At 73.9% G+C, this 56,381-nt stretch carries 49 protein-coding genes and 1 pseudogene; 10 read left to right on the top strand and 40 right to left on the bottom strand.

The window, feature by feature from the left end; all coding sequences use genetic code 11:
- Window positions 1-143: 143 nt before the first annotated feature.
- From MNY62_RS15860 to MNY62_RS15840, 5 genes are all read right to left on the bottom strand, one after another.
- Complete coding sequence (locus tag MNY62_RS15860; protein WP_242345160.1) at window positions 144-923, bottom strand: TatD family hydrolase; 780 nt, start codon at window positions 921-923, stop codon at window positions 144-146.
- A 40-nt stretch (window positions 924-963) separates the two neighbouring features.
- Window positions 964-3,048 (bottom strand): methionine--tRNA ligase, encoded by a 2,085-nt coding sequence (metG, locus tag MNY62_RS15855; RefSeq protein ID WP_242345159.1) that lies wholly within the window; start codon window positions 3,046-3,048, stop codon window positions 964-966.
- Entirely contained in the window at window positions 3,045-4,421 is a 1,377-nt protein-coding gene (locus MNY62_RS15850; protein ID WP_242345158.1) for a DNA polymerase III subunit delta, read from the bottom strand. Before MNY62_RS15850 ends, metG begins: the two co-directional genes overlap by 4 nt.
- Complete coding sequence (holB, locus tag MNY62_RS15845; protein ID WP_242345157.1) at window positions 4,408-5,451, bottom strand: DNA polymerase III subunit delta'; 1,044 nt, start codon at window positions 5,449-5,451, stop codon at window positions 4,408-4,410. The genes MNY62_RS15850 and holB overlap by 14 nt, the downstream gene beginning before the upstream one ends.
- A 72-nt stretch (window positions 5,452-5,523) precedes the next feature.
- Complete coding sequence (locus MNY62_RS15840) at window positions 5,524-6,915, bottom strand: hybrid sensor histidine kinase/response regulator (RefSeq protein WP_242345156.1); 1,392 nt, start codon at window positions 6,913-6,915, stop codon at window positions 5,524-5,526.
- Window positions 6,916-7,051: 136 nt separating this feature from the next.
- Between MNY62_RS15840 and MNY62_RS15835 the strand changes: the two genes are divergently transcribed.
- Entirely contained in the window at window positions 7,052-7,555 is a 504-nt protein-coding gene (locus MNY62_RS15835) for a DivIVA domain-containing protein (protein ID WP_242345155.1), read from the top strand.
- A 64-nt stretch (window positions 7,556-7,619) separates the two neighbouring features.
- Here the strand turns inward: MNY62_RS15835 and polA are convergent, their stop codons facing one another.
- The 19 genes from polA to MNY62_RS15740 all read right to left on the bottom strand — a co-directional run bounded on the left by polA (window position 7,620) and on the right by MNY62_RS15740 (window position 27,254).
- The gene (gene polA / locus MNY62_RS15830) at window positions 7,620-10,319 is read right to left on the bottom strand and encodes a DNA polymerase I (RefSeq protein ID WP_242345154.1); all 2,700 of its coding nucleotides are present in this window, start codon (window positions 10,317-10,319) and stop codon (window positions 7,620-7,622) included.
- A gap of 104 nt (window positions 10,320-10,423) precedes the next feature.
- Window positions 10,424-11,065 carry an FHA domain-containing protein gene (locus MNY62_RS15825; protein ID WP_242345153.1) on the bottom strand — a complete coding sequence of 214 codons (642 nt, stop codon included), beginning with the start codon at window positions 11,063-11,065 and terminating at the stop codon, window positions 10,424-10,426.
- A gap of 40 nt (window positions 11,066-11,105) precedes the next feature.
- Window positions 11,106-13,655, bottom strand: a complete 2,550-nt coding sequence (locus tag MNY62_RS15820; RefSeq protein ID WP_242345152.1) for a hypothetical protein — start codon at window positions 13,653-13,655, stop codon at window positions 11,106-11,108.
- On the bottom strand, window positions 13,655-14,956 hold the full coding sequence (locus MNY62_RS15815) for a YncE family protein (RefSeq protein ID WP_242345151.1): 1,302 nt from the start codon (window positions 14,954-14,956) through the stop codon (window positions 13,655-13,657). Before MNY62_RS15815 ends, MNY62_RS15820 begins: the two co-directional genes overlap by 1 nt.
- A 53-nt stretch (window positions 14,957-15,009) precedes the next feature.
- Window positions 15,010-17,106 (bottom strand): glycine--tRNA ligase subunit beta, encoded by a 2,097-nt coding sequence (glyS, locus tag MNY62_RS15810; RefSeq protein WP_242345150.1) that lies wholly within the window; start codon window positions 17,104-17,106, stop codon window positions 15,010-15,012.
- Between the two features lie 35 nt (window positions 17,107-17,141).
- Window positions 17,142-18,125 carry a glycine--tRNA ligase subunit alpha gene (locus tag MNY62_RS15805; RefSeq protein ID WP_242345149.1) on the bottom strand — a complete coding sequence of 328 codons (984 nt, stop codon included), beginning with the start codon at window positions 18,123-18,125 and terminating at the stop codon, window positions 17,142-17,144.
- Window positions 18,126-18,207: 82 nt separating this feature from the next.
- Window positions 18,208-19,158, bottom strand: a complete 951-nt coding sequence (locus tag MNY62_RS15800; RefSeq protein ID WP_242345148.1) for a carbohydrate kinase family protein — start codon at window positions 19,156-19,158, stop codon at window positions 18,208-18,210.
- Window positions 19,159-19,161: 3 nt separating this feature from the next.
- The gene (recO, locus tag MNY62_RS15795) at window positions 19,162-19,932 is read right to left on the bottom strand and encodes a DNA repair protein RecO (RefSeq protein ID WP_242345147.1); all 771 of its coding nucleotides are present in this window, start codon (window positions 19,930-19,932) and stop codon (window positions 19,162-19,164) included.
- Between the two features lie 279 nt (window positions 19,933-20,211).
- Window positions 20,212-20,640: a helix-turn-helix domain-containing protein gene (locus MNY62_RS15790; RefSeq protein ID WP_242345146.1), complete on the bottom strand. Its 429-nt coding sequence runs from the start codon at window positions 20,638-20,640 to the stop codon at window positions 20,212-20,214.
- A 3-nt stretch (window positions 20,641-20,643) separates the two neighbouring features.
- Window positions 20,644-21,396: a tetratricopeptide repeat protein gene (locus MNY62_RS15785; protein ID WP_242345145.1), complete on the bottom strand. Its 753-nt coding sequence runs from the start codon at window positions 21,394-21,396 to the stop codon at window positions 20,644-20,646.
- A complete protein-coding gene (locus tag MNY62_RS15780; RefSeq protein ID WP_242345144.1) occupies window positions 21,396-21,884 on the bottom strand; it encodes a hypothetical protein in 489 nt (162 codons plus the stop codon). The genes MNY62_RS15785 and MNY62_RS15780 overlap by 1 nt, the downstream gene beginning before the upstream one ends.
- 12 nt (window positions 21,885-21,896) lie before the next feature.
- Window positions 21,897-22,520, bottom strand: a complete 624-nt coding sequence (locus tag MNY62_RS15775; protein WP_242345143.1) for a hypothetical protein — start codon at window positions 22,518-22,520, stop codon at window positions 21,897-21,899.
- Between the two features lie 62 nt (window positions 22,521-22,582).
- A complete protein-coding gene (locus MNY62_RS15770) occupies window positions 22,583-23,215 on the bottom strand; it encodes a radical SAM protein (RefSeq protein ID WP_242345142.1) in 633 nt (210 codons plus the stop codon).
- 48 nt (window positions 23,216-23,263) lie between these two features.
- Window positions 23,264-23,959: a lytic transglycosylase domain-containing protein gene (locus MNY62_RS15765; RefSeq protein WP_242345141.1), complete on the bottom strand. Its 696-nt coding sequence runs from the start codon at window positions 23,957-23,959 to the stop codon at window positions 23,264-23,266.
- The gene (locus MNY62_RS15760) at window positions 23,956-24,297 is read right to left on the bottom strand and encodes a phasin family protein (protein WP_242345140.1); all 342 of its coding nucleotides are present in this window, start codon (window positions 24,295-24,297) and stop codon (window positions 23,956-23,958) included. Before MNY62_RS15760 ends, MNY62_RS15765 begins: the two co-directional genes overlap by 4 nt.
- Window positions 24,298-24,299: 2 nt before the next feature.
- A complete protein-coding gene (locus tag MNY62_RS15755; protein ID WP_242345139.1) occupies window positions 24,300-24,764 on the bottom strand; it encodes a hypothetical protein in 465 nt (154 codons plus the stop codon).
- Between the two features lie 193 nt (window positions 24,765-24,957).
- Complete coding sequence (locus MNY62_RS15750) at window positions 24,958-26,049, bottom strand: quinone-dependent dihydroorotate dehydrogenase (protein ID WP_242345138.1); 1,092 nt, start codon at window positions 26,047-26,049, stop codon at window positions 24,958-24,960.
- Between the two features lie 69 nt (window positions 26,050-26,118).
- Window positions 26,119-26,595 carry a ribosomal protein S18-alanine N-acetyltransferase gene (rimI, locus tag MNY62_RS15745; RefSeq protein ID WP_242345137.1) on the bottom strand — a complete coding sequence of 159 codons (477 nt, stop codon included), beginning with the start codon at window positions 26,593-26,595 and terminating at the stop codon, window positions 26,119-26,121.
- Window positions 26,596-26,597: 2 nt separating this feature from the next.
- A complete protein-coding gene (locus tag MNY62_RS15740) occupies window positions 26,598-27,254 on the bottom strand; it encodes a hypothetical protein (RefSeq protein ID WP_242345136.1) in 657 nt (218 codons plus the stop codon).
- 100 nt (window positions 27,255-27,354) lie between these two features.
- Here MNY62_RS15740 and MNY62_RS15735 point away from each other — a divergent pair, with 100 nt between their 5' ends.
- The 5 genes from MNY62_RS15735 (at window position 27,355) to MNY62_RS15715 (ending at window position 34,285) form a co-directional block, all read left to right on the top strand.
- Window positions 27,355-28,323: a DnaJ C-terminal domain-containing protein gene (locus MNY62_RS15735; RefSeq protein WP_242345135.1), complete on the top strand. Its 969-nt coding sequence runs from the start codon at window positions 27,355-27,357 to the stop codon at window positions 28,321-28,323.
- 23 nt (window positions 28,324-28,346) lie between these two features.
- Entirely contained in the window at window positions 28,347-29,096 is a 750-nt protein-coding gene (locus MNY62_RS15730) for a HEAT repeat domain-containing protein (protein WP_242345134.1), read from the top strand.
- A gap of 28 nt (window positions 29,097-29,124) precedes the next feature.
- Complete coding sequence (locus tag MNY62_RS15725; RefSeq protein WP_242345133.1) at window positions 29,125-31,713, top strand: 1-acyl-sn-glycerol-3-phosphate acyltransferase; 2,589 nt, start codon at window positions 29,125-29,127, stop codon at window positions 31,711-31,713.
- A gap of 150 nt (window positions 31,714-31,863) precedes the next feature.
- Window positions 31,864-33,396 (top strand): acetyl-CoA hydrolase/transferase family protein, encoded by a 1,533-nt coding sequence (locus tag MNY62_RS15720; protein ID WP_242345132.1) that lies wholly within the window; start codon window positions 31,864-31,866, stop codon window positions 33,394-33,396.
- Between the two features lie 100 nt (window positions 33,397-33,496).
- Window positions 33,497-34,285, top strand: coding sequence for an inositol monophosphatase family protein (locus MNY62_RS15715; RefSeq protein ID WP_242345131.1), 789 nt, complete (start codon window positions 33,497-33,499; stop codon window positions 34,283-34,285).
- On the opposite strand, the gene MNY62_RS15710 is transcribed toward MNY62_RS15715, so the two are convergent.
- The 11 genes from MNY62_RS15710 to uvrB all read right to left on the bottom strand — a co-directional run bounded on the left by MNY62_RS15710 (window position 34,188) and on the right by uvrB (window position 47,159).
- Window positions 34,188-34,880: a GNAT family N-acetyltransferase gene (locus tag MNY62_RS15710; protein WP_242345130.1), complete on the bottom strand. Its 693-nt coding sequence runs from the start codon at window positions 34,878-34,880 to the stop codon at window positions 34,188-34,190. The genes MNY62_RS15715 and MNY62_RS15710 overlap by 98 nt on opposite strands.
- 70 nt (window positions 34,881-34,950) lie before the next feature.
- A complete protein-coding gene (locus tag MNY62_RS15705) occupies window positions 34,951-36,450 on the bottom strand; it encodes an AAA family ATPase (RefSeq protein ID WP_242345129.1) in 1,500 nt (499 codons plus the stop codon).
- Window positions 36,447-38,282: a GspE/PulE family protein gene (locus MNY62_RS15700; protein ID WP_242345128.1), complete on the bottom strand. Its 1,836-nt coding sequence runs from the start codon at window positions 38,280-38,282 to the stop codon at window positions 36,447-36,449. Before MNY62_RS15700 ends, MNY62_RS15705 begins: the two co-directional genes overlap by 4 nt.
- 141 nt (window positions 38,283-38,423) lie before the next feature.
- The gene (locus MNY62_RS15695; protein WP_242345127.1) at window positions 38,424-38,621 is read right to left on the bottom strand and encodes an FmdB family zinc ribbon protein; all 198 of its coding nucleotides are present in this window, start codon (window positions 38,619-38,621) and stop codon (window positions 38,424-38,426) included.
- Between the two features lie 104 nt (window positions 38,622-38,725).
- Entirely contained in the window at window positions 38,726-39,208 is a 483-nt protein-coding gene (locus MNY62_RS15690) for a DUF2721 domain-containing protein (protein WP_242345126.1), read from the bottom strand.
- Between the two features lie 127 nt (window positions 39,209-39,335).
- Window positions 39,336-39,980, bottom strand: coding sequence for an inorganic diphosphatase (locus tag MNY62_RS15685; protein ID WP_242345125.1), 645 nt, complete (start codon window positions 39,978-39,980; stop codon window positions 39,336-39,338).
- Between the two features lie 44 nt (window positions 39,981-40,024).
- Window positions 40,025-40,966 carry a serine O-acetyltransferase EpsC gene (epsC, locus tag MNY62_RS15680; RefSeq protein WP_242345124.1) on the bottom strand — a complete coding sequence of 314 codons (942 nt, stop codon included), beginning with the start codon at window positions 40,964-40,966 and terminating at the stop codon, window positions 40,025-40,027.
- Window positions 40,963-41,892, bottom strand: a complete 930-nt coding sequence (gene cysK / locus MNY62_RS15675) for a cysteine synthase A (protein WP_242345123.1) — start codon at window positions 41,890-41,892, stop codon at window positions 40,963-40,965. Before cysK ends, epsC begins: the two co-directional genes overlap by 4 nt.
- A gap of 87 nt (window positions 41,893-41,979) precedes the next feature.
- Window positions 41,980-44,133, bottom strand: coding sequence for an excinuclease ABC subunit UvrC (uvrC, locus tag MNY62_RS15670; RefSeq protein ID WP_242345122.1), 2,154 nt, complete (start codon window positions 44,131-44,133; stop codon window positions 41,980-41,982).
- A 164-nt stretch (window positions 44,134-44,297) separates the two neighbouring features.
- Window positions 44,298-44,936 carry a hypothetical protein gene (locus MNY62_RS15665; protein WP_242345121.1) on the bottom strand — a complete coding sequence of 213 codons (639 nt, stop codon included), beginning with the start codon at window positions 44,934-44,936 and terminating at the stop codon, window positions 44,298-44,300.
- A gap of 126 nt (window positions 44,937-45,062) precedes the next feature.
- A complete protein-coding gene (gene uvrB / locus MNY62_RS15660; RefSeq protein ID WP_242345120.1) occupies window positions 45,063-47,159 on the bottom strand; it encodes an excinuclease ABC subunit UvrB in 2,097 nt (698 codons plus the stop codon).
- A gap of 327 nt (window positions 47,160-47,486) precedes the next feature.
- Between uvrB and MNY62_RS15655 the strand changes: the two genes are divergently transcribed.
- Complete coding sequence (locus MNY62_RS15655; protein WP_242345119.1) at window positions 47,487-47,672, top strand: hypothetical protein; 186 nt, start codon at window positions 47,487-47,489, stop codon at window positions 47,670-47,672.
- 66 nt (window positions 47,673-47,738) lie between these two features.
- On the opposite strand, the gene cysS is transcribed toward MNY62_RS15655, so the two are convergent.
- The 3 genes from cysS to MNY62_RS15640 all read right to left on the bottom strand — a co-directional run bounded on the left by cysS (window position 47,739) and on the right by MNY62_RS15640 (window position 51,065).
- Window positions 47,739-49,187 carry a cysteine--tRNA ligase gene (gene cysS / locus MNY62_RS15650; protein ID WP_242345118.1) on the bottom strand — a complete coding sequence of 483 codons (1,449 nt, stop codon included), beginning with the start codon at window positions 49,185-49,187 and terminating at the stop codon, window positions 47,739-47,741.
- Window positions 49,188-49,199: 12 nt separating this feature from the next.
- Window positions 49,200-50,369, bottom strand: a complete 1,170-nt coding sequence (ispD, locus tag MNY62_RS15645; protein ID WP_242345117.1) for a 2-C-methyl-D-erythritol 4-phosphate cytidylyltransferase — start codon at window positions 50,367-50,369, stop codon at window positions 49,200-49,202.
- Between the two features lie 180 nt (window positions 50,370-50,549).
- Window positions 50,550-51,065 carry a CarD family transcriptional regulator gene (locus tag MNY62_RS15640; RefSeq protein WP_408629091.1) on the bottom strand — a complete coding sequence of 172 codons (516 nt, stop codon included), beginning with the start codon at window positions 51,063-51,065 and terminating at the stop codon, window positions 50,550-50,552.
- A 164-nt stretch (window positions 51,066-51,229) separates the two neighbouring features.
- On the opposite strand from MNY62_RS15640, the gene MNY62_RS15635 reads away from it, so the two are divergent.
- The 3 genes from MNY62_RS15635 (at window position 51,230) to MNY62_RS15625 (ending at window position 54,791) form a co-directional block, all read left to right on the top strand.
- Entirely contained in the window at window positions 51,230-53,593 is a 2,364-nt protein-coding gene (locus tag MNY62_RS15635; RefSeq protein WP_242345115.1) for a DNA internalization-related competence protein ComEC/Rec2, read from the top strand.
- Window positions 53,594-53,601: 8 nt separating this feature from the next.
- On the top strand, window positions 53,602-53,859 hold the full coding sequence (locus MNY62_RS15630) for a hypothetical protein (protein WP_242345114.1): 258 nt from the start codon (window positions 53,602-53,604) through the stop codon (window positions 53,857-53,859).
- Window positions 53,860-54,008: 149 nt separating this feature from the next.
- Window positions 54,009-54,791: an FHA domain-containing protein gene (locus MNY62_RS15625; RefSeq protein ID WP_242345113.1), complete on the top strand. Its 783-nt coding sequence runs from the start codon at window positions 54,009-54,011 to the stop codon at window positions 54,789-54,791.
- A 3-nt stretch (window positions 54,792-54,794) separates the two neighbouring features.
- Here the strand turns inward: MNY62_RS15625 and MNY62_RS15620 are convergent, their stop codons facing one another.
- Together MNY62_RS15620 and MNY62_RS15615 are read right to left on the bottom strand one after the other, a co-directional pair.
- Window positions 54,795-55,214 carry a hypothetical protein gene (locus tag MNY62_RS15620; protein WP_242345112.1) on the bottom strand — a complete coding sequence of 140 codons (420 nt, stop codon included), beginning with the start codon at window positions 55,212-55,214 and terminating at the stop codon, window positions 54,795-54,797.
- Window positions 55,215-55,368: 154 nt separating this feature from the next.
- Window positions 55,369-56,381 (bottom strand): annotated as a pseudogene (locus MNY62_RS15615) (hypothetical protein); the annotation flags it as partial.

The following is a 56,381-nucleotide window of genomic DNA, read 5'->3' as shown; positions in this document are numbered from 1 at the left end:
GCGCGCTCGTGCGCGGCTTCAGTCGACGCCCCACCCCGCCAGCCGGGTCCCGTGCGCCACCGCGGGCGGCTTCGCCGCTTTCGCGGTGGCGGCCCGGCGGGCTCGCTTCGCTCGTTGACTGTTTCCGAATCATGCTCGGTCGTTTAGCCGATACGGAACAGCCGCTTCACGTTCGCCGTCGTCGCCGCGGCGACGTCGTCGAGCGAGGCGCCCCACAGCTCCGCGACCTTCTCCGCGGTCTTCACCACGTAGGCGGGCTCGTTGCGCTTCCCGCGGAAGGGCACCGGCGCGAGGAACGGGCTGTCGGTCTCGACCAGGAGCCGGTCGCGCGGGACGATCCGCACCGCCTCGCGGATCGGGTCCGCCGTCTTGAACGTCACGACGCCGGCCACCGAGATGAAGAGGCCGAGCTCGAGGTAGGCGCGCGCCGCGGAGGCGTCGCCGGTGAAGCAGTGGATGACGCCCCCCGCGGCCGGCACCCCCTCCTCGCGGAGGATCGCCGCGCAGTCCGCGTCCGCCTCGCGCACGTGCACGACGAGCGGCTTCGCCGCGTCGCGCGCCATCCGGATCGACCGGCGAAACCCCGCCCGCTGATCGTCGCGGGGCGAGTGGTCGTAGTGGTAGTCGAGCCCGGTCTCCCCGACCGCGACGATTCGCGGGTCGGCTGCGAGCCGGGCGGCGGTCGTCCAGTCCTCCTCCGGGACGCGCGCGGCCTCGTGCGGGTGGACGCCGATGGTCGCGCTGAAGAAGCCGGGATCGCGGGTCGCGAGCTCGAGCGCGTTGCCGAAGTCCCCGGGCTTGCGCCACAGGCCGACGCAGACGATCCGCTCCAGCCCCGCCGCGCGGGCCCGCGCGACGACGCCGTCGAGATCGTGGGTGTAGTCCTCGTAGTCGAGGTGGGCGTGAGAGTCGATGAGCCCCATGCGATCCGTCCCCGTCCCCGCCCTCGCCGCGCCCGGCGGCCTACTTCACCCGCGTCCCCGGCGCGATCGAGTCCGCGACCGTCACGACGGACAGGTTCGGAGGCTCGCCCGCGGCGAGGAGCATGCCCTGCGAGGTGATGCCGCGCAGGGGGCGCGGCGCGAGGTTCGCGACCACCACGATCCGCTTGCCCACGAGCGCGGCGGGATCCGGGTACGCCTGCGCGATGCCGGCCACGACGGTGCGCGGCTCGGGATCGCCCGCCTCGACGGTGAGCTTCAGGAGCTTGTCCGCGCCCTGCACGCGCTCTGCGGCGCGCACGACGGCCACGCGGAGCTCGACCTTCGCGAAGTCGTCGTACTGGATGACCCCCGGCGGCGGGGGCGGCGCCGGCTTGGCGGTCGCCTTCGTGGCGGTCTCCGCCGGGCTCGCCGCCTTCGCGACCTTGGGCGCCGGCGCCTTCGCCTCGGGGGGCACCACGATGAGCTTCTCCACCTGCTTCGGGTCGAGCCGCGCGATCTGCGGGGGCTTCGCAGCGACCGTGACCGGGCCGCCGGCGAACGGATCGAACCCTTCGTCCCAGCGCGCCGGGCGCTCCTGGCCGAACGCCGTGGCGAGGCCGTCGCAGAAGCGCGGCATCACCGGCCAGAGGATCGTCGCCACGCCGCGGAGGGCCTTCCCGCAGGAGTAGAGCAGCGCCCGGCTCGCCGCCGAGGCCGGGTCCTCCCAGGGCTTCGCCTCCTGGAGCCGCTTGTTGCAGCGGTCCGCCACCTGGTTCGCCACGCGGACCACCTCGCGGTACTCGAGCGCGCCGTACGCGACGCGCGCCTGCGCGAGCGCGGCGCGCGTCACCTCTACGAGCGCCGGCTCGGGGGTCTCCGCGAGCGGCGCGCCGGCGCGGGGGACGAGCGCCGCGACGCGCGAGGCGAGGTTCGCGACGTTGTTCGCGAGGTCCGCGTTCACGCGGTTGCGGAACTCGTCGAGCGCGAGGTCGAGGTCCTGCACGCTCGGCCCGAGGTTCGCCGCGTAGAAGTAGCGGAGCAGCTCGGGGTCGAGGCCCGAGTCGAGGTAGGTGCGCCCGGTGATGAAGCTCCCGCGGGTCTTCGACATCTTCTCGCCGTTCACGGTGAGGTGCCCGTGCACCGGCATCCGGTCCGGCCGCTTGAGGCCCGCGGCCCACAGCATCGCCGGCCAGAACACGGCGTGGAAGCGCAGGATGTCCTTGCCGATGAAGTGCTCGAGGCGCGCGTCGGCGCCCTCGGCGAGGTAGCGGCGCTCGAACTCGGCCGCGGTGAGCCGCTCGCCCTCCGGCGCCTCCGCGGTGAAGTAGTGCTCGGCCGAGGAGAGGTAGCCGATCGGCGCGTCGACCCAGACGTAGAGGAACTTGCCGGGGAAGTCCGGGTCCTTCACCGGGAAGCCGAAGTACGGCGCGTCGCGCGTGATGCACCAGTCCTGCAGGTCCGCGAGCCACCCCTTCACCTGCTCGCGCACCGCGGGCTCGAGGTGCCCCTCCGCCTCGACCCACCCGCGGATGACCCCCTCCGCCTTCTTGAGATCCACGTAGGCGTGATCCGAGGAGCGCACCACCGGCCGGGTGCCGCAGATCGCGCAGCGCGGGTCGATGAGGTCGCGGGGATCGTAGGTCGTGCCGCAGACCTCGCAGACGTCCCCGTACTGATCCTTCGCGCCGCACTTCGGGCAGGTGCCCTTCACGAACCGGTCCGGCAGGAAACGCCGGTCGGTCTCGCAGTAGAGCTGCTCGATGGAGCGCTTGTAGATGAGCCCCTTGGCCTTGAGCGCGTCGTAGATCCGGTACGCCCAGCGAGCGTTCTCGGGCGAGTCGGTCGTGTAGTAGGTCGAGAACTCGACCCCGAACCGGCCGAAGTCCTCGTGCTGCTCGGCGCGGTACTTCTCGACGAACGCCTTCGGCGTCATGCCGGCCTTCGCGGCGTTCAGCTCGATGGGCGTGCCGTGCGAGTCGGCCGCGCAGACGTAGGTGACGTGGTCGCCGCAGGCCCGCCGGAACCGCACGTAGACGTCGGTCTGGATGTACTCGACGAGGTGGCCGAGGTGGATCGACCCGTTCGCGTAAGGGAGCGCGCTCGTCACGAGGAGACGCTGGCTCAAGGGTGACTCCTTTCGATGTGTCCGCTGGCGAGCAGGCCGACGAGGACGCGCTCGAGGCGGATCCGCCCGTCCTGCCCGCTCTTCATGGCGACGTCCGCCTCCGCGAGCGCGGCGAGGCCGTCGAGCAGCTCCGCCCGCGAGAAGCGCAGCGCCGCCTGGTACTTCATCCAGAAGCCGTAGGGCTTCTTGCCCTTCGCCTCGTCCTCGGGGACGAGCGGAAAGACCTCCGCCTCCCACTCGCGGGACGAGCCGATGCGCCGGTCGCCCACCGCGCGCCGCGCGCGCTCCCGCTCGACGATCATCCGCCGGACGGTGCTCGCGAGCGACCCGAGCAGCATGAAGGGGCTCCCGCCGTCGGCGATCGCGCGGTCCAGCACCCCCAGCGCCTGCGGGAGATCGCGCGCCTCGACGGCGTTGCCGAGCGCGAAGAAGGGATCCGGCGCGACGCGCGTCACGACCGCGTCGACGTCCTCCGCGCCGATGACCTTCCGGTCGCCCACGTAGGCGGCGAGCTTCGCGACCTCGGAGGCGAGGGTGCGCGCGTCCTCGCCGACGAGGGCCCCGAGCCGGGCCTCGCCCGCGCGGTCGACGCGCTTGCCGGTCCCGGCGAGGAGCGACTCGAGCACGGGGCCGAGGACGAGCCGCTGCGCGTCCCAGGTGCCCTCCTTCTCGACCTGGATCGTGACCCGGCGCCCGGCCGCGGCGAGCTTCTTCACGAGCGGCAGCCGCCCGTCCACCTTGCCGGCGGCGACGACGAGCACGTGGCCGCGGGCGAAGCCCCGGTCGAGCGCGGCGTCGAGCGCGGACGCGTCGTCCTTCGAGACCTTCAGCTCGCGCTCGACCGCGAACCGCACCGCCGCCTCGACGAACGCCGCGTCGTACGCGCCCGCCGGCACGCCGAGGTCCGCCGCGAGCGCGCCGTGATCGATCCGCCCGCCCTCCGGCGCGAGGTCCTTCACGGACCAGCCCGCCTTCGCGGCGAGCGCGAGCAGCCGCCGCGCCGCGTCCCGCTGCGCGCCCTTCGCCCACTGGTCCTTCGCGCGCCCGAACGCGTTCTCCGCGTCCTCCCTGGACGTGAGGAACGCCGGCTCGTGGAGGAGCACGACCTTGCCGCCGCCGAAGAGGCCGCCGGTGGAGAGCTCGGCGGCGACCTCGGCGGGCGAGGCCGCCGGATCGAGCTCGACGAGGTTCAGCGCGCGCTGCGCCTCCGGGACGAGCGCGGCCGCGAGCTCGCGGGCCGCGCGCAGCGAGAGGAACGCGTCGCCGTCGAGCAGGTAGACCGGACGCGGCGCGCCCTCGCGGACGTCCGCGAGGCAGGTCTCGAGCGTGGCGCCCGCCGCGCCGCGCGGCCCCGTTCCCCTACCCCCGGCCATGGAACCACGCGATGAGCAGGCGCTCGAGTGCGAGGGTCGGCGCCGCGTTCTGGCGGAGCGCGGCGGCGGTCTTCTGGACCTCCTCGCGCCGGCGCAGGATCTCCGCGGGCGAGAGCGCCGCGGCGGTGCGGCGGGTCGCCTCGGCGAGATCGCCGAGGGCGAGATCGGCCGAACCGGCGTGCGCCGCGAGGACGTCCCGGAGCCAGACGGCGAGGAGCGCGCACAGCTCGGCCGCGGCCTCGCGGTCGTCGCCGTGATCGCGCGCGAAGGCGAGCCAGGCGCCCGCGTCGGCGGCATCGAGCGCGGCGGCGGCGAGCACCGCGTCGCGCTCCGCCGCGAGCGTCTCCGCGTCGAGCGCCAGGGCGCGCGCGAGCGAGCCTCCCGCGAGCGCGGCCGCGAGCCGCGCCTCGCCGGCGGGCCGGCCCTCCGCCTCGAGCCGCGCCGCGACCGCCGCCGCCGGCAGCGGGGCGAACGGGACGCGCAGGCAGCGCGAGCGGATGGTGGGCAGCAGCGCGTCGGGGCTCGACGCGACGAGCACGAGCGTCGTGTCGTCGGGCGGCTCCTCGAGCGTCTTGAGGAGCGCGTTCTGGGCCTGCGGGTTCATCGCGTCGGCGGGGTCGAGGACGACGAACCGCCGGCGTCCCTCGAAGCGCTTCAGCGCGAGGCGGCGGTCGACCACGTCCCGCACCTGGTCCACGACGATGTCCTTCGACGGCGAGCGTCCTCCCTTGGGATCCCACCGGCCCGCCTTGGCCATCACGCGCTCCTCCTGGAGCACGAGCACGTCGGGATGGACGCCGCGGGCGATCTTCCGGCAGGGCCCGCAGGCGCCGCACGGATCGTCTCGATGCCCGCCCTCTGGCGCGGGGGCCTCGCAGTTCGCGGCCTGCGCGAGGAGGCGCGCCGCCGTCGCCTTGCCGACGCCCTCCGGGCCGCCGAACAGGTACGCGTGGTGGAGCGCGCCGCGCCGCAAGGCGGATCGCAGCGAGGACACGGCGCGATCCTGCGCGATGAGCTCGGAGAACGGCATGACGCGGCGCGGAAGATAACATAAGGGGCGCGCCGGGCGGCCGCCGCGCTGCGCGCGGGCGGAGGGGGAGGATCAGTTCATCCGCCCGGCGAGCCGGGCGACCGCGGCGGTCAGCTCGGCGGGCTCGACCGGCTTCGCGAGGTAGATCTGGAAGCCCGCGAGCAGCGCCTCAGCCCGGTCCTCCGCCTGGGTGTAAGCGGTGAGCGCGGCCGCCGGGACGCGTCCACCCCGCGCCGCCTCGAGGCTGCGGACCTTGCGGATGAGCGCGTACCCGTCCTCTCCGGGCATCCCGAGATCCGACAGGAGCACGTCGGGAGGGCGCACGGAGAGCGCGGCGAGCGCCTCGCGGACGGAGGCCGCCGCGGTGACGAGGGCGCCGGCCGTCTCCAGCACCTGCCGGACCACGTCGAGCGTGTCGGGATCGTCGTCGACGACGAGCACGCGCACGCGCTCCAGGCCCGCGAGCGGACGCAGCTCGCGGGGCGCTGCGGGCGGCGCGGCGGCCGCCGCCGCGCGGCGGGTGCGCAGCGGGGAGATGGGGAGCCGCACCGTGAAGGTCGCCCCCCGCCCCGGGCCTTCGCTCGCCGCGGACACCGAGCCGCCCTGCGCCTCGACGAGGTGGCGCACCAGCGCGAGCCCGAGGCCGAGCCCACCGTGGGCGCGCGTGGAGGACGAGTCCGCCTGGCGGAACCGCTCGAAGAGGTGCGGGAGGAACGTCGGGTCGATCCCCGCGCCCGTGTCGCGCACGCTGATGGCCACCTCGCCCTCCGCGCGCGCGAGCCGGATCTCCACGCGACCGCCGGGCGGCGTGAACTTGATGGCGTTCGAGAGCAGGTTCCAGACGACCTGCTGCAGCCGCCCGGGATCACCCGAGACCGGCCCGGCCCGCGGCACGAGCACGGCGGCGATCGAGATGCTCCGCGCCGCCGCTGCCGGGCGGACGGCGTCGAGCGCCGCCTCGATGACCGGCACGAGCTCGACGGGCCGCACGTCGAGCCTGAGCTGGCCGCGCACGATGCGCGACACGTCGAGCAGGTCGTCCACGATCTGCGCCTGGGCCTGGGCGCTCCGCTCGATGGTCTCGATTCCCCGCGCCGACGCGGTGGCGTCGAGCTTCCCGAGCCGGAGCAGCCGCGCCCAGCCCAGCACGGCGTTGAGGGGCGTGCGCAGCTCGTGCGAGACGGTGGCGACGAACTCGTCCTTCGCGCGATCCGACCGCTCCGCCTCCCCGCGCGCGCTCCGCTCGGCCGCCCCGAGCCGCTCCCGCTCGACCCGCGCGCGCTCTCGCTCTGCCGCCAGCTCGCGCCGGGCCGCCTCCGCCGCCGCCCGCAGCGCGTCGCCCTCGCGCTCGAGCGCGCGCCTCGCCCGAAGGGTCCGCCGAAGCGCCAGGGCGAGCGCCACCGCGAGCGCCATCGCGGCGAGCGCCCCGGCGGCGAGCAGGATCTGGCCGGCGGACGAGTCCATCGTGGGAGCCTCGACGGGCGGAGATCATAGTGACCGCGCGGGGAGCCGCGCCGACCAACGTGTGGGTCGAGGTGAGCCAGGCGAAATGGACAGCCGCGGATGGGTCGGTATCATGACCCACCGGAGCGCGCCCCCCATGAAGATCACGCCCCTCGACATCACCCAGAAGCAGTTCTCCAAGGTGTTCCGCGGCTCGTCCCCCGAGGAGGTCGAGGCGTTCCTCGCCCTCGTGGCGGTCGAGTTCGAGGCGCTCGTGAAGGAGAACCTCGCGCTGCGCGAGGAGGACCGGCGCAAGGCGGAGGAGATCGCGGAGTTCAGGAGCCGCGAGCGCGCGCTCCAGGAGACGCTCGTCACCGCCCAGAGGGCGTCCGAGGAGATCCGCGAGTCCGCCCGCAAGGAGGCGGAGATCACGATCTCGGACGCGGAGCTCCAGGCCGAGAAGATCGTCCAGGGCGCGCACCAGCGCTTCCTCCGCATCGTCGACGACATCAACGAGCTGAAGCGCCAGCGCGTGCAGTTCGAGGCGAACGTGCGCACCCTCGCCGAGAGCCACCTGAAGCTCATCGAGGCGTTCCGCGAGCCCACGCGCGAGGAGGCCGTGCAGTACATTCCCTCGCGGCGGAAGGCCGCCGACGAGTAGCGGCCGCGCTCGACGCCGAGCAGCGCAGCGACGCGTCCGCCGGCGCAGGCACCCGTAGGCGCCGTCAGTGCGCTTGCGCCCAGCTGTGGCCGACCCCCACCTCGACGTCGAGCGGCACCTCGAGCTTCGCCGCGCCGGACATCTCGCGGCGCACGAGCGCCTCGACCGGCGCGAGCTCGTCCTCGGGGACCTCCAGCACGAGCTCGTCGTGGACCTGGAGGAGCAGCCGCGAGCGGCGCCGCTCGCTCGCGAGGGCGTCGTGCACGCGGATCATCGCGATCTTCACGATGTCCGCGGCCGTGCCCTGGATCGGCGTGTTGATGGCGGTGCGCTCCGCGGCGTTGCGCAGCGCCGGGTTCCGCGCGGCGATCTCCGGCATCGCGCGGACGCGCCCGAAGAGCGTGCGAGACTCCCCCGTCGCGCGCGCGTCCTCCACCGCCTTCTCGATGTAGCTGCGCACGCCGGCGTAACGCGCGAAGTACCGGTCGATGATCGCCTGCGCCTCCGCGCCCGGCAGGTCGAGCCGCTGCGAGAGGCCGAAGGCGGAGAGGCCGTACGCGATCCCGAAGTTCAGCACCTTGGCGATGCGGCGCATGTCCGCCGTGACCTCGGCGGGCGGGACGCCGAACGTCTCGGCGGCGGTGCGGGTGTGCACGTCCTCGCGCGCGCGGAACGCCTCCAGGAGCGCGGGATCATGGGAGTAGTGCGCGAGGATCCTGAGCTCGATCTGCGAGTAGTCGGCCGAGAGGAGCCGGGAGCCCTCCGGAGCGACGAAGGCCGCGCGGATGCGGCGCGACAGCTCGGTGCGCACGGGGATGTTCTGCAGGTTCGGATCGGAGGACGAGAGGCGCCCCGTCGCCGCGCCCGCCTGGTGGAAGGTCGTGTGGATGCGGCCGTCCACGGGGTCGACGAGCTGAGGGAGGGCGTCGACGTAGGTGCCCTTGAGCTTCGAGAGCGCGCGGTGCTCGAGGACGAGCCGCGGCAGCTCGTGCTGCTCGCACAGCTTCTCGAGGACGTCCTGGTCGGTGGATGGCCCGGTCTTGAGCCGCTTGAGCACCGGCAGGCCGAGCTCGGAGAAGAGGACCTGGGAGAGCTCCCGGGTCGACGCGATGTTGAACGGGTGCCCGGCGGACGCGTGGATGCGCGCCTCGAGGTCCTGCATGGAGCGTCCGAACTCGCCGCTCATGCCCTCCATGGCCCCGCGGTCGACCAGGATGCCCACCCGCTCCATCTCCCAGAGCACCGGCACGAGCGGCCGCTCGACGTCCCGGTAGAGGGGCAGGACCCCCTCCGTCTCGAGCGCGCGCTCGAGGGAGGGCGCGAGGTCGAGCAGCGAGGCGGCGCACTGCGCGGCCCACGCGCCGGCGCGCTCCACCTCGACCCCCTCGACCGGCACCCGCTCGCTCTTGCGGGCCGCGTCGCCGCCGCTCGGATCGCGCGGCAGCTCGCAGCCGATCCGCTCCCGCGCGACGTCGGCGAGGGCGTGCTCGCGCCGCGTGGGGAGGAGCAGTCGGCTCGCGAGCTCGGTGTCCATCCCGGGGCCGCCGAGCGTGAGCCCGAGGCCGGCGAGCGCGTGCTGTACCGCCTTCCGATCGTGCGTGTGCTTGGGCGTGTCGCCCTCGAGGAGCGGGCGCAGCGCGGCGCGCACGGCCTCCGCCCCGAGCTGCGCGGGCGCGCCGAGGTACTGGTGGCGCAGGGGCAGGTAGAACGCCCGCCCTCCCCCCGCGAGCGCGAGACCGACCACCGGGTCCGTGCGCGGAGCCGCGCCCGCGAGCACGGGCCGGAGCCCCACGGCCGGGGCGGCCGAGAGCACCGCGACCGCCTCCGCGAGCGACCCCGCGTCGAGGACGAGCTCTGCGCGCTCGGTGCGTGGCGTCGGCGGTGGCGCGGGCAGGTCCTTCAGGAGACGGGAGAACTCGAGCTCGGAGAAGAGCGCCCGCACCCGCGTGTCGTCCGGGCGCCTCCGGGCGAGCGCCTCGGGCGCGAGCGGGAGGGAGAGATCGCAGCGCAGCGCGACGAGCTCGCGGTTCATCCGGATGCGCGCAGCGTTCGAGACGATCTTCTCCTTCACCTTCTCGCCGCCGCGCGCGACCGCCGCCGGGATCTCGTCGGGCCGGCGCAGCATCTCCTCGACCGTGCCGAAGTGGCGCACCAGGGCGGCGGCGGTCACCTCGCCGATGCCGGCGATCCCCGGGACGTTGTCGATCTTGTCCCCCAGGATCGCCATGAACTCGACGACCTGGTCCGGCCGGACGCCGAGCTTCTTCTCGACCTCCGCGGGCCCGGTCCAGCCGCCCCGCCCGCTCGCCTCGGCCATCGGGTCGTAGAGCGAGAGCTTGTCGTCCACGAGCTGCGCGAAGTCCTTGTCGCCGGTGACGACGACGACCTCGTACCCCTGCTCGCGCGCGCGGCAGGCCAGCGTGGCGATGACGTCGTCCGCCTCGACCCCGCCCTCCTCGATGCGCGGCACGGCGAGCGCGTCCGCCACCTCGCGCACGAGCGGGAACTGAACCCGCAGGTCGTCCGGCGCCTCGGGGCGGTTCGCCTTGTAGGTAGGGTCGATCTCGTTCCGGAAGCTCTTCCGCCCGGCGTCCATGACGAGCGCGACGTGCGTCGGCGCGTGCTCGCGCAGCGCCTTGAGGAGCATCGTCGTGAAGCCGTAGACGGCGTTGGTCGGCGTCCCGCGCGTCGTCGAGAGATGCGGGATCGCGTGATAGGCGCGGAAGACGAAGCCCGAGCCGTCGATGAGCGTCAGGGTGGGCATGAGGGACGGAACGATAGCCCCGCGCGACCGCGCCGGCAGCGGGAAAACGCGGCCGGGCGCGAGGCGCGCGGCGGGGCGGCGACGTCACCGCGACGGGATCGCGCTCAGCGCAGCGCGCAGCGCAGCCGCTCGGCGCATACGAAGTACTCGTCGCCGGCCTCGATGCGCCGGCGCGTGATCCGCTCGCGCCGGAACCACGTCCCGTTCGACGAGCCGAGGTCCTCGATGAGCCAGCCCGGGCCCTCGCGCACGATGGCGACGTGCTCGCGGGACACCTTCGCGCTGTCGACCACGAGGTCGCAGTGCCGACCCCGGCCGATGACGAAGCGATCCTTCGCGACCGGCACCTCCGACCCGTCGTCGCGCACCAGCACGAGCGCGAGCGCCGCCGGCGGGGCGGCCGCCGGCGCGGCGGCGGCCGGCGCGGCGGGGACCGCGGAGGCGGCGGGAACGGCCGGTGGAGCGCGCATCTCGCGCTCGAGCCGGGCGGCGGTGTCGAGCACCTGCTCCGTCACGACCGCCCGCTCCGCCCGCGGAAGGACGGGCGCGGCGGGCGCGGCCGGGGGCGCTCCCGCGGGGCGCGTGGGAGCGCCGACGCTCCCCGGGACGAGGTACCCGTTCAGCCGCGCGAAGACGTGCAGCGCCTGGTTCACGAGCGCCTCGCGGTCGGAGCCCATCTCCTCCGCCATCCGCTCGAGCGCCTCCCAGAGGTGGTCGGCGATCGCGATCTGCCGGACGGACTTCATGGTCCCTCCTCGACGCGCGCGCCTCGCACCCGGCGCGCGGTCACCGGATCACCTTGGCGATGTTCACCGTCTCCGCCGGGCTGAAGTCGAGCACGAAGTCGTTCGTGTAGGGAACGAGGAAGCGGTAGCCCTCCGCTTCCTTCCCCGCGATCACGCTGCGATCGAAGGTCGAGATGCCGAGCGGAAGGATGTGCGCGGTGGAGTTGCTCGAGGTGGTTGGGAACCGGGAGCTCGGCGTGATCCCGCTCTGGGTTGAGAAGTCGATCTCCATCCCGCGGAGGTCGGCCCAGAGCGCCTGGACGTCGCCGGGGAACTGGCCGGCGTCCGCGGTCACCCCGCGGTAGCCGACCCTGAAGGCGACGACCGGGCCGTTCGCGCGGGGGAACGGGTACGTAGCGTTGCCGGGCAGGCCCCACGCGTCGCGGCAGTCCTTGTCGTCCAGCGCCGAGACCGGGTTCAGCGGACGGCACTGGTCGGACACGTGGTAGATGCGCCGCGCCTTGCGCGCGAGCACGAGCCGCTCGCAGACGAGCCGGCACGCGGCGTCGCACGTCCGGAACTCCGCGGGCGCGGACCTGAAGTCGGCCGGCCAGGGGAGCAGCGGGCACTGCGCGGCCAGCGCGTCCTCGTCCTCGTATTGCAGGGCGAACTCGGGAGCCGTGCCGACGTCCGCCTCGGCGACGACCTCGGGTCGCCCCGCGTAGCCGGTCGCGGCTCCGATCGCCACGAGCCCGCCCGCGCGCACGGCCAGATGGAATCCGGTCTGCCCTGCCCCGAGCGCCTGGACGCACGCGGGCCAGTCGCGCCACGGCCCCACGCTCCCGTCGGTGTTCACCTTCGGGCGCGGATCGTCGAGCGGCTCGAGCGCGAGCGCGCCACCCGGATACGCGTCCTCGGGCGGCAGGATCGCCGCGATGCGAGCCTCGACGTTCGAGTCGGTCGGGCAGCCCGCGACGTCCGGCGCGGACATCTCCACGAGGTCTCCGGGGTGGATGGCGAACGTCGGGTCGTAGACGCGCACGACCTGCGTGAGCGTCGCGCCCCCCGGCGCGCTCGCCGGGACCTGCATGGCGACCCAGGTCCGAGCGTCGGCCGTGCGGCCGCTCTGGCCGCGATGCGCGTCGACGCCCGGCAACGACGCCTGGAAGAGGACCCGCCAGAGCTCGGTGGCGGTGAAGCCCGGCGTCACGCGGACGCCCCGCAGGAGCAAGGGGACGTCGAACGCGAGGGTGAAGGCCGTCTCCCCTTCGGGCTGGGACCAGAGGCCGAGGATGCGCGGGAGGGTCTCGCCCGCGGGCGCGACGCCGATCGTGACGCCGGTCTCGGCGCGCGTCCGCGTACTTCCCCGGAGGATGGACTGGTTGTTCGGGACGGAGAAGCGTCCGAGGTCCGCGTAGTAGACGCGCCCGTCGCCGGAGGGGATCGCCGCGACCGCCGTCGTGAGGCGCGTGCCGGTGCCGGGCGCGATCTTCATGAACCCGCCAGCGTAGGTCGCCTCTTCACCGGGTGGCGGCACGGCGGGCGGCTCGCTGGCCGCGAGGCCGAAGGCCAGCTGCGGCAGGGAGATGGGGGCGAGATAGGGCATGAGCCCGGCGTAATCGGGGAGGATCGTCCCGCTCGCCGGGTCGAGCACCGCGATGCCGCAGCCGATGCGATGGTCGGGGCCGCAGCGCGCAGGATCGAGCAGCGCGTACACGCGATCGACGACGTCGAGGCGGAACTCCGTCCTGTCGTCGTACGTGGCGCCCGGGAGCGGCGGCGGCCACGTGTCGCTCCGCTCGCGCAGGCGCGCCGCGGCCACGAAGCGCGTCGGGGCGCGGGCGTCGAGCGCGCGGATCGTCCAGTCGGCGGGCGCGCCTGCCACGGTGAGCTCCGCGACCCCCTCGACCCCACCGATCGGATCAGGGGACGCGCCGTACAGGTGGAGCGGATCGTGCGGGTTCACCGCGAGCGAGACGACGTCGAACGGAACGCCGCCGGCCTCGAGGGCCCGGATCGAGACGTCCCCGCGGACGATCCCCACGCCGTCGGGGGCGCGGGAGTACTCGACCACCGCGAGGCGGGCGCCGGTGAGCGCCGCGACGACGCGGACGCGACCCGGGGTCTGCGCCGGGGGGACGGCCGCGTCCAGGACGGGGATCGCCGCCAGGGCCTGGATCGTCCCGCCGGGCGCGAGCGCGCCGAGATCGGCCTCGTCCACGATCCGGGCGGACGCGTTCCAGGTCTCGACGAGCTGGAGCGCCGGCGCGGCGGCCGAGGCGACGACGAGGAGGTCGGCCTTCGCGCCGGCCGCGCCGTCCCAGAGCGACGACGCCGCGAGCAGCGCGGGGCGCGGATCCGGCACCGGCACCGCGAGCGAGCGCACGATGACCGGAGCGAGGACGGGCGTGTCGTCCACGGCGTCGACGAGGGTCAGGTCCGAGCGCGCGGCGTTCGCGATGGCGAAGTAGGGGTGCAGCCCGGGGTTCTTGGGCGTGAAGCCGTTGAACGCCACCACCGCGGAGGGCTCGGCGAGCCCGACACCGATGGGGGTGGTGGTCTTGCCACACGCGGCCAGGGCCGCGAGCGCGAGGAAGGCCAGCCGTCGCATCACGGCGTCACCCCGATCCGATCCTCGGCGCGCGGGTCCGCAGCGGACCACGGCGCGTCGAGCGGGACGTCGACGGGCGTCACGAACCCGTCCTTGAAGGAGGAGACGAAGAGCCGGGCGCTGGCGCCGTCGTCCCGGGCGGCGAGGCCGAACGGCTGCCGCCCGAAGAGCGGGATCCCGGTGTGCGGGTCACGTCCGAACACCCGCACGAGCGACCCCTGATCGTCGTCGTAGATCCAGAGGAGCCCGTCGTCGGAGGCGGTCACGGCGACGAGATCCCCCTTCCCCGGCCGCGCCGGGAGCACCTTCACCTCGTTCGCGCCGAGCCCCACGTCGAAGACGCCGGCGAGCCGCGGCTGGAGCCCGGACCGGTCCTCGACGAGGTCGAGCACGAGGAGCACCCCGCCCACGTCGAACCCCGGACGCCCGCCGATCGAGCCGGCGAGATCGGCGTTGTAGACGCGTGCGGCGACGAACGCGCGGCGCGTCCGGCCGACCTGCGGGTTCGACAGCGCGATCCCGCGCGCCTCGACGCCGCGCACGTAGGCCGCGAGGTCGATGCCGGACACCGGGCAGCCGCCCTCGGGGACGGAGACGTCGATCGCGCAGTCGCCCGCCAGATCGATCCAGCGGAGCGGCGCGGTCACGCCGCTCTCGATCGCGGTGAAGTAGAGCCGGTCGTTCTGCGCGTCGTACGCGAAGCTGCGCACCGGCCCCAGCCCGACGTCGCGGTTGCGGCTCGCGCCGGTGCGGAGATCGATCTCGGAGATCTGGCCACGGTTCGCCGGGGTGCGCACGAAGCCGACGTACGCGCGCGCGCGCGGCTCGCCGCCGGCGGTGGCGGGCGGGCGGCACACCGCGAGGACGCCGTAGGCGTCCGCCACGTCCGAGCGAAGCGGCAGGCGGCACCCCTCGCCGCACGACAGCGCGCCACCGGGGCCGACGCGGATCCGATAGAGCGAGTTCCCCTCGCGCGCGGGGACGAGGGCGAGCGTCTCGGGCAGGCCGCAGGCCGTCGCGTCGGCGATGGCGAGCTCGCCCGCGAAGCTGGCGATGCGGACACCCTTGCCCAGCGCCGGGGACGCCTGCACGTCGACGGGAATGACGCTCCCGCCATCGTCGAGCGCGTAGGCGAGCTCGAAGTTGGAGGAGACGACGAGGAGGTCGCTCCCCGAGATCCCGAGCGCGATGGGCGCGTTGAACCGGTCGAGCGGCGCGGGGTCGGCGGACGGAGGGTTGCCGCAGGCAGCGAGCGCCGCTGCGGCGAAGGCGAAGATCGTATTTCGAAGGTGGGCGGGCACGGGTGACCGCGAACCGTAGCCGCGGGGTCGGGAGCGGGTCAAGGTTGGGGTGCTCACGCCTGGGGCGGCGCCTCGGCCTGGATCTTACGGAAGTCGGCGACGCCGGCGAAGAGCGCCGCGACGCGCCGCATGAGCCCGAGCCGGTTCGCGCGGACTTGCGGGTCCTCGGCCATGACGAGCACGTCGTCGAAGAAGCGCGCGACGGCGGGCTCCAGGTTCGCGACGTTCCGCAGGACGCCCGGGTAGTCGCGGGTCGTACGGAGCGACGCCGCCTCCCCCTCGACGCGCTCGAGCTCCGAGAGCAGGTAGCGCTCGGCGTCCTCGCGCAGGAGGAGGGGGTCCACGGGAGCCCCTGCCCCGCCCCCCGCCTTCTCCTGGATGTTCGCGACCCGCTTGAAGGCCAGCGCGAGCGGCACGAAGTCGGGGCGCGCCTTCACCTCGGCGAGCGCCTCGAGGCGCCGGCGCGCGTCCACCACGTCGTCGAAGCCGGCGGCGAGCACCGCGTCGACGAGGTCGCCGTCGAGCTCGTCGCTCCACAGCGCGCGCAGCCGCCCGCGGACGAAGTCGAGCACCTGCTCCGCCACGACGGCGCGATCGGCCGCGAGCTTCACGCCGGCGAGCGAGTCGAGCGTCTGCTCGATCGCCGCGGACAGCGACAGGTGATACCCGCGGGCGAGCAGGATGCGGAGGATGCCGATGGTGGCGCGCCGCAGGCCGAACGGATCGGCGGCGCCCGTGGCCTTCTCCCCCACCCCCACGATCCCGACGAGCGAGTGGAGCCGGTCGGCGAGGGCGACGAGCGCGCCGACGTCGCCGCGGGGCATCTCGCCCGAGGCCCCCACCGGCCTGTAGTGGTCCTCTATCGCGTCCGCGATCTCCGGCTTCAGGCCCTCGAGGCGGGCGTAGTACCCGCCCATCACCCCCTGCAGCTCGGGGAACTCGCCCACCATGCCGGTCGTGAGGTCGGTCTTGGCGAGGCGCGCGGCCTCGACCACGTCGGGCGCGAGGTCCTCCCTGCCGATCGCGTGCGCGAGCGCGCTCCCGATCGCGACGATGCGATCGGTGCGTGCGAGCTCGCTCCCGAGCCGCGCCTGGAACGTGCGCCGCCCGAGGTCCTCGATGCGGTCGCGCAGCGGCCGGCGCTTGTCCTCCTCGAAGAAGAACCGCGCGTCCGCGAGCCGCGCGCGCAGCACGCGCTCGTAGCCGTGGCGCGCGACCTCCGGATCCCTCACCGGCGTGCCGGAGATCGCGACGAACCGGTTCTTGAGCCGGCCCTTCCCGTCGACCACCGCGAAGTACCGCTGGTGATTCCTCATCTCGGAGACGACCACCTCGGGCGGCAGGTCGAGGTTCGACCTCTCGAACTCGCCCGCCACGCCGGTCGGGTGCTCGACGAGGTAGAGCACCTGCTCGACGAGCGGCTCGTCCGGCCGGATCTTCCCGCCCGCCGCCTTCGCGGCCTTCGCGAGCTCGAGCTCGAGGACCGCGCGCCGCTCGACCGGATCGGCGAGGACCTTCGCCCTTCGGAGCTTCGCGACGTAGTCCTCCGGCGTCCCCGCGAGCGCGATGGCCCTCGGCGCGGCGAACCGGTGGCCGAAGGTCACCTTCCCCGAGACGACCTCGCCGTGGCGGACCTTGAGCGGCCGGCCGCCGTAGAGCGCGACCATCCAGCGGATCGGGCGCGCGAAGGTCACGTCGTCGAAGCGCGAGCGCATCGCCTTCCGGAACCGGAGCCCCGCGAGGAGCCGCTCGAGGAGCTCGGGCAGGACCTTCTCGGCCTTGCGCCCCTCCTCGATCTTGGTCACCGCGACCCGCTCGCCCTTGGGCGTCTGGGCGCGCTCGAGCCTCGAGACGTCCACGCCCTGGCTCTTCGCGAAGCCGAGCGCCGCCGGGGTGGGGTTCCCGCCGGCGTCGAACGCCTGGGCGACGGGCGGCCCGAACGCCTCCGTCTTCGCGTCGGTCTGGCGCTTCGCCACGTCGCGCGCCCATACGGCGAGCCGGCGCGGGGTGCCGACCGCCCTCACCTCGCCGTGGGAGAGCCGCGCGGCGTCGAGCGCCTTCGCGAGATCCTCCTCGAGCTGCTTGAGCGCCGGCGGCACGAAGCCCGCCGGGATCTCCTCCGCGCCGATCTCGAACAGAAGGTCCGCCATCTCGTGTCTCTCGTGGGGTAGGAGGAACCGGACCGTCAGGCCTGCCGCGGCCGATCTTCGCGCGCCTGCGTCCGCTCGCCCTGAGCCTGCCGCAGGGCCTCACGCGCCTCGCGCGCGCTGCGCGCCGCCTCGACCGCCTTCTTCCGCTCCGCGGGCGGCAGGAGCGGGAACCCGAGCGTCTCGCGCGAGTCGAGGTAGCCCTTCGCGCACTCGTGGGCGAGCGCGCGGACGCGCCCGATGTACGCCGCCCGCTCCGTCACGCTGATCGCGCCGCGGGCGTCGAGGTTGTTGAACGTGTGCGAGCACTTGAGGCAGTAGTCGTACGCCGGCAGCGGGAGCTTCGCCGCGAGGAGCCGCTTGCACTCGGCCTCGTAGATGTCGAAGAGGCCGAACAGCATCTTCGGATCCGCGACGCGGAACGAGTACTCGCTCATCTCCACCTCGTTCCGGTGGAAGACCTCGCGGTAGCGGACGCCCTTCACCCACTCCACGTCGAAGACGTTCTCGACGTCCTGCAGGTACATGGCGATGCGCTCGAGGCCGTAGGTGAGCTCCGCCGCCACCGGCCTCACCTCGAACCCGCCCGCTTGCTGGAAGTAGGTGTACTGGGTGATCTCCATCCCGTCGCACCAGACCTCCCAGCCGAGGCCCCAGGCGCCGAGCGTCGGGCTCTCCCAGTCGTCCTCGACGAAGCGGATGTCGTGCTCGAGGGGATCGATCCCGATCGCCTTCAGCGACCCGAGGTAGATCTCCTGCACGTCGGGCGGGTTGGGCTTCAGGATGACCTGGAACTGGTGGTGCTGGTACAGGCGGTTCGGGTTCTCGCCGAACCGGCCGTCGGCCGGGCGCCGGGAGGGCTCGACGTAGGCGACGTTCCAGGGCTCGGGCCCGAGCACGCGCAGGAAGGTCGCGGGGTTCATCGTCCCCGCCCCGACCTCCTGATCGTACCCCTGGGCGAGGATGCAGTTGCGACCCGCCCAGTAGGTCTGGAGCTTCAAGATGAGGTCCTGGAAGTACACGCGCGCGCCTCCTCGACCGGCGCGCGTCGCGCGGCGGCCCCGTCACCGGAGCCGGCGACGGTAGGGCCGTAAGGGTGCGGTGTCAAACCGAAACATCGCCGGCGCGGGGGAGCCCGGCGACCGCTCCGACGCGGGCGCAGACCCGGCCGGCGACGCGGTTCGCGAACGCGACCGCCCGCTCGAGATCGGCGCGCGCCAGCGCCTCGATCGGGCCACGTCCGACGATCGCGGAGAGGAGCCCGGCCACGAAGCCGTCGCCGGCGCCGGTGGTGTCCACCACCTCCACCCGCTCGGCCGGGACGTGGAGCAGGTCTTCACCGCGCCGGACGAGCGCGCCGCGCTCCGCGAGCGTCACGCACGCGAGCGGGACGCCGAGCGAGGCGAGCCTCGCCGTCGCGCGCGCGGGGTCCGCCTCCCCCGTCACGAGCTCCGCCTCCTCCTCCGACACCTTCACGAGCGTGCATGCGGGCACCACGTCCGCGCAGAGGCGCCGGAGCGCGTCGAGGTCGTCCCACAGGTGCGAGCGCACGTTCGGATCGAACGAGACGCACAGCCCGAGCGAGCGCGCCGCGGCGACCGCCTCGCGCAGCGCGTCCTGTCCGTCGGGCAGGACGTGCGCGGAGGAGCCCACGTGGAGCCACGCCGCGCGCGCGAGGAGGCCGCGATCCACGTCGCCGGGGGAGACGAGCTTGTCCGCCGAGAAGCGCGCGTTGGGCGAGAAGAAGCTCCGCTCCCCGCGCGCGTCGAGGGCCACGAACCACATGCCGGTCGGCCGCTCGCGGGTGAGCCGGAAGGCGCACCGTACCCCCTCCGCCTCGAGCTTGCGGAGCAGGAGCCTCCCGAAGGGATCGTCGCCGAGCACGCCCCGGAACGCGACCCGCGCGCCGAGGCGCGCGAGCCCGGTCGCGACGTTCGCGGGGGCACCGCCGGGGCAGGCCTCGAAGCGATCGCAGTCCTCGAGCCGGCCGCGGCGGTCCGGCAGGAGATCGACGAGCGCCTCGCCCAGGCAGACCACGTCCAGCTCGTGCGGCATGCGTCAGTCCCCGAGCAGCGGCCCGATCTCGTCGAGGAACCGGCGCGCCGCGAGGCGCCGGCCGAGGTGGTGCTCGATGAAGGCCGCGAGGACGTCGCGCGCCTCCCGCCCGGCCTGCGGCGAGAGCCCTGCCTCCGCCCCGCGGAGCCCCTCCGCCTGCAGCCGCGCGAGGGCGGTCGCGGTGGGCGCGGACAGCCAGGGAGCGCCGGGGGCAGCGGCCGGCGCGCACGCCGGGCACAGCGTGCCGCCGTGCGCCGGATCGAAGCGGACGCGGCCCTCCGCCGGGACCGTCCCGCCGCAGACGGCGCACGCGTCGAGGCGCGGCATGAGCCCGGCGGCGCGCAGCGCGCCGAGCTCGAACGCGCGCAGGCCCGCCGGCCGCGCCGGCGCGGCGTCGAGCGCGCCGAGGTACTCGAGGAGGAGCGCGAGGAGCTCGGCGTGCGGCTCGTGATCGCGCACGAGCTCGCGCGCGAGCTCGGAGGCGTACCCGGCGCAGGCGATGCGGGCGAGGTCGCCCCGGATCGCGCCGTGCGCGCGCAGGACCGCGACCGAGTCGAGCCCGAACATGTCCGAGCCGGCCCGCTCGCGCGCCTCCGCGGCGACGAGCGTGAACGGCTCGAGCGCGCCGCCGAACCGCCGCCGCGAGGCGCGCGCGCCGCGCGCGAACGCGGACACCTTCCCCCGCTCGTGCGTGAAGAGCGTCACGACGCGGTCCGACTCGCCGTAGTCGACGGCGCGGAGGACGAGCGCGGTGAGCTTCAGGCGATCGGGCACGGGGGGACCGTAGCCGCTCGCCGGGCGCCGCGCCAGGGCGGCGCGGCCGCGTTCTAAACGGAGGAGCATGACGCGCGAACAGGCGAGCGAAGCGAGCCCGCCGGGGCGCCGACGCGGAATCGGCGAAGCCGACCGCGTTGGCGCAAGGGACCCGGCGAGCAGGGGTGGGGCCCCGACGAGCTTTGCTCGGCGGGGCGGGGGCGCAGCCCCCGTCAGAACATGGCTGAACGACAGCGTGATTCGCGACACCGAAGGTGATCGCGAGTCACGAACTGTCGTTCAGCGCAGGAGCGCGATGGCCGCCGCGATCGCCGCGGCGAGCGCGACCGCCGCCGCCACCCACGCGCCCGCGGGGACTCCTCGCGCGGCGCCGGGCGGACGGGCCTCGCCGACCGCGGCGGCCGCCTCCTCGAACCGGAGGACCACCTCGGTCGCGTCGAGCCCGACCGCGACGGCGTAGCTGCGAAGGTAGCCGACCACGTACGCCCGGGGCGGCATGCGCGCCTCCTCGCCCGACTCGAGCGCCTCGACGACGCCGGGCGCGAGCTTCGTCGCGCGCGTGACCTCGTCGCGGGACAGCCCTCGCAGCTCGCGCTCCCGCGCGAGCCAGCGCCCGAACGCGGCGAGCCGCTCCTCGGCGGAGGCGCCGGGGTCGTCGGGGGAAACCTCGGGAGGGACGGCTCCGGTCGGGTCTTCGGGATCGGTCACGATTCACTCGCCGAGCAGGGTGAGGCTGCGGCGGCACTCCTCGCCGTCGGCGCTCGCCGGCGCGAGCTCGGTGCAGCGCTCGAACGCCTCGCGTGCGCCGGGGAGATCGCCCGCGCGCATCCGGGCGAGGCCGAGCTGAAGGTGCGCGTCGGGGACCTTCTCGCAGCTCCGCGCGTACGCGCCGAGCTCCTCGATGGCCTCGTTCATCTTCCCCTCCTCGAGGAAGATGCGCCCGAGATCCCGGCGCCCCTTGCAGAACGAGGGCGCGAGCGAGAGGCAGGCGCGCAGCTCGGCGTGCCCCTCGTCGCGGCGCCCCATCCGCCAGAGCGCCTGCCCCTTGTTGCAGCGCGCCACGTACGGCTCGCGGTAGGTCATGTCGCCGAGCGCGACGTCGAACTCGCGCAGCGCCTCGTCGTAGTGGCCGGTCCGCGCGAGGAGCTGGCCGAGGTCGTTGTGCGCCTCCGGGTACTCGGGCCTGAGCTCGAGCGCGCGGCGGTAGGCGCGCTCCGCCTCGTCGAGCCGGCCGAACGCGAAGTCGAGGACGAGCCCGCGGCCGCGGTGGGCCTCCGCGAAGCGTCCGTCGATCGCGAGCGCCGCGTCGTACTCGCGGAGCGCGTCGGGCGCGCGCCCGGCGCGGAACGCCTCCACGGCGAGGTCGTGGTGGATCTCCGCGGTGCGGCGCTGCTTCCCGCTCGGGCGATGCGCGCAGCCGAGCGCGGCCGCGGCGAGGAGGACGAGGGCGATGGATCGGGTCATCAGAAGGAAGCGAGCAGGCGCGCCACCCGGGCGGCGTCGGGCGCGGCGGAGGAAAGACCGGAGGCCCCGGACGACGGCCCGGGCGCGGAGGCCGCGGGAGCGCGCGGCGGCGAGAACAGCGGGACGCGGCGGAGCACCTGCTCCTGCACGTCCGCGGCGAGGTTACGGAAGTTCAGGTTGTCGAGCATGAAGCCCATCGACTCGAGGAACTGCAGCCCCTCGAGCTCGACCGCGCGGTACTCGTCGGCGGTCGTGAGCTGCCGCCGCTCGTGCAGGTAGACGACGTTCTCGCCGGACTTCGGGAGGTGGAGCGCGACGTAGATCGAGAACGAGCCGTTCGGGTTGCGCAGCCCGCAGAGGTGGCCGGAGACCGCCTGGGGGGACTTGCCGGGGATCGACACCTGCGGCTGGTTGATGCTCTCCACCACCGCGACGATCTGGTCGCGCGCCGTCTGGACCCAGCTGAGGCTCGGCTCCGCAGTGAACACGCGGCCTCCCGATCAGCGCGCCACGAGGACGTGCTCCTCGGTGCGGTCCTCGACGTCCGACGCGGTGCGCGTCATCTCGAGGAGCGGGTTGTCGATCATCACGTGGTCGCCGCCGACGTTCCCCTCGCCGATGACCACCTTGAGCGCCACCTCGCGCGAGGACGCGGGCCGCTCTCCCGGGCTCCGTCGCGTGGGCGCGAGCACGACCCGGTTCGCGCCGGGGCGCAGGTACCGCGTGACCTCCATGACCACCTGCGGCTCGCTCGCCTTCACCTCGCGGATCCACTGAGCGTTGATGAAGATCGCGAGGTCGTACTGCGGGCCGGACGGGTCGGCGTGCTCCGCCGCGAGGAAGTAGCGCCGGGTGAGCCGCGCGGGCGCGCCGGCGACGGCGGGGACCTCGGCCGCCGCGGGCGGGCGCGCGGCGGGGACCTCGCCGGCGACGCGGACCGCGTATCCCTTCGCCTCGATGTTCACGTTCCCTTGCGCGTCGATGACGACCGTGGCGTTCTCGAAGCGCTGGTTCGTCACGCCGTCGATCGCGACACCGTTCAGGGTGAGGGACGGTTCGGCGGCGGCAGGCGGCGCCGCCGTCGCGAGCGCGGCCGCGGCGAGCGCGAGGGCGAGGGGACGCATCCGCAGACTTGTTAGCCCCGGCCCGCGGTCCAGGTCAAGAAACGCGGCCGGGCACGGCGCGGTCAGACACCGCGCACATCCGGGCCCCAGATCACCTTGTGGATCTGGAGGGAGAGCCGGGCGTCGAGGCCGTCCTCGAGGATCCAGCGCGCCAGGTCCCGTGGCTCGACCTGGCCCCACGCCGGCGAGAACAGCACCGCCGCCCGCCCCTCGAGCCCGTGCCGGCGAACGACCTCGACCGACCAGCGGTAGTCCGCCTCGGAGCAGACGACGAACTTCACCTCGTCGTGCGCGCGGAGCCGATCGAGGTAGGCGAAGTCCCGCGTCTCCTCACCGGAGCCGGGCGTCTTCACGTCGACGATGCGGATCGCCTCGGGCGGGAGCGCCTCGAGCGGCCGCTGCCCGTGCGTCTCCACGGCGACCTCGTGCCCGCCCGCGACGAGCGCCCGCGCGAGCTCGGGCAGCTCGCGCTGCAGCATCGGCTCGCCGCCGGTCAGGCACACGAAGCGCGTCGGGTGGCGCGCGATCTCGGCGAGGATCTCCTGGCGCGTCATGTCGCGCCCGCCCTGGAACGCGTAGGTGGTGTCGCAGTAGCCGCAGCGCAGATCGCAGCCGGTGAACCGGACGAAGACGCACGGCCGGCCGGCCCGCGTCCCCTCCCCCTGGAGGCTGAAGAAGATCTCGTCGACCCGCATGGCGGGCCATCCTTAACCGGTCCGGGGCGCGGGGTCACGCCCCGCCGGCTACTGGGCGCCCGTCGGGACCCGGGCGATGGCGAGCGGCGCGGCGGACGCGACGGCAGGCCCGCCCACGCTGCGGCGCAGCTTCCGGTGCATCGCCTGGACGCGGCGAGGATAGGCGTGGAACCGCGCCGGGATCTCACCCTCGCGCAGGTAGCCGAGGATCCGGTTCGGCCCGGCGTTGTAGGCCATGAGCGCGACCTCCTCGCGCCCGAACGCGTCGAGCAGCCGGCGGAGGTAGCGCACGCCCGCGACGACGTTGGCGGCCGGGTCGTGCAGGTCGAGGTGCAGGAGCCCGGCGCGCTGGAGCTCGCGGCGCAGCGTGGGCTCGCGGAGCTGCATGAGCCCGCGGGCACCGGCGCCGGAGAGCGCGCGCGGGTCGAACGAAGACTCCACCTCGATGAGCGCCAGGACGAGGAGCGGATCGATGCGCGCCGCCTGGGCCTCCGCCACGATGGTTCGCGCGAGCACGCCGCGGCGGTCCGCGCCGAGGGCCGGCATCTCGGCGCCCAGCTGCCGCTCGATCCCCGTGATCGCGGGCGAGACCACGTCGCAGCCCAGGAGGCACGTCGGGCCACGCTCGGCGGGCAGGAGCTGCCGCGCCCCCTCCTCGAGCTCGCCGGGAAACGCGACCGCCGCGGCCGCCAGGCCGACGGCGATCGCGGCTCCGACGAGCCCGTGGAGGCGCGGCGGGGTCACGGCGCTTCCTTCCCCTTCCCCTTCTCCTGGGCCAGCGCCTCGACGCGCGCGGCGATGGCCGCGAGCCGCTTCTCGAGCGCGTCGAGGTCCTCACGCGCGGGCGCGCGGAACCGGCTCGTCGCCCGGCGGACCGCGTCGTCGAGGGTCTTCTCGATCTCGCGGCGCTGCGAGGTGAGCCGCTCGCCGAACTCGCGCGCGTGGCGCCGGACGTCCTCGGGCGAGAAGCCCGCGGCGTCGGCGATGCGCGCGAGCACCTTCTCGGCCTCCTGCTCGGCGGCGTTGACGCCGGCGAGCGCGTGAGACCAGGCGTCCTTGAAGATCTCCTGCAGGTCCGGCATCCCTACGTCCCCTCCGGCGACTTCGCCCGCTTGACGCGGCGCGCGCCCTTCTTCTCGAACCGCTTCGCGAGCTTCTCGAGCTCGCGGGAGAGCTCCTGGACCTCCTCGTGCGTCGCGACGCCGAGGAACTGCACCGCGCGGCTCTGGAGCTCGAGCATCCGTTCGAGCGCCTCCGAGCGGAACGAGTCCGCCCGGCCGCGCCATTCGGCGGCGCGCTCGGCGCCCTGGTCGCGCAGCTTCTCGAGCCGCTGCTTCACCTCCGGCATCGAGAAGTCCTGGCGCGACAGGCGATGAACGATCTCCTCGATGTCCTTCCGGCCCGCGCGACCCCGGACCACCAGGTCCTTGATGACCCGCTGCGCCTCTTCCTCGATGTGCCCGATGCGCGCCTGCGCCGCGACGAGCGGCTCGCGCAGGAACTCGGGGACCTTCAACTTCCCGTTCACCGTCTTCTGAGCTTCAGCCATGGTCGTCCTCCTGGGCGGTCGATGTGTTCCAGGGGATCTCGCAACCCCCCGCGACAGCCTCCAGGTAACGCGTCGCGTCAGCACACGTCAAACGACCCAGGCGGTGCTCCGGACCGATCGACCCTACATGTGTGGCCCCTCTCCTGCCAGGGGAAATTTCCCCTGGAGGGTCGGCACCACACCTAGGGATGGGTCAGACGCTCGCCCGCTCGGCCGGCCTGTGATCGGCGCCCACGGCCTCCGCGACGGAGCGGAAGCCATCTCGCGCGAGCAGCTTCGCGAGCCCGTCGTTCAGCTGGCGGACGAAGCCGGGCCCCCCGTAGACGAGCCCGGTGTAGACCTGCACCAGCGCCGCCCCGGCGCGGATCTTCGCGTACGCGTCCTCGGCGCTCATCACGCCGCCCGCGCCCACGATGGGCACGCGCCCCGCCGCGCGCGCGTAGCAGCGCCGGACGACGCTCGTCGCGAGCGGCTCGAGCGGTGCGCCGGAGAGCCCGCCCGCCTCGGTGGCGCGCGGGTGGCGCTCCACGCCGGCGCGCGACAGGGTCGTGTTCGTCGCCACGATCCCGGACACGCCCGCCTCGATGGCCACGTCGACCGCCTCGTCGAGCGCGGTGGGCGAGAGATCCGGCGCGAGCTTCACGAGGAGCGGCTTGCCCGGAGCGCGCTCGCGGAGCCGCGCCACGCAGGCGCGCAGGAGCGCGTCGAGCTGCTCGCGCTCCTGGAGCTGCCGGAGGCCCGGCGTGTTCGGCGAGGAGATGTTGACGACGAGGTAGTCGGCGTACGGGTGGAGCCGGTCGATGCAGGCGAGGTAGTCCGCCGCGGCGTCCTCGTTGGGCGTCGTCTTGTTCTTCCCGACGTTCACGCCCACCGGGCCCATCCGCGCGGCGGGGGGCACGCGGGAGAGCCGCTGCGCGCACACCTCCGCGCCCGCGTTGTTGAACCCCATGCGGTTGATGAGCGCGCGGTGCTCGACGAGGCGGAACAGGCGCGGCGGCTCGTTCCCGGGCTGCGGGCGCGGGGTGATGGTCCCGATCTCGACGTGGGAGAACCCGAGCGCGAAGAGCCCCGCGATCGCGGCGTCCCCCTTGTCGAAGCCGGCGGCGAGACCGACGGGGCCGTCGAACTCGAGGCCCAGGCAGGAGACGTGCAGCTCGGGCGGGACCTTCGGCCGGCGCAGGCGCGCGAGCCCCGGCGTCACGCGGTGGAGCGCGGCGTGCGCGAGCCGGTGGGCGCGCTCCGGCTCGAGGTGGAACAGCGTCCAGCGCAGGGCGGGCCAGATCATCCGGGGGGCGAGAGATACTCGATGGCGGGCGAGGATGCGAGCGCCATCCGACGCCGTGGCGCGTCATGATCACAGGTCCAGGATCATCACGATCGCGTCCTCGCCCTCCTCCTGGTAGTAGTTCGGCCGGATCCCGACCTGCCGGTAGCCGAGGGACCGGTAGAGCTCGAGCGCGGGTGCGTTCGAGCGGCGCACCTCGAGCGTCGCGACCACCGCGCCCCGGTCCTTTCCCGCGCCGTGCGCCTCGAGCATGAGGGCACGCCCGACGCCGCGTCTCCGCGCCTCGATCGCCGTCGCGATGTTCAGGACGTGGAGCTCGTCGTGGACGAGCCAGAACACGATGTAGCCGAGGACCCGCTCCGCGCCCGCGTCGCGGTCGACTGCGAGCACGATGTGCGACCACGCGTGGTCGAGCTCTCGCGCGAGCAGCTCGCGCGACCACGGGTTCCGGAACCCGGCCCGCTCGATGTCGACGACGCGATCGAGATCCTCCGGCTGCATCCGCCGGAACTCGAGCCGCTCGGGGGTGTCGACGGGGCGGCGCACGGCTACGGCCCGTCCTTCCGCTCGGGACGGAGGACCCTCACGTCGGCGCGCGCGCGGAGCTCCGCGACGAGCTCGCGAACCTGGGCCCGTGCCCGCTCCTCCTCGAGCTGCGCGCGCGCCGCGTCGCGGGCCGGGCCCGCGGCGCCTCCCGCGCCGTGCTCCGCGAGCCAGCGCTCCACCTCGTCGTCCCCGACGCGTGCGGCCCGACCCACGCGGCTCTGCACGTACCGCTCGACCCTCACCATCCGCGCGAGCGTGGCGGAGAGCTCCTCCTCGGTCAGCTCCGACACGGCGAGGAACCGCGCGTACGCGTCGGAAGGGCCGACCTGTGCGCGGAACCGCGCGAGCGCCGCCGAGACGGCCTCGCGCTCGACCGCGTCCAGCCCGAGGCGCGCCGCCTCGTCGGCGAGGAGCATCTGATCGAGGAGCCAGTCGAGCGCCGCCCGGAGCGCCTCCGCGTCGAGGGGACGGGTGGCGGCGGCCGCGGCGCCACGGGAGACGAGCGCGATGCGCGCCTCCTCGTCGAGCTTCGTCAGCGTGATGACCCGCGGCGGGGCACCGGCCGGGTTCCGCACGACGGCCACGATCTCCTCCACGACGCGGGGGACCGCCGCCGGCGGGGTGGCGGCGAGGAGCGTCGCGGCGACGAGCGAGAGCATGGGCCCCATTGTAGTGCGAGCGCCCGGGGCGGCGCGACGCCGCGGCGCTCTGGAACGCCGGCACATTGACGCCCCCTCCGGACGCGTTACGTTTCCCCGCGTGCCAGAGCGCGACCTCTACGAGATCCTGGGCGTCCCGAGGGGCGCGACCGCCGAGGAGATCAAGAAGGCGTACCGGAAGCTCGCGAAGAAGTACCACCCCGACGTGAACCCCGGGAACAAGGACGCCGAGGAGAAGTTCAAGGAGGTCACCGCCGCCTCCGAGGTGCTCTCCGATCCCAAGCGGCGCAAGCTCTACGACGAGTTCGGCGCGGACGCGCTGCGCACCGGCTTCGACGAGAAGCGGGCCGCGGAGTACCGGCGCTGGAAGCGCGAAGGTGCGCCGCCGGGTGGGATGCCGTTCGACTTCGGCGACTTCAGCACGGTGAACGTCGGCGACTACGGGGCCTTCGACTTCGGGTCCATCTTCGGAGACCTCTTCGGCGGAGCAGGTGGGCCCCGGGCGCACGGACGGGTCCGCCGCGGCCCGGTCGCCTCCGCCGGCGCGACCACCGAGGCGGAGATCGCCATCCCGCTGCGAGACGCCGTGCTCGGAGCGGAGCGCGACCTGCGCATCGAAGGGCGCACGCTCCGGGTGAAGATCCCCGCCGGCGTGACGGATGGGTCGCGGATCCGCCTGGCCGGCCAGGGCAGGCCCGGCGCCCACGGCGGACCGGCGGGAGACCTCTACCTCGAGGTGAAGCTCCAGGAGCACCCGCACGTCCGGCGCGAGGGCAAGGATCTCTACATCGACCTGCCCGTCACCGTGCCCGAGGCGGTGCGCGGAGCCGAGGTGACGCTCCCCACGTTCGAGGGCCCGGTCCGCCTCCGGATCCCGGCCGGCGCGCAGACGGGGACCCAGCTCCGGCTGCGTGGCAAGGGGCTCCCCGACCTGCGCGGCGGCTCGCGCGGCGACCTGTACGCGATGGTCCAGGTGGTCCTCCCTCGAGGCTCGGACGCGCTCCGGAAGGCGGTCGAGCCGCTCGAAGCCCTGTACGAGGAGGATCCGCGGGCGGGGATCTCGTTGTAGAACCACGCCCCAACGGAGGATGGATGGGACTCTTCGATCTGTTCGGCTCGAGGGAGGAGCGGCAGCGCGGCGCGCTGAAGAAGCTCGCGAAGCGCGTGACGGAACGCTACGGGCCGCCCGAGAACCGGCAGAAGGCGATCCAGCAGCTCGGCGACCTGGGCACGCCCGGCGCGCTCTCGACGCTGTGCCTGCGCTTCACGGTGAGGGCGGAGCCGGGCATCACGGACGACGAGGAGAAGGAGACCGCGCTCCGGATCCTCGTCGACGCGAAGGAGGCCGCGGTCGGTCCGCTGGAGGCGTTCGTGCGCGAGCAGGAGAGCGGCGTCGCCTGGGGCCTGCGCGCGCTCGCGGACATCGTGCCCTCGGACCGGCTCGTCGAGATCGTGGTGCGCGAGCTCGCCCGGCTCGGGCGCGAGTACACCCGTGATCCGGAGAAGAAGCTCGTCCTCCTCACCTGGCTCGTCGAGCACCACGCCGGCGCGACGGGCCCCGAGATCGAGGGCGCGCTCCTGCCGCTGCTCGAGGACTTCTCCGACGACGTCCGGATCAGCGCGGCGCGCGCCATCGCCCGCCTCGCGCCGGGCGAGGCGGGCCGCGACGCGCTCATCCAGCTCCTCCTGCGCGATCGCGACAACGCCCGCGTGCGCGGCGAGGTGCTCGAGGCGCTCGCGCACCTCGGCGCCGACGTGAAGGGCCATCGCCCCAGCGTCGAGGCGCTGCTCGTCGAGCCGTTCTTCCTGGACCGCGAAGGACGCGTGAAGAAGCGCGGCTGAGGCTCCCCGCCCGGGTTACACTCGCGCCGTGGACGCACAGGAGTCACCTCCGAACGGGCGGACCCCCGGTGCCTCGCCCGCGCCCGCCTCCCCCACCCCGCCCGCGCCCGAGCCGCACCGCACGTTCCTCTCGCGCTGGTTCGAGCCGGTGCGCGTCTCGCGCGACGCCGGAGCCGAGCTCTCGGCGCTCGCGGCGCGGGGAAGCCTCGTCTTCGTGATGCGGTCGCCGGGGCTGCTCAACTTCCTCTACCTGCGCTGGTTCCTGCGACGGCTCGGGCTGCCGACGCTCCGCGCGGCGCAGGGCTTCCCCGGCTTCTTCGGCTGGATCGCGCGCGTGCGGCGGAGCCGGCGGGCGTTCGAGGACGCCCTCGCGACGGGCGACGCGAGCCTCCTGTTCCTCGGCCGGCCCACCGAGAAGGATCCCTTCGCGGCGCTGGTGCGGATCCAGCGAGACCTCTTCCAGCCGGTCTTCCTCGTCCCGGTCCTGCTCGTCTGGAGCCGCCGCGCGCAGAAGCTGAAGCCGTCCTTCTGGGACGTCCTCTACGGCTCGCCGGAGGCGCCGAGCGCGTTCGCGAACGCCGTCGGCTTCCTGCGGAACTTCCGGCACGCGCTGTTCGACGTGGGCCGGCCGCTCGACCTGCAGGCGCACCTGCGCGAGCGCCCAGACGAGCCGGACGCGCTCGCCGCCCGCAAGATCCGCGGCGCCCTGCACCAGCACCTCGCGCGCGTGTTCCGCACCGCGGTGGGGCCGCCGCTCAAGGCGCCGTCCCGCGTGCGCGAGAAGGTGCTGCGGGATCGCACGCTGCGCGCCGCCATCGAGGCGGTGGCGGCCGACACCGGCCGCCCGGCGGCCGCGCTCGCGGCCGAGGCGGCGAAGGACCTGAAGGAGATCGCGAGCCGCTACGACCCGACGTTCGTCGGCCTCCTGCGCGGGCTCCTCGCGTGGATGTTCGGCCGGCTCTATCGCAGCGTCGAGGTGGACGAGGCGGGGCTCGCGCGCCTGAAGCGCGCCGCGGCCGACGCGCCCGTGGTGCTGTGCCCGAGCCACAAGAGCCACATCGACTACCTCGTCGTGTCGTGGCTCCTGTACGAGCACGGCATGACGCCGCCGCACGTCGCGGCCGGCATGAACCTCTCCTTCTGGCCGTTCGGGCCGATCGCGAGGCGCGGCGGCGCGTTCTTCATCCGGCGCAAGGTGAAGGGCGATCGCATCTACACCGCGGTCCTGCGCGCCTACGTGAAGCACCTGCTGCGCGATCGGTTCCCGCAGGAGTTCTACGTCGAGGGCGGCCGGAGCCGCACGGGGAAGCTGCTCGCCCCGAAGAGCGGGCTCGTCTCGATGGAGGTCGACGCCTGGCTCGACGGCGCGGCCGACGACGTCCTCTTCGTCCCGATCGCGATCGACTACGAGAAGCTCATCGAGGCCTCGAGCTACGTGCGCGAGCTCTCCGGGGCAGAGAAGGAAAAGGAGAGCCTCCGCGGCCTGCTCGGGGCGGCGACCGTGCTCTTCCGCCGTTACGAGCGGCTGTACGTGCAGTTCGAGGAGCCGATCTCGCTGCGCGCCATCGCGTCGGAGCGGCTCGGCGAGGGCGCCGCCGCGCTCGCCGTGGACGACGCCTGGGGCGGCGAGGGCGAGCGGATCGCGCGCGGCGCTCCCGCCGAAGGGAAACGCGCCCTCGTCCAGGCGCTGACGAACCGGATCGCCTACGCGATCAGCCGTGCGGTCACGATCACGCCGGTGGGCCTCGTCGCGGCCACCCTCCTCTCCCACGGCCGCCGCGGCATGACCGCCGCCGAGTTCGCGCGCCGCATCGATCTCCTCCGCTACATGGCGGCAGAGGGCGGCGCGCGCTTCGGCCGCGATCTCGCGGGGGCGCCGTCGGATCCGCGACAGCCGGGGCCCATCGCCGACGCGGTGCGCCGGCTCGCGCTCGGCGGGACCGTGCGCGTCGAGGTCGCCGCCGGTGACACCATCTACCTCGTCCCCGACGAGAAGCGGCCGGTGCTCGACTACCACCGGAACGCCGTCATCCACCGCTTCGTGGCGCCGGCGCTCGTCGCCGCCGCGCTCCGCGCCGACGGGGGCGAGGTCCCGCTCCTGGTCCTGCGCCAGCGCGCCCTGTGGCTCTCCCGCCTCTTCAAGCTCGAGTTCATGTACCGGGGCGGCACGGCGCCCGAGGAGATCCTCCAGCAGAACCTCGCGTTCCTCGTCCGCATCGGGGCGGCGACGCGGGACGGCGACCGCGTGCGGCCGGGCCCGGAGCCGGATCTTCTCGCGTTCCTCGCGGAGCTCCTGCGGGCCTACCTGGAGGCCTACCGCCTGGCGGCGACGACGGCGCTCTCCGTCCTGTCCCCGGAAGCCGGCGGGCCGGCGCCCGCGGCGACGGACCGGCGCGCGCTCGTCCGCGAGGCGCTCGAGCGCGGTCGCGCGGCCTTTCTTTCCGGGGAGATCCAGCTGCGCGAGTCCCTGTCGAAGGCCACGCTCGAGAACGCGTTCGAGTGGCTCGCGACGCAGGGCGTCATCGCCGAGGACGGGGGCAAGCTTCGCCTCGCAGACGCGGACGGTGCGTCGTTGCGAGCGATCGTGGACGGGATAACTCGGCATTCTGCCGCGTGATTTGGGCAGGGGTCTCTTCCCAGCCTACATCCAGCGCGGTAACCTTCGCCTCCACCCGCGCAGCTCTAACCCGCGCAGCTCTGCCGCAGCACCCGGAGTCGTACCGAGCCTCGTCCTGCGTGACGGACGATACCCAGGAGGCTGATCGAAATGTCGGACCGCATCCAGCACAAAGGCCTGAAGGCGAAGGTGATGTCCGCCGAGGCCGCCGCAGGCATGATCCCGAACGGCGCCGTCATCGGCGCGAGCGGCTTCACGGGCGCCGGATACCCGAAGGCCGTTCCGATCGCGCTCGCGAAGCGCGCCGTCGACGAGCGCCTCAAGGGGAAGCCGTTCAAGGTGAGCATGCTCACCGGCGCCTCCACGGGCCCGGAGCTCGACCAGGTCATGGGCCTCACGGAGGCGATCAGCTTCCGGTTCCCGTACAACGGCGACGCCGTGCTCCGAGAGAAGTTCAACTCGGGCGTCATCGAGTACCAGGACATGCACCTCAGCCACGCCGGGTCGCTCGTCCGGTACGGCTACTACGGTCGCCCGGACAACAAGATCGACTTCGCCATCATCGAGGTCACCAAGATCCGCGAGGACGGCTCGATCGTCTTCTCGTCCTCGGTCGGCGCGAACACCGCGTACCTCGAGGTGGCCGAGAAGATCATCCTCGAGGTGAGCGAGTGGCAGGACGAGCGGCTCGAGGGGATGCACGACGTCCTCTCCGTCCCCGGCAAGCACGGTGACCGCGTTCCGATCCCGGTCCTCAAGGCGGACGATCGCGTCGGCTCGCCGTACTACAACCTCGACGTCTCCAAGGTGGCGGCGGTCGTCCTCTCGAGCTACCCGGACCGCAACGCGCCCTTCAAGGCGCCCGAGGCCGACCACAAGCGGATCGCCCAGCACATCCTCGACTTCCTCGACGGCGAGGTGAAGGGCGGCCGGCTCCCGAAGAGCCTCACGCCGCTGCAGTCGGGCGTCGGCAACATCGCGAACGCGGTTCTCGTCGGCCTGAACGAGGGCCACTTCGAGAACATGACGAGCTACACCGAGGTCATCCAGGACGGCATGCTCGACCTGCTCGACTCGGGCAAGCTCCGCATCGCCTCGGCGACGGCGTTCTCGGTGTCTCCGGCCGGCCAGGAGCGGTTCAACAAGAACATCGACCGCTACCGCAAGCAGATCATCCTCCGCCCGCAGGACGTCTCGAACCACCCGGAGGTCATCCGGCGCCTCGGCTGCATCGCGATGAACGGGTTCGTCGAGGCCGACATCTACGGCCACGTGAACTCGACGCACATCGTGGGCAAGGGCATCGAGAACGGCATCGGCGGCTCGGCCGACTTCGCCCGCAACTCGGCGTACACGATCTTCATGTCGCCGTCGGTGGCGAAGGGCGGGAAGATCTCGGCGATCGTGCCGTTCGCGTCGCACATCGATCACACCGAGCACGACGTGAGCGGCATCGTGACCGAGTACGGCTTCGCCGACCTGCGCGGGAAGAGCCCGAAGCAGAAGGCGAAGGAGATCATCGAGAAGTGCGCCCACCCGGAGTTCCGTCCGATCCTGTGGGACTACTACAACCGGTCGATGAAGAACCCGAGCGCCGGCCTCCACTCGCCGCACATGCTCGACGAGGCGTTCTCGTTCCACACCCGGTACCTCAAGACCGGCGACATGCGCCCGAAGAAGTAACGGCGCGCGCCACCCCGTCTTGCTGACGAGCGGCGGTCCCCCGGGACCGCCGCTCTCTTTTTTGCCGCCCGCGGCGCCGGGGGCGCCTAATCTCCCGCCCATGCCCGAGCTCGATCTGGACCATGCGATGGCGACCGCGCGGCGCGCGGTGGAGGCCGCGACCGCCGCGAGCCTCGCCCACTTCCGGCGCGGCGTCCGCGTCGAGGTGAAGCCCGACCGCACGCCCGTGACCGCCGCCGACCGCGAGTCCGAGGCCGCGATCCTCGCCGTCGTCCGCGCCGCCTTCCCCGACCACGGCTTCCTCGGCGAGGAGACCGGCGCGCACGCGGGCGCCGCGGCGACTCGCTGGATCGTGGACCCGATCGACGGGACGAAGGGCTTCACGCGCGGGCGGGGCTTCTGGGGACCGCTCGTGGCGCTCGAGCACGACGGCGCGATCGTCGCGGGCGCGATGGCCCTCCCCGCCCTCGGCGAGACCTACTGGGCCGCGCGCGGGAAGGGGGCCTGGCTCCGGACGGGCGAGGGGGCACCGGCGCGGCTCCAGGTCTCGAGGATCGGCGCATGGGAGGACTCCACCCTGTCGCTCGGCGAGCCGCACGTGCTCTTCCGCCCGCCGATGCTGGAGCGGGTCGCGGCGCTCGCGACGAGCGCGCAGTGCGCGCGCTGCTACGGCGACCTCGCCGGCGCCGCGCTGGTCCTGCAGGGCAAGGCCGAGGCCTGGGTCGAGGCGGGCGTGCAGATCTGGGATCTCGGGCCGCTGCCCGTGCTCGTCGAGGAGGCCGGCGGCAGGTTCACCGACCTCGACGGCCGCCCGACGGTCGCGTCGGGGAGCTGCGTCGCGTCGAACGGGCTCGTGCACGACCACGTGTTGCGGGCGCTCCGGGGCTGACGGCGCCGAGCTCGCGCCGCATGACTGGGCGCGTCGGGCTGCGGCGCGCCACCTCCTCGAACCCGAGCGCCTCGAAGGTGGAGGCCGCGCCGGTGTAGAGCAAGGCGTCGCCGAGCCGCGCGGTCGTGGCCACGGGGTACGCCTCGAGCGCGGGCGCGCCCTGCGCGCGGGCGTGGGCGGCCGCCGCCTCGACGAGCGCGCGGGTCACGCCGCGGCCACGGTGGGAGCGCGCCACGAAGAAGCAGGTGATCGACCAGACCGGGCGCGCGTCCACCGGCGCGAGGTTCCGCGAGCGCGCGAGCCGAGGGTAGGCCGAGCGCGGCTCCACGGCCACCCAGCCGACGGGGGCGTCGCCGTCGTAGGCGAGGAGCCCGGCGAGCTTGCCTGCCGCGACGTACGCCTCGAGCGCGCGGCGGTTCCCCTCCCCCTTCCCGGCCTGCCACTCGGCGCGCGGCACCCGCCACCACATGCACCAGCACCCGGCGCAGGCGCCGCGCGGGCCGAAGAGCCGCTCGAGGTCGGCGAAGCGCGCCGGCGTGAGCGGATGGACCTCGAGCTCCGGAGGTGACGGCCGCGTGGCGCGGGCGCGGGGCATCCGGACTCTGTAGCGAGCCGGGCGCCCGACCGCCCGGGATTCCGGAAGGAACCCAGGGTGACGGAGGCGGCTACTGCGCTCGGCGGAAGAGATCCACGACCGCGCCGGCGCGCCCTGCCACCCGCGCGCGACCGCGCGCCCACTCGCGCAGGCCCTTGATCTGCTCCTCGTAGGTGCGGAAGAGCGGCACGAGATCCTGGGCGACGCGCCGGAGGTCGCCCGTATCGACGTCGCGGCCGAGCGCGTATGCACGGTGAAGTGCGCCCACGACGACCTGCTCGAGCTCGGCGCCCGAGTACTCCGCGCAGAGCTCCGCGATCGCGGCCACGTCGATCGTCTCGGTGTCGCGACCGCGGCGGCGGAGGTGCAGCCCGAGGATCTCCCGGCGCGCCTCGAGGTCGGGCAGATCGACGAAGAACAGCTCGTCGAACCGGCCTCGCCGGAGGAGCTCGGGCGGGAGCCGAGACACGTCGTTCGCGGTCGCCACCACGAACACCGGCCCGCGGCGCTCCTGCAGCCAGGTGGAGAACGCGCCGAGGAGCCGCGCCGCGCGGGGCTCGCCACCGTCGCCCGGGGCGCTGCCGGCGAAGCCCTTCTCGATCTCGTCGACCCAGAGCGCCACCGGCGCGAGCGCCTCGGCAGCCTCCAGCGCGGCCGAGAGCCGCTCCTCGGCGGCGCTCGCCCCGAGGACCCGCGGCAGGTCGAGCCGGAGGATCGGCACGCCGAGCCGCGCCGCGGCCGCCTTCGCGGCGAGCGACTTCCCGCAGCCCTGCACGCCCACGAGCAGGACGCCGCGCGGCGGCGGCAGGCCGAAGCGGGACGCGTCGGGATCGAACGCGAGCGCGCGCTCCTCCATCCAGGCCTTGAAGCCGGGGAGCCCGCCCAGATCGTCCGGTCCCTCCGCGCTCTCGACGAGCTCGAGGCCGAGGTCGCGCGCGAGGAGGCGCTTCTTCTCGGCGGCGATGATCGCCTGGCCGGCGGCGCCGAGCGACGGGTCGCGGCGAAGCGCGCGGGTGAAGGCGCGGCGCGCCTGACCCTCGGACAGGCCCCGCGCCGCGACGAGCGCGCGGTGGCGGACCTCCGGCGCGAGCGCGGGCGCCGGGGCCGGGTGCGCGAGGCCGGCCCGCACCGCCTCGAGCAGCGCGGCGAGCTCGCCGTCCTCCGGGAGCGGCAGCCGGAGCACGGCGACGTCGGCGGCGAGACCGTCCGGGACGGCGAGGCGCGGCGCCACGATGGCGAGGCACCGCCCCTCCGCGGCGAGCCGCGGGAGCAGATCGCGGACCCGGCGGACCGTGAGCGGATCGCGCAGGGCCTCGTGGAAGTCGAGCGCCACGACGATCACCGGCGCGGGGGCGCGCGCGAGCGCGTCGAGCAGCGCGGCGGGATCCTTCGCGGCGGGCGCGAGGCCCTCCAGCCCGCGGGGGGCGGACCAGACGGCAGCCCGCGCCCCGAACCCGGCCGCGGCGGCCTCGCACACCGCGATGGCCCGCTCCTCCTCGGCCGTCACGACGTAGAGGAGCGGCGTCCCCGCCGACCAGAGCTCCGCGATCTCCTGCGCGATGGCGCTCACGCGCTGGCCTCCACGTCGGCGGTCGCGCGGAACGCTTCCTCGAAGGACGTCACGCCGGCCGCGATCTTGCGCACCGCGTGCCCGCGGAGTGATTCGAGCCCGTCCTGCCGCGCGGTCCGCGCGAGCACCTCGGGCATCGCCCCCTCGGCGATCAGGTGGCGAAGCCGCGGGTTCACCGGCAGCACCTCGAAGATGCCGGTCCGGCCGTAGTACCCGGTGTAGCGGCACTTCGTGCAGCCCTGCCCGCGGCGGGCGAGGAGCTGACCCGCGTGATCCTCGGGGTGAGGAACCCCGAGCGCGTGGATCTCGTCGGCGGTGAGCGGCACGTCGCTCGCGCAGGAGGGGCAGACCTGCCTGACGAGCCGCTGGGCCACGACGCCCGTGAGCGTCGCGGCGACGAGGAAGCTCGGCACGCCGAGGTCGCGGAGGCGGGCGATCGCGCTCACGGTGTCGTTCGTGTGGAGCGTCGTGAGCACCATGTGACCGGTGAGCGCCGCCTGGACGGCCTGGGTGGCCGTCTCGCCGTCGCGGATCTCCCCGACCATGATGACGTCCGGGTCCTGGCGCAGCACGTGCCGGAGCGCCTCGGCGAAGCCGGTGCCGGTCTTCGTGTTCGCCGCGATCTGGTTGAACTCGTCGTGCACCATCTCGATGGGATCCTCGATGGTGACGACGTTCACCTCGGGCGAGGCGAGCGCCTGGAGGGCGGAGTAGAGCGTCGTCGTCTTGCCGCTGCCGGTCGGGCCCGTCACGACCACGAGCCCGTGCGGCCGCACGAGCCACCGCTCGAGCTGGTCGCGCTCCCCGGGCAGGAACCCGAGCTCGGAGAGATCGCGCACGAGCACCGTCGGGTCGAGCACGCGGATCACGACCTTGTCGCCGAAGGTCGTCGGGATGGTGGAGACGCGCAGCTCCATCTCGGCGTCGCCGCGCGCGGTGCGGATGCGCCCGTCCTGCGGCCGCTTCAGCGAGATGTCGAGGCGGCTCATGATCTTGAAGCGGTTCGCGATGGCCCCGTGGACCGCCTTCGGGATGCGGTGGATCGGGTGGAGGATCCCGTCGATCCGCATCCGGATGATGGACTCCTCGCGCCGGGGCTCGAGGTGGATGTCGCTCGCACGCTGCTCGAACGCGTAGTGGAGCAGGTACTCGACCGCGGCGATCACCGGCTCCGAGGACGCCTCGAGCGCCTCGATGCCGGAGAGGTTCACGAACTGCTCGAGGTTCGCGACGTCCGGCCCGGAGGCCCCCTGCTCGAGCTGGGTGTGCGCCTCCGAGATCTGCTGGCGGAAGCCGTACACCTCGGCGATGGCGCGGTGGATGTCGGAGGGCGACGAGAGGACCGGATCGATCTCCGCGCCGGTGAGGCCGCGCAGGTTCTCGAACAGCTCGCGATCGAACGGGTTCGCCGCCGCGACGACGAGCTTGCCGTTGCGGCGCTCGATCGGCAGCACCGCGTGGCGCCGCGCGAACGGGCGCGACAGCGTGCGCGTGATGAGCTGCGCGTCCAGCTTCAGCGGGTCGATCTTGCGGTAGGGCACCCCGACCGCCTGCGCGACGGCCTGGGTGGCCTTGTCCTCGTCGACGAGCTCCGCGTCGCGGCGCGCGTCGGGGAACTCGAACGAGGCCAGCACCTCGATGGGCGAGAGCTCCGCCCGGCGAAGCCCGCGGCCGCCGGCGCGCGAGGCGTGCTCGCGGAGCAGGCGGGCGCGCTGCACGTTCTCGCGCGCGAAGGCCGTGCGCCTGGCGTCGTCGGAGAGGATCCCCTCGCGGGCGAGGAGATCGGCCACGAACTCGAGGGTGTAGTCGGTCGCGCGGTAGGTCCTGGACATCGGCGCGCGCGAGTGTACCGCGGGGTCCCTGGCGCCAGAAGTTCCCGGGATCTCCGCCGCTGTAGGTGTTCGGCGCCGCGCCTGCTCCGCGCGGCCCGGCGCCGTCGAGGTGAGCCGCCCGACCGGCGGCGCTTAGATGCTTCAGCCCACCGGGCCGCACGCGGGAGGCGCGCCGCCGCCCGAGCCGCCCACGCGGGCGGCCGCCGGGCGCGACATCTGCCGCGCCACCTCGCGACCCCCGCAGGCGGGGCACTTCACCTCAGCCTCGTCCGACTTGCGGACGATGAGCTCCTCGAACTTCTTCTCGCAGGCGGCGCAGGCGTACTCGTAGATCGGCATCGTTCGCGTGGACCTCGGGCCTCCGGGCCCATTCTCGCGTGAGAGCCCGCCGCGGCTGAAGGGATTCGTGGACAGGCGAGCGAAGCGAGCCCGCCGAGGCCACCTCAATGGGCCCGCACGCCGGCCGGCTCGCGCACGGGGGCCTCGCCGCCGCGCCCGAGGATGTCCGCGGCCTCGGCGCGCACCGTCCGCCGCGCGAGCGTGATCGACGCCATCACGTAGATCGCCATGCCGGCGAGCAGCAGCACCCCCACGCCGAACGTCACGACCGGGACGGCCGCGCTCAGCGACACGAACGCCTGCGCGAGCCAGAGGAGCGAGGTGACCACGAACGCGAAGAGCGCGGCGTAGTCGAGGAGGATGGCGCGCGAGTAGAGCCGGTGCCGGAGCTCCATCACCCGCACCTGCCGCGCCACGACGGCACGCCGCGAGGGCGCGTCCTCGTCGCGGAACTCGCGGGCGAGGTCTCGCAGGCGTCCCGACATGCGGGCGACCTGGTTGTCGAGGCCGAGGGCGATGAGGCCGCAGGCGGAGACCATGACCGCCGGCGTGACCGCTGCCGCGATGTGCTCGAGCGCGTGCTCCATCGGCGGAGAACATAACCACACGCGCACGGGCGCGCCCGATCGAGCGGGCGCCTTCCCCGCGCGCCCCGCCGAACCCCGGCCAGCGAGCGAGCGGGACGGCGAGCGCCGCCGCCGCTCGCGGCGAGGCTCAGCGGCGGCGGGCCTTGGTCGACGCCGCCGCCTTGCGCGCCGAGGGCTTCGCCCGGCGCGACCGCCGCGCCTTCGGCGCCGCGACCGGCGCGAGGGGCGCCTCCATGAGCCGGTCCTTCTCCTGGTCGTAGAGCCGGATGGCGTCGCGCAGCACCTGCAGGCCCTCGGAGCGGCCCTGCGGCTCGGAGACGAGGACCTTCTTGTTCTCGAGGGCCTTGTAGTCCTCGAAGAAGCGCTTCAGCTCGCGCAGCTTGTGGGAGGGGATCTCGGAGATGTCCGTGTAGTCCGAGTAGGTCGGATCGTCCGCGTGCACGGCGATGAGCTTGTCGTCCTCGCCCTTGTCGTCCCGCATCTTCATGACGCCGATGACCTTGGCGCGCATGATGGCGAGCGGGACGATCGCCTCCTGGCACAGCACGAGGACGTCGAGGGGATCCCCGTCGTCGCAGTACGTGCGCGGCACGAACCCGTAGTTCGCCGGATAGTGAACCGAGGAGAAGAGGATCCGGTCGACGAGGAGCAGACCCGACTTCTTGTCGAGCTCGTACTTCACCTTCGAGCCGGTGGCGATCTCGATGATCGCAGGGATCGGCTCCTCGATGAAGCGAGGCAGCTCGACGTCGTGCCAGGGGTGGTAGGCCAAGGACGCGTCTTCCTTTCGGTGCGGCGAGCCGGTCGCGCGCGGGCTCAGATCCCGCCGCCGTGCGAGTAGCGCTGCTCCCGGACCTCGGCCTGGGTGATGCGGCTCCCCGGCGGCACGCCGTTGGTGAGCCAGACGTTGCCGCCGATCGAGGAGCCCTTCCCGATCACGATCCGGCCGAGGATGGTGGCGCCGGCGTATATCACCACGTCGTCCTCGACGATCGGGTGCCGATCGATCCCCTTGATCGGGGTCCCCTTCTCGTCGAGCGGGAAGCTCTTCGCGCCGAGGGTCACGCCCTGGTACAGGCGGACGCGATCGCCGATCCGCGAGGTCTCGCCCACCACGACCCCCGTGCCGTGATCGATGAAGAAGCGCTCGCCGATCGACGCGCCCGGGTGGATGTCGATCCCGGTGAGGGTGTGCGCGTGCTCGGTGATGATGCGCGGGATGAGCGGCACCCCGAGGACGTGCAGCTCGTGGGCGATGCGCTGGTTCGTGATGGCGAAGATGCCGGGGTAAGCGAAGATCGCCTCGTCGCGCGTCTTCAGCGCGGGATCGCCCTCGTAGGCCGCCTCGACGTCGGACGCGACGAGCCGGCGGAGCTCCGGGACGCGCCCGAGGAACGAGCGCGTGACGGTGCGCGCGGTGTCCGCGCAGTGATCGCACGTCTCGAGCTCGTGACGTTCCGTGAAGGCGAGCCCCCGCCGGACCTGCTCCTCGAGCGAGCGGAGGGCCCGGGCCAGCGTCGCTCCGACGAAGTAGTGCAGGCTCTCCCCGTGGACGTCGTTCGTCCCGAAGTAGCCCGGGAACAGGACCCCGCGCAGGTCCTCGACGAAGCCGATCACGGCCTCGCGCGACGGCAGGGTCACCTTGCCGCCGGGCGGGAACGCCGTCGCGAGCGTCGCCTCGCGGCAGAGCCGGTCGACCACCGGCGCGAGCGCCACCGTGTCGACGGCCGGCGCCCTCGCCTGCTTGGAATCGCTCACTTCGCCTCCTCGAAGAGCCACGTGGACAGGTACCGCTCCCCGGTGTCGGGGAGCACCGCGACCACGAGCTTACCCTCGTTCTCCGGCCGCCGGGCGATCTCCCGCGCCGCCCAGACGACGCCGCCGTCCGAGATGCTCGACAGGATCCCCTCCTCCTTGCAGAGCCGCCGCGCCATCTCCCCCGCGTCCTCGTGACGCACCGTGACGATCTCGTCGAGGACCTTGGGGTCCAGCACCTTGGGCACGAACCCGGGCCCCCAGCCCTGGATCTTGTGCGGCCCCGGCTTGCCGCCGGAGAGGACGGGCGAGTCCGCCGGCTCGGCCGCGACGATCCGCAGGGACGCCTTGCGCGGCTTCAGCACCTGCGCGCAGCCGGTCACGGTGCCGCCCGTGCCGGTCGCGCAGACGAGGATGTCCACCTTGCCGTCCGTGTCGCGCCAGATCTCCTCGGCGGTGGTCCGGCGGTGGATGTCCGGGTTCGCCGGGTTCTCGAACTGCTGCAGGATGAGGTAGCGCGGGTCCTTCGCGGCCATCTCCTCAGCGCGCTTGATGGCGCCCTTCATCCCCTCCGCGCCGGGCGTGAGCACGAGCTCCGCGCCGAAGGCGGCGAGCAGCTTGCGCCGCTCCACGCTCATCGTGTCCGGCATGGTGAGCGCGAGCTTGTAGCCCTTCGCCGCCGCGGCGAACGCGAGGCCGATGCCGGTGTTGCCGCTCGTCGGCTCGAGCAGGATCGTGTCCGCCTTGATCTTCCCGTCGCGCTCGGCGGCCTCGATCATCGAGACGCCGATCCGATCCTTCACGCTGCCCGCCGGGTTCCACATCTCGAGCTTCGCCGCGACGGTCGCCTTCGCGCCGTCGAGCACGCGATTGAGCCGCACCAGCGGCGTGTTGCCGATGAGCTTCGTGATGTCTTCGGCGATGCGCATGGGACCTCCGTGAGAAACGGGACCAGTTCCGTCCTCCATAAGGGCCGCTTCCGTCGCGGGCAACGCTCGACCGGCAGGCGCCCCGCGTCACTCGGTCAGCGACGGAGCGTGCGCGTCCTCGATCGGCTCCACGGCGTCCCCGGCCGCGGCCTCCTCGGCCAGCGCCGCGTCGATGTCCGCCTCGGTCACGCCCTCGGCGAGCGGCTCCGCGGGGGCGGCGGCCGCGGGGGGCGCGTCAGCGGCCGGCTCGGGCGCGGGGACCGCCGATGCAGCCGCGGCGTGGAAGAACTCGTGGACGGCCCGGGCCTGCTTCGGGCCGAACCCGTCCACCTCGGCGATCTCCGCGAGCGCCGCCTCCTTCACGCGCTTCAGCGACCCGAAGTGCCGCAGCAGCGCCCGCTTGCGCCCCTCCCCGATGCCCGGGATCTCCTCGAGCACGCTCTGGAAGTTACGCTCGCGCCGGAGCTTGCGGTGGAAGGTGATCGCGAAGCGATGCGCCTCGTCGCGGAGGCGGGCGAGGAGGAAGAGCTCCGCCGAGTTCTGGCGCAGCACGACGGGATCCTTGCGCGCAGGCAGGAACACGCGCTCGGGGCTCCGCGCCAGCTCGGACACGAATCCCCGCTCCTGCGCCTCCGCCGCGTCCGCCAGCGCCGCCGCGCCGCGCCCGCCCCGGCCGCGCCGGGCGATGACGCGCGTCGTGCCGAGGGCCGGCCCGTCCAGGAGCCGGCTCTTGGCGAGGCCGACGAGCTCGATGAAGGGCGCGCCCTCGTTGCCCGGCGACGGCTTCGTCGGGACGCCCAGGTCCTTCGCCGCCGCGAGCGCGGCGTTGAGCTGCCCCTTGCCGCCGTCGATGACGAGCAGGTCCGGGAAGGCGCCCTCCCCGATCCCGCGCTTCAGCCGCCGCGACACGACCTCGTACAGCATCGCGAAGTCGTCCTGGCCGGCGACCCCCTTCACCTTGTAGCGGCGGTAGTTCGCCTTGTCGGGCTCCCCGTCCTTGAAAGAGACGCCCGAGCCGACCGCGAGCGCGCCCTGGAAGGTGGAGATGTCGTAGCACTCCATCCAGCGCGGCGGCCTGGCGAGGTGGAGCGCGCGCGTGAGCGCCGCGAGCGCCTGCTCGCGACGCTCGTCCTTCTCGTGCCAGCTCTTGAACCCCTGCTCCGCGTTGCGCGCCGCCACCTCGAGCAGATCCGCCTTGGCGCCACGCTGCGGGGTGAGGAGCCGCACGCGCCGGCCGCGCCGCTCGGTGAGCACCTCCGCGAGCGCGTCGGCCTCGACGGGCTCGACCGGCACGAGGATCTCCTCGGGCGCCGGGTTCTGCTCGTAGTACAGGGAGAGGAACGACGAGAGCGTCTCCTCGTCCGGGAACTCCTGCTCGCGGAACGGGTAGCTGCGCGAGTCCTGCAGCTTCCCGCCGCGCATGGCGAGGACCTGCACCACGAGGTCCGGCCCCTCCCGGTAGAGCCCGACCACGTCCCGATCGGCCCGATCGGCCATGAGCACCCGCTGCTTCTCGAGGCTGCGCTCCACCGCCTGGAGCTGATCGCGGAGCCGCGCCGCGTCCTCGAAGCGGAGCGCGCCCGCCGCCTCGTCCATGCGCCCGCGGAGCCGCTCGACGAGCTCGGTCTCGCGCCCCTCGAGGAACTCGATCGCGTCCTCGACGGACTGCCGGTACTCGGCCTCGGTCACGTCGTACACGCAGGGCGCCGGGCAGCGCTTGATCTGGTAGAGGATGCAGGGCCGCTTCCGGTGATCGAACACGTGATCGGTGCAGGTCCGGAGCTGGAAGTGCCGGTTCACGACCCGGAGCGTCTCCCGGATCGAGCTCGCGGACGAGTACGGCCCGAAGTAGCGCGCGCCGGCGCGGCGCGGCTCGCGCGCGCGCCGCACCTCGAGGCGCGGGAACGGGTGACGCTCGTCGAGGCGCAGGACGATGAAGTCCTTGTCGTCCCGCAGCCGGATGTTGAAGCGCGGCTTGTGCCGCTTGATGAGCTCGTTCTCGAGGAGGACCGCCTCCTTCTCCGAGCGCGTGACGATGACCTCGAGGTCGCCGAGGAGATCGTCGAGCAACGCGACGAAGGCGCGGTCGTCGCCGCGCGAGGCGTCGAAGTACGAGCGGACGCGCGAGCGGAGGCTCGACGCCTTCCCCACGTAGACCACCTCGCCGCGGCGGTCCTTCATGAGGTAGCAGCCCGGCTCGGCTGGCAGCTCGTCGAGCTTCTTTCGGAGGTTCGCGTCCATCCCGAGGTAGAGGGATTACCCGGAAACGGGGCGCGGATCACCTGCCGGATCGCCGGCGGGCGTGAGGCGGCCGCCGGCCGTGGCGAGCCGAGGGCCGGGGTCGCGTGGCTCCGGAGCCGAGCAGGCGTCCATCCGGACGCCCTGGCGCCAGCCCGGCTGCCGCTTCAGGGGACGCAGGTGGGGGTCTTGCAGCCTGCGCCCAGGCCGGTGCACACGTCGGTCGAGAACGCGCACACCGGGACGTCGAACGCGCCGCTCACGCTGCTCCCGTCCGAGAAGGTGATGTTCGCGTTCCCGGTGACCCGGTCCGCCCCCGCCTTGTCGATGGTGATGGTCCCGGCCGTCGCCTCGACCGCGCTGGCGGAGTCCGCGCACGTCGCGTCGGTCTTCGCGATGAACGCGGTCGCGACGGTGAACGGCTTCGTCACGTCGGGCTGGGCCGTGGTGACGGGGTAGGTCCCGGGCTGGACCGCCGTCGCGGTGCCGACGGCGCTCGCGTTCAGCACGATCAGGTTCACGGTGGTCCCGTTCGCCTTTCCCCCGCACGCCTTCGTCTGCTGCGCGACCTGGCACATGTTCTCGAAGGTGCCGAAGCCCACGAGGATCGCGGTCGCGCTCGCCTGCAGCACGTTCTGGAAGATGCAGGTCTCCGGGCTCAGCACGAGGGCCGTCCCGTCCACCGGGTCGAACGCCTGGCCCAGCACCGTCCCCTTCACCCGCGCCGGCTCGGACTTCTTGCTGTCGCTGCCGCCGCACGCTCCCAGCACGCCCACGACCACCAGCGCCGCCGCGAACCTGGTCATCCCGATCTCCCCCAGTGAAGTGGAGATCCATCCCTAGTGACCGCGCCGAGGCGTACGCCTTCCCTCGCGGGGCGACGCTCATCGGAGGCTCGCCGCTCTGCGCGCGCTCGCTCGGCCGCCCGCGCCTCAGCGCCGGCGTCTTCGCTGCTGCGGCCGGCGCGCGCCGCCGAGCTTCCCCATCGCCGCCGCGCCGGCGAAGGCGCCGGAGCCGAGCATGCCCTTGATGCCGCTCGCCTTGGCGGGCAGCCCGAGCTGGAGGTCCTTCAGGGCGAGGATGCGATCGCGCAGCTGCGCCGCCTTTTCGAAGTCGAGCGCCCTCGCCGCCTCCTTCATCTCCTGCTCGAGGGAGGCGACGATGACCGGGAGCTGCTCCGGCTGGTACTCCGCGCCCTCGGCGGCCATCGGCACCGTCACGTAGTCCGCCTCGACGACGGCCATCTGCAGGTCGGTGATGTTCCGCTTCACCGTCTGCGGCGTGATCCCATGCTCGACGTTGTAGGCCCGCTGGATCTCGCGACGCCGGTTCGTCTCCTCGAGCGCCTGCTTCATCGAGGCGGTGATGGTGTCCGCGTACAGGATCACCCGGCCGTTCACGTTCCGCGCGGCGCGCCCGATCGTCTGGATGAGCGACACCGACGAGCGGAGGAAGCCCTCCTTGTCGGCGTCGAGGACCGCCACGAGCGAGACCTCGGGGATGTCGAGCCCCTCGCGCAGCAGGTTGATGCCGATGAGCACGTCGAACTCGCCCTTGCGCAGGTCGCGGATGAGCGCGCTGCGCTCCAGGGTCTCGATGTCGGAGTGCAGGTAGCGGCAGCGGACGCCCACGTCGGTGAAGTACTCGGTGAGATCCTCCGCCATCCGCTTCGTGAGCGTCGTGACGAGGACGCGCTCCCCGGCCTCGGCGCGCTTGCGCACCTCGCCGAGGAGGTCGTCCACCTGCGACCCCACCGGCCGGACCTCCACCTCCGGATCCGTGAGGCCGGTCGGGCGGATGATCTGCTCGACGACGACGCCCTGCGCCTTCTGGAGCTCGTACTCGGACGGCGTCGCCGAGACGTAGATCCCCTGGTGCACGAGCCCCTCGAACTCCTCGAACTTGAGCGGGCGGTTGTCGAGCGCCGACGGCAGGCGGAACCCGAAGTCCACCAGCGTCTCCTTGCGCGAGCGGTCGCCCCGGTACATCGCGCCGATCTGCGGGATGGTCTGGTGCGACTCGTCGATGACGACGAGGAAGTCCTTCGGGAAGTAGTCGAGGAGGCACGGCGGCGGATCGCCCGCCTTCCGCCCGGAGAGCCAGCGCGAGTAGTTCTCGATGCCGGAGCAGAACCCCATCTGCTCGAGCATCTCGAGGTCGAACATCGTCCGCTGCTCGAGCCGCTGCGCCTCGACGAGCTTGTTCGCCCCCTTGAGCTCGCCGAGCCGCTCCCGCAGCTCCTCGCGGATCCCGTCGATCGCGCGCTTCCGCGTCTCGGGCGCCGACACGTAGTGGCTGTTCGGGAAGATCGCCGCCTTGTCGAGCTCGGCCAGCGTCTGGCCGCGGAGCGGGTCGAACTCGTGGATCGACTCGACCACGTCACCGAAGAACTCGATCCGGATGGCGCGGTCCTCCTCGTACGGCGGGAAGACCTCGATGGTGTCGCCCCGCACGCGGAACGTGCCGCGGTGGAAGTCGACGTCGTTCCGCTCGTACTGGATGTCGATGAGCGACCGGATGAACCGGTCGCGCAGGAACTCCTGCCCCCGCTCCACCTGCTGCAGGAGCCCGTAGTAGGCCTCCGCCGTGCCGAGGCCGTAGATGCAGGACACCGACGCGACGATGAGCACGTCGTTGCGCGTGAGGAGCGCGTGCGTCGCGGCGTGCCGCATCCGGTCGATCTCGTCGTTGATGGACGAGTCCTTCTCGATGTACGTGTCGGTCGACGGGACGTACGCCTCGGGCTGGTAGTAGTCGTAGTACGAGACGAAGTAGTGGACGGCGGCGGTCGGGAAGAGCTCCTTGAACTCGCCGTAGAGCTGGGCCGCGAGCGTCTTGTTGTGCGCGATGACGAGCGTCGGGCGCCGCACCTCGGACACCACGTTCGCGACCGTGAAGGTCTTGCCCGAGCCGGTGACGCCGAGCAGGACCTGGTGCGGGTCGCCGCGGCGCAGGCCGGCCGTGAGCTCCTCGATGGCCCGCGGCTGATCGCCCGTGGGCTTGTACTCGCTCCGGAGGTCGAAAGGCACGCCCTGGAGTGTAACGGCGCGCGGTCCCGCGATCAGCCGCCGTTCGAAGGCCCCCTCCCGCTTCGGGCGGCGATGCCGCCGCTCCCCCTCTCGCGACGCCTCGCCGCGCGCCGTCCGCGCGCGCGTCGGCCGCAGGACGGCCCCGCCGCGGACGCTCGACAAGCGCACCCGTTCCGGTTACGTTGCGCGCGTCCCGCCTGTCGAATGGCACGGGCCCAGGCGGCGAACGTCCGCCTGGCGTAGCGCGCGGCGTGAGCCGCTTCTCGGGGGCCCGGCCGCGCAGTGGCCGGGCCCCCACGATTTCGCGATCTCGATCACGGAGGAGCGATGGCCTTCAACCCCGGAGCGACCAAGAGGCAGAAGGAGGCGGCGCGCCGCGACAAGCAGCGCCGCAAGGACGAGAAGAAGGAGCAGCGCAAGCGCGAGAAGGTGGACCGCGGCCCCCTCGCACCGGGCGAGGACCCGGACATCGCCGGGATCATCCCCGGGCCCCAGCCGAAGCTCGAGGAGTGACCGCAGCGCTCGGCGGGCACGCCCGGCACTGCCGGTGCGCCCGCCGACGACGCGCCGGGACCGCGGCTACTCGACCTTCCAGGTCGTGCCCTGCGGCCCGTCCATGATCGCGACCCCCTCGGCGAGCAGCGCGTCGCGGATCGCGTCCCCCCGCGCGAAGTCCCGTGCCTTGCGCGCCTCGGCGCGCTCGACGAGCCTCGCCTCCACCGCCGCCGGATCGATCCCGCGCCGCGCGGCCGCCTTCGCGCGGATCGCGCGCAGCGCCTCCGCCGGCCGGCGCTGCACGAGCCCGAGCGTCGTGCCGACCTCGCGGACGTCCCGGGCGAACGCGGCGAGCCGCGCGCGATCCTCGGGCGCCTTCTTCCCCTTGCGATCCGCGAGGGCGTTCGCCGCGGTGAAGGCCTCGGCGAGCGCGGCGAGCACCTGCGGCGCGTTGAAGTCGTCGTCGAGCGCGCGGCGCGCGGTGTCGACGACGGCGCCGCCCTCCCCCGCGGGCGAGGTCCCCTCCGAGATCGCGTCCACCTTCTCGAGCGTCTCGTAGAAGTAGTTCAGGCGCCGCTCGGCCTCCGCGAGGATCGCGTCCGAGTAGTTGATCGGGTTGCGGTAGTGCGTGCCGAGGTAGAAGAGGCGCACGGCCTCGGGATCGAACTTCTCGAGCACGTCGCGGAGCGTGAAGAAGTTGCCGAGCGACTTCGACATCTTCTCGTTGTCGATCTCGACGAAGCCGTGGTGCATCCAGCTCCGGCAGAAGCTCTCCGCCGTCCTGCCGTCGCCCACCGCCGCGGCGGACTGGGCGATCTCGTTCGTGTGGTGCGGGAAGACGAGGTCCTTGCCGCCGCCGTGCAGGTCGATGGGCACGCCGAGGTGGGCGAGGGTCATCGCCGAGCACTCGATGTGCCAGCCCGGGCGGCCGCGGCCCCAGGGCGAGTCCCACGACGGCTCGCCCGGCTTCGCCGCCTTCCAGAGCGCGAAGTCGAGCGGGTCGCGCTTCGCCTCGCCCGGATCGACGCGGGCGCCGGAGAGCAGATCGTCGAGGTTCCGCTTGGCGAGGCGCCCGTAATCGGGGAAGGCGCGCACCGAGTAGTACACGTCGCCGTTCGCCGCCGCGTACGCGAACCCCTTCTCCACGAGCGTCGCGATCATCGCGACGATCTGGGGGATGTGCTCGGAGACCTTGGGCGCCACGTCCGGGCGGAGGTTGCCGAGCGCGTCCATGTCCTCGTCGAACTCGTGGGCGAAGCGGGCCGCGAGCTTCACGGGATCCTCGCCCCGCTCGTTCGCGCGGCGGATGATCTTGTCGTCGACGTCCGTGAAGTTCCGGACGTACCGCACGTCGTAGCCGCGCGCGCGCAGGTGCCTCACGACGAGATCCCACACGACGTAGCTGCGACCGTGGCCGACGTGCGCCGAGTCGTAGACCGTGGGGCCGCAGGCGTAGAAGCGGATCTTGCCGGGCTCGATGGACACGAGCTCGCGCTTCGTGCCGGTGAGAGTGTCGGAGATGACGATGGGCATCGGTTGCCTCTCCTACCGCACTCTGACGAGGAGCGCGACGGCGTGCGCGGCGATCCCCTCCCCGCGCCCGACGAAGCCCATCCCCTCGCCTGTCGTTGCCTTGACGTTGATCTGCGCGGGCGCGACGCCGAGCGCCTCGGCGAGCCGCGCGCGCATCTCCTCGCCGCGCGGCGCGATCTTGGGCCGCCGCGCCGCGAGCGTCACGTCGCAGTTCCCCACCCGGAAGCCGCGGCCGGCCGCCTTCGCGGCGATCTCCCGGAGCAGCGCCAGCGACGAGACGCCCTTCCAGCGCGGGTCGGTGTCCGGGAAGTGGCGGCCGAGGTCACCGAGGCCGGCCGCGCCCAGGATCGCGTCGCCGATCGCGTGCGCGCAGACGTCCGCGTCGGAGTGGCCGAGGAGGCCGTCCCCCTCGAACTCGACGCCGCCGAGCACGAGCCTGCGCCCCTCCGCGAACCGATGGGTGTCGTAGCCGACCCCCATCGCCACGGGCGCCTCGAGGGCGGCCCGCGCCCGAGCGACGTCCTCCGGCCCGGTGATCTTGAAGTTGCCCGGCTCGCCGGGGACGAGCGTCACCGGCGCCCCCATCGCCTCGACGAGCGCGCACTCGTCCGTCGCCTCCGCCGCGCCCGCCCCGGCCCGCTCGAACGCCTCGAGGAGCAGGGCGCGCCGGAAACCTTGCGGCGTCTGCGCGAGCCAGAGCGCGCGCCGGTCGAGCGTCGCCTCGACGTGCGCTGCCGCCGCCGCATCGGAACGCGGGGCGGCTCGCTTCACGGTGTCCGTGACCGGGAGCGCCGCGAGAGCGGCGCCGTCCCGCGCCGCGGCCTCGGCCACGCGCGCCGCGAGGTCCGGGGTCGCGAACGGCCGGGCGGCGTCGTGCACGAGCACGATCGCGCAGCCCTCGGCCGCCCGCGCGCCGTTCCGCACCGAGTCGGCGCGCGCGACGCCCCCGGCCACGGCCCGCGCCGGCTTTCCGAGCCCGTCCACCTCGACGAGCCCGCGCTCCTCCTCGCCGGCGGGGACCACCGCCACGAGCTCGTCGACGGCGTCGCAGCCGGCGAGCGCGCGCGCGGCGCGCCGCAGGACCGTCTCGCCCCCGACCTCGAGCCACTGCTTCCGCACCCCGGCGCGCACGCCGGAGCCGCCCGCCGCCAGGATCGCTGCCACCCGCTCGCCGCGGATCATCCCGATCTCCTCGCCCGCGAAGCGGGCGCTGGCACCGCCCCTGCTACCGCCGCCACACACGTGACTGCGGCTCCCCGACATCCGCGCGCGAGCGCGCCGATACGCAACCGCCGCGCGGACGGGCGTCCGTGCGGCGGTCGCATGAGGTACGCCCGGGCGCCATCGCGCCCGGGCGGCCGGTCAACAGTTGAAGATCTTCTTCAGGTCCTGCTCGACGTCGTCCTCGCCGACCTCCTTCGCGATCGCGAGCTCCTTGATGAGCAGCGACCGAGCGGTGTCGAGCATCTTCCGCTCGCCGAAGGAGAGGTCCTTGTCGGAGCGGAGCAGGTACAGGTCGCGCAGGACCTCGGCGATCTCGAAGACGCTGCCGGTCTTGATCTTGTCCATGTACTCCCGGTAGCGGCGGTTCCAGGTCGTCGAGTCGACCGAGACCTCCTTCTCCCGGAGGATGGTGTAGACGCGGCGGACGTCCTTCTCCCCGATGATCTCGCGCAGGCCGACCGAGCCGACCTTGTTCATCGGGATCATGATCTTCATCCCGTTCTCGAGGATCCGGAGCACGTAGAAGGACTGCCGCTGGCCGGCGACCTCCTTGTGCTCGATCCCCATGACCTCGCCGACCCCCTGTCCGGGGTAGACCGCCTTGTCCCCGACCTTGAAATTCGGGGCCACCTGAGTAGCCTGCGTTGCGGGCATTCCTTCCTCCGCTCCCTGAGCCTTCCCGGGAGCCGACCGGAACGGTCGAGGCCAGGGCGGGAGCTTGATCGCCGGAGGGTATCACAAGCCTCCGTTCCGCTCAATAACACTACGGAATTCAGATTTCTTCTCGTGCCGCCCCTTTGGGGGTCCGGTGCGGGCCGATGAGCCCCCCGCGCCCGCTCGTCGCGCCGGCGCTCGGCCTCGTCGCGGGCGTCGCGATCGGCCTGCACGGCGCGCGCTTTCCTGCGCCCATCGCCTCGCTCTTGCTCCTCGGCGCGTCGCCGCCGCTCGCCCCGGCGGCGTTCGGCGTCGCGGGCTGGTGGGCAGCGGAGCGCGCGCTCGCGCTCGCCGGGGAGGCGGCAGCGCGCTCGCAAGCGGAGACGCGTCCTCGCCTGGGCCTCCCCGCACGCCCGCCGCCGCCTCGGGTGGAGTCGCTAGGCGGACGGATCGCGTCGGTCCCGGAGCGGCTCGACGACCGGGTCCGCTTCCGGCTCCGCACGCCCGAGGGACGCGCCCTGGAGGTGCTCGCCCCGCCCGCCCCCTGGCCGCTCGGTCTCGGCGACGAGGTGCGGCTCCGCGCCGTGCTCCGGCAGCCTCCAGAGGCGCGGAACCCCGGCGGACGTGACGTGCGCGCGAGGCTCGCGGCGAGCGGCATCGCGCACCAGGCGCTCGCGACCACGCCCGCGGTCCGGACCCGACCGGCGCGTGCGCCGAGCTGGCTCGAGCGCGGGCGCGAGCGGCTCGCCGAGGCGGCGACGCGCGCGCTGCCGGCCCGAGAGGCGGGGGTCGTACGCGCCATCGGCGCCGGCGACCGGGGCGGGCTCGATCCGGAGACCAGCGCGTCGTTCGCCCGGAGCGGCCTCGCCCATGTGCTCGCCGTCTCGGGGATGCACCTCGTCGTGGTCGCGTTCGGGCTGGAGCGCCTGCTCCGCGCGCTCTTGCTCCGCGTGGACACGCTCGCAGCCCGAGCCGACCCGCGCCGCATCGCGGCGGCGCTCGCCCTCCCCGTCGCGCTCGTCTACGCGATCGCGACCGGCGCCGGCCCGCCCGTGCTGCGCGCCGTCCTCGCTTCGGCCGTGCTCCTCGCCGGCACCGCGCTCGACCGCGAGCCGGACGGCGCGAACACGCTCGCGCTCGCGGCGATCGCCCTCCTCGCGGCGGATCCAGGCGGAGCGCTCGACGTGTCGCTCCAGCTCTCGTTCGCGGCGGTCGCCGGCCTGGTCGCCTGGGCGGGGCCGCTCCGGCGCGCGCTCCCGCTCGAGAGGCCACGTCCCGGCACCTGGCGCGCGCGCCTCCTCGAGCCGGTCGTCGCGGGCGCCTGCGCGAGCGCAGCCGCCTCGCTCGCGGCCGCGCCGGTCCTCGCCTTCCACTTCCGCCAGCTCCCCGCGCTCGGGCTCCTCGCCAACGTCGCCGCGGTGCCGGTCGGGTCGGCGCTCACGATCGCGGCCACGCTCGCGGCGCTCGCCGCCGCGGCCGCCCCGGCGCTCGGGGCCCTCGTCCTCGTCGCGGCGCGCCCCCTCGCCACCGCGCTCCTCGCCGTGTCGGACGCAGCCGCGGCGCCGCGGCTCGCGGCGGTCGGCGTCGGCTCGCCGGGCCTCGCGGGCGTCGTCGGCTTCTACGTCGCGGCGGTCGTCGCGACGCGAACGCGCGGCACCCGCCGGCTCGCGGCCGCCGCCGCGGCGGTGACGGCGCTCCTCGCCCCGGCCCACCTGCGCTCCGCCGCGGCCGAGGAGCGAGGCGGGCTGGAGGTCCTGTTCGTGTCGGTGGGCCAGGGGGACGCGGCGCTCCTCCGGCTCCCGGACGGCAGCGCCGTGCTGGTGGACGCCGGCGGCGCCCCGGACGGCGGCGCGGACCCGGGGGCGCGCGACCTCGTCCCGCTGCTCCGCGATCTCGGCGTCGCCCGGCTCGCCGCGGCGTTCGTGTCGCATCCGCACCCGGACCACGTGCTCGGCCTCGCCGCCGTCGCCGGAGCGATCCCGATCGATCTCGTGTTCTCGAACGGTGCGCCCGCGGAGGGCGAGGCGGCTCGCGTGCTCGCGGCGCTGGCGCCCGTACCGCTCGCGCCGGGCGACGGCTGGGAGCGGGCCGGCGTCCGCTTCGATGTGGTCGGGGGGGACCGCGAAGGGCTCGGCGCGAACGACGCCTCGCTCGTGCTGCGCGTGGCCTACGGGGCCACCGCGTTCCTGTTCCCCGGCGACGTCGAGGGGGCGGGCGAGGCGGCAGCGGTGGCACGGGGCGGGCTCGGCGCCGACGTCGTGAAGGTGCCGCATCACGGCAGCCGGACGTCCTCGAGCGACGCGTTCACCCGGGCGGTGCGTCCAGCGCTCGCCGTCGTGAGCCTCGGCCGCGACAACCGCTTCGGCTTCCCGCACGCGGCGGCGGTGGAGCGGTGGCGTGCGGTGGGCGCCAGGGTGCTCCGGACCGACGAGGGAGCGGTCCGGCTGCTCTCGGACGGGCACCGCGTCCTCCGCGTGCCCGCTTCGGCCGCCCTCGACCCCCTGGCGATCCTGCGCGAGCGCCCCTAGGGTTGCCTGTGGGCATCGAGGACTTCGACCTGGCCGACGTCGCCGAGCGGATCCGCCGTCACATCCCGCCGACCGAGCCTCCCGTCGGGTACCTCCGGGGCCGGAGCTACTTCCGCGACGTCCTCGTGCACGAGCTCGGCATCGGCGAGTTCGAGGCCGAGACGCTCGTCGACACCCTCGAGCTGAACGGATACCTGCGCTTCGAGGGCGACCCGTCCGAACGCTCGCGGGCCGAGAGCCGCTGGCACGTCGGCTCCGACTCGTGAGGGTCCCCATCCCCATCCGCCGAGGCCGACCGCGCGCCCTGCCGTTCGCGGCGCGGCCCATCGCGGCGCCGCCCGCCCGCCCAACCGCGCGAGATCCGGCGCCCCGGCGGCGTTGACGGCTGGCACGCGCGCTGGATCCCCACGCGCCCGTGCGACAGGCCATCCTGCTCCAGCGAACCGGCGCCGAGCCCGAGCGGCGCGACCTCTCCTCGCCCGCAACCGCCGGCGGATCGCGCGCCGACGACATCCCCCTGCCTGGCGCGCCCCCCGGCGCGGTCCGCCTCCGGCCCTGCGCGGCCGGCGTGATCGTGGAAGCGTGCGTGGCGGGCGCCCGCGCGGCGGGGCGGCCCCTGCCCGCCGGCGCACGCCGGCTGCTCCGCCCCGGCGAGGCGGTCGAGGTCGGCGGCCAGCGCATCGCCCTCCCGGCTCGCGTGGCCCCGGAAGGCACCCGCGCCGCTGCGGCGGCGCTGCTCCAGGATGCCGCGGCGAGCGCGGAGTCGCCGGTCACCGGCGCGCACCTCGTCGTCCTCACGGGCGCCGAGGCGGGCGTGCGACACCCGCTCGTCGTGGAGCAGATCCTGGGGCGCGGACGAGCGGCCGCGATCCGCGTCGCCGACGCGCAGGCGTCGCGCCGTCACGCGCGGCTGCGCCTCGAGGCCGAGGGCGCCACGATCGAGGACCTCGAGTCCAAGAACGGGCTCAGGGTGAACGGCATGCGGATCGAGCGCCGCCCCTGGGTGCTCCGCGACGGCGATGAGATCACCCTGGGGGACACGATCCTCGCCCTGGTCGGTCCCAGCCCCCGCGCGTGCGTCGCCGTGGCCGAAGCGAGCGATGCCCCTGCGCCAAAGGGGCCGCGGCCCCCGCTCGCGCACCTCACCGCCGCGGCGCTCCTCGGGCTCTCCGCCGCGGTGCTCGCGCTCGCGTCCTGACCTTCAGCGCCGGAGCCGCTGGGGCGAGAGGTCGGCCCGCTCGAGGAGCAGCTCGAACAGCTCGCGGTGGCGAGCGAAGAGGCTCGTGAACTGGACGCGCCCCCGCGGCGTGAACAAGGCATATACCCGCCCGCCGAGCCCGTCCTGCACCACGATCTCGCGGATCTCCTCGAAGCGCACTGGACGGCGGCTGAACGGGGTCGCGGCGACGATGCCCTCGTCGGTCACCGTGATCGACGTGCGGCTGTACACGAGCGTGAACGCGGCGAAGAAGGCGACGAACAGCGTCGCGCCGAGCACCGCGCGTGGCTCCGCGCCGGGGGCGCCGAGGAGCACGACGAGCACGCCGAACCAGAACGTGCCCGCCGTGGCGACCGCGATCCGGAGCGGCAGGCGCGTCTTGTAGATCCGCGCCGCGTCCATGCCCCAAGTGTACGGCCGCCGGCGGAGGTGGGCCAGACGGACGGCTGGGGACGAAAGGGGGCGGACCTGGGGGGCGGACCCGCGCTCGCCCGCGTCGAGCGACGATCGCCCTCAGCGGGGCGCCAGAGAGCCGGGGCGGGACGGCGCGGTCCGTTCAGCGCCGGGAGAGCTCGTCCGCGCGGGCGCGCGCGATCGAGCGCAGCTCCTCGCGCACGTCCCGGGCGCGGCTCGCGGAGTAACGGCGATAGAGATCGGCCGCGAGCGGATCGCCGAGGAGCCGGTAGCACTCGGCGAGACCGTACAGCGGGGTCCCGAGCGCGGGGTCGAGCCCGAGCGCGGCCTTGTAGTCGTCGGCCGCGTCGCGGAACCGGCCCTGCCCGAACTTGGCGCTCGCACGGGCCGTGTACGCGACCGCGAGCCGCGGCTCGAGGGCGATCGCCTCGTCGAGCTGCGCGATCGCCCCGCCGTAGTCGCGGCGCGCTACGAGCTCGAGCGCGCTCCGGTAGCGCTGCGCGGCGGTGGGGCCGCCGGCGTACGCCCCCCCGGGCGCCGGAACGGCTGCGGGCGCTTCGGATGGATCCGCCGTCAGGCGGTAGGTACGCGGCTGGGGAGCGGGCGGCGCCGAGGTGGGAGCGGACGGCAGCGCGATCGTGGTCGTTCCGGGCGCCGCCCCCGCGGGCATCACGACGACGACCGTCGCGCCCGCCGGAATGGCGGGGGCGGGCGCCGCGGGCGCTGCAGCGGGCGCGGGCTGCGCCGAAGGCGAGGCCGGCGCGACGGGCGCGGCCGCGCGGGGAGCGCGCGCCTCCTCGAGCAGGCGGCGCGCGTCGTCGCTGCCTGGATCGGCCGCGAGCGCGAGCTCCCCCTGCGCGATGGCCTGCGCCGGATAACGAAGCGCGAGGTAGGCACGCCCGAGCTTCACGCGCGCGAAGGCGTACCCGGGCTGGAGGTAGACCGCGTCCTGATAGGCGAAGAGCGCGCCGCGGAGGTCGCCCGCCCCGAACGCACGATCGCCCTGCGCGAGCCTCTCTGCCACGGCGGCCGTGGGCGCGACGGGGACGGGAGCTGGAGCGGCGGCGGGGGTCGGGGTCGGGGACGCGGTCGCGGTCGGGGTCGGGGTCGCGGTCGCGGTCGCGGTCGCGGTCGCGGTCGGGGTCGGGGTCGCGG

Source organism: Anaeromyxobacter terrae, assembly GCF_022690685.1.
GTDB classification, from domain to species: domain Bacteria; phylum Myxococcota; class Myxococcia; order Myxococcales; family Anaeromyxobacteraceae; genus Anaeromyxobacter; species Anaeromyxobacter terrae.
The sequence above is the reverse complement of the archived record's forward strand: the minus strand, read 5'-3'. Positions and strand labels throughout refer to the sequence as shown.

What these genes read in the sequence shown, in the direction of transcription:
- cysK (WP_242345123.1), bottom strand. Translation starts at nt 41,892, where the DNA reads ATGCGCATCGCCGAAGACATCACGAAGCTCATCGGCAACACGCCGCTG.
- MNY62_RS15850 (WP_242345158.1), bottom strand. Translation starts at nt 4,421, where the DNA reads ATGGCCGGGGGTAGGGGAACGGGGCCGCGCGGCGCGGCGGGCGCCACG.
- MNY62_RS15710 (WP_242345130.1), bottom strand. Translation starts at nt 34,880, where the DNA reads ATGCCCCGCGCCCGCGCCACGCGGCCGTCACCTCCGGAGCTCGAGGTC.
- MNY62_RS15620 (WP_242345112.1), bottom strand. Translation starts at nt 55,214, where the DNA reads ATGGACGCGGCGCGGATCTACAAGACGCGCCTGCCGCTCCGGATCGCG.
- MNY62_RS15740 (WP_242345136.1), bottom strand. Translation starts at nt 27,254, where the DNA reads ATGCTCTCGCTCGTCGCCGCGACGCTCCTCGCCGCCACCCCGCCGGCG.
- MNY62_RS15640 (WP_408629091.1), bottom strand. Translation starts at nt 51,065, where the DNA reads ATGCCCGCAACGCAGGCTACTCAGGTGGCCCCGAATTTCAAGGTCGGG.
- MNY62_RS15655 (WP_242345119.1), top strand. Translation starts at nt 47,487, where the DNA reads ATGGCCTTCAACCCCGGAGCGACCAAGAGGCAGAAGGAGGCGGCGCGC.
- MNY62_RS15720 (WP_242345132.1), top strand. Translation starts at nt 31,864, where the DNA reads ATGTCGGACCGCATCCAGCACAAAGGCCTGAAGGCGAAGGTGATGTCC.
- MNY62_RS15695 (WP_242345127.1), bottom strand. Translation starts at nt 38,621, where the DNA reads ATGCCGATCTACGAGTACGCCTGCGCCGCCTGCGAGAAGAAGTTCGAG.
- ispD (WP_242345117.1), bottom strand. Translation starts at nt 50,369, where the DNA reads ATGATCCGCGGCGAGCGGGTGGCAGCGATCCTGGCGGCGGGCGGCTCC.
- MNY62_RS15785 (WP_242345145.1), bottom strand. Translation starts at nt 21,396, where the DNA reads ATGACCCGATCCATCGCCCTCGTCCTCCTCGCCGCGGCCGCGCTCGGC.
- MNY62_RS15775 (WP_242345143.1), bottom strand. Translation starts at nt 22,520, where the DNA reads ATGCGTCCCCTCGCCCTCGCGCTCGCCGCGGCCGCGCTCGCGACGGCG.
- MNY62_RS15825 (WP_242345153.1), bottom strand. Translation starts at nt 11,065, where the DNA reads ATGAAGTCCGTCCGGCAGATCGCGATCGCCGACCACCTCTGGGAGGCG.
- MNY62_RS15860 (WP_242345160.1), bottom strand. Translation starts at nt 923, where the DNA reads ATGGGGCTCATCGACTCTCACGCCCACCTCGACTACGAGGACTACACC.
- cysS (WP_242345118.1), bottom strand. Translation starts at nt 49,187, where the DNA reads ATGCCCATCGTCATCTCCGACACTCTCACCGGCACGAAGCGCGAGCTC.
- MNY62_RS15755 (WP_242345139.1), bottom strand. Translation starts at nt 24,764, where the DNA reads ATGGCTGAAGCTCAGAAGACGGTGAACGGGAAGTTGAAGGTCCCCGAG.
- polA (WP_242345154.1), bottom strand. Translation starts at nt 10,319, where the DNA reads ATGCCCACCCTGACGCTCATCGACGGCTCGGGCTTCGTCTTCCGCGCC.
- MNY62_RS15700 (WP_242345128.1), bottom strand. Translation starts at nt 38,282, where the DNA reads ATGTCCAGGACCTACCGCGCGACCGACTACACCCTCGAGTTCGTGGCC.
- uvrC (WP_242345122.1), bottom strand. Translation starts at nt 44,133, where the DNA reads ATGGACGCGAACCTCCGAAAGAAGCTCGACGAGCTGCCAGCCGAGCCG.
- MNY62_RS15690 (WP_242345126.1), bottom strand. Translation starts at nt 39,208, where the DNA reads ATGGAGCACGCGCTCGAGCACATCGCGGCAGCGGTCACGCCGGCGGTC.
- MNY62_RS15760 (WP_242345140.1), bottom strand. Translation starts at nt 24,297, where the DNA reads ATGCCGGACCTGCAGGAGATCTTCAAGGACGCCTGGTCTCACGCGCTC.
- MNY62_RS15715 (WP_242345131.1), top strand. Translation starts at nt 33,497, where the DNA reads ATGCCCGAGCTCGATCTGGACCATGCGATGGCGACCGCGCGGCGCGCG.
- glyS (WP_242345150.1), bottom strand. Translation starts at nt 17,106, where the DNA reads ATGGCGGACCTTCTGTTCGAGATCGGCGCGGAGGAGATCCCGGCGGGC.
- MNY62_RS15750 (WP_242345138.1), bottom strand. Translation starts at nt 26,049, where the DNA reads ATGATCTGGCCCGCCCTGCGCTGGACGCTGTTCCACCTCGAGCCGGAG.
- MNY62_RS15635 (WP_242345115.1), top strand. Translation starts at nt 51,230, where the DNA reads ATGAGCCCCCCGCGCCCGCTCGTCGCGCCGGCGCTCGGCCTCGTCGCG.
- MNY62_RS15820 (WP_242345152.1), bottom strand. Translation starts at nt 13,655, where the DNA reads ATGCGACGGCTGGCCTTCCTCGCGCTCGCGGCCCTGGCCGCGTGTGGC.
- MNY62_RS15770 (WP_242345142.1), bottom strand. Translation starts at nt 23,215, where the DNA reads ATGCGGGTCGACGAGATCTTCTTCAGCCTCCAGGGGGAGGGGACGCGG.
- MNY62_RS15730 (WP_242345134.1), top strand. Translation starts at nt 28,347, where the DNA reads ATGGGACTCTTCGATCTGTTCGGCTCGAGGGAGGAGCGGCAGCGCGGC.
- MNY62_RS15840 (WP_242345156.1), bottom strand. Translation starts at nt 6,915, where the DNA reads ATGGACTCGTCCGCCGGCCAGATCCTGCTCGCCGCCGGGGCGCTCGCC.
- MNY62_RS15835 (WP_242345155.1), top strand. Translation starts at nt 7,052, where the DNA reads ATGAAGATCACGCCCCTCGACATCACCCAGAAGCAGTTCTCCAAGGTG.
- MNY62_RS15800 (WP_242345148.1), bottom strand. Translation starts at nt 19,158, where the DNA reads ATGCCGCACGAGCTGGACGTGGTCTGCCTGGGCGAGGCGCTCGTCGAT.
- holB (WP_242345157.1), bottom strand. Translation starts at nt 5,451, where the DNA reads ATGCCGTTCTCCGAGCTCATCGCGCAGGATCGCGCCGTGTCCTCGCTG.
- MNY62_RS15665 (WP_242345121.1), bottom strand. Translation starts at nt 44,936, where the DNA reads ATGACCAGGTTCGCGGCGGCGCTGGTGGTCGTGGGCGTGCTGGGAGCG.